At 65.0% G+C, this 55624-nt stretch carries 60 protein-coding genes (1 of these 60 cut by a window edge); 18 read left to right on the forward strand and 42 right to left on the reverse strand.

Annotation, left to right across the window (positions count from 1 at the left end; genetic code table 11):
• Positions 1-356 precede the first annotated feature (356 nt).
• From VLA65_RS19645 to dacB, 20 genes are all read right to left on the reverse strand, one after another.
• Positions 357-1805, reverse strand: a complete 1449-nt coding sequence (locus VLA65_RS19645; protein WP_306964413.1) for a DHA2 family efflux MFS transporter permease subunit — start codon at positions 1803-1805, stop codon at positions 357-359.
• A gap of 138 nt (positions 1806-1943) precedes the next feature.
• Positions 1944-2846, reverse strand: coding sequence for a pantoate--beta-alanine ligase (gene panC / locus VLA65_RS19650; protein ID WP_332603464.1), 903 nt, complete (start codon positions 2844-2846; stop codon positions 1944-1946).
• A gap of 2 nt (positions 2847-2848) precedes the next feature.
• Entirely contained in the window at positions 2849-3799 is a 951-nt protein-coding gene (locus tag VLA65_RS19655; RefSeq protein ID WP_332603465.1) for a Rossmann-like and DUF2520 domain-containing protein, read from the reverse strand.
• A complete protein-coding gene (locus tag VLA65_RS19660; RefSeq protein ID WP_332603466.1) occupies positions 3792-5300 on the reverse strand; it encodes a PH domain-containing protein in 1509 nt (502 codons plus the stop codon). The genes VLA65_RS19655 and VLA65_RS19660 overlap by 8 nt, the downstream gene beginning before the upstream one ends.
• Positions 5297-5809, reverse strand: a complete 513-nt coding sequence (locus VLA65_RS19665; protein WP_284990226.1) for a PH domain-containing protein — start codon at positions 5807-5809, stop codon at positions 5297-5299. The genes VLA65_RS19660 and VLA65_RS19665 overlap by 4 nt, the downstream gene beginning before the upstream one ends.
• Complete coding sequence (locus VLA65_RS19670; RefSeq protein WP_059388929.1) at positions 5790-6311, reverse strand: DUF3180 domain-containing protein; 522 nt, start codon at positions 6309-6311, stop codon at positions 5790-5792. The genes VLA65_RS19665 and VLA65_RS19670 overlap by 20 nt, the downstream gene beginning before the upstream one ends.
• A 3-nt stretch (positions 6312-6314) precedes the next feature.
• The gene (gene folK, locus VLA65_RS19675; protein ID WP_284990225.1) at positions 6315-6854 is read right to left on the reverse strand and encodes a 2-amino-4-hydroxy-6-hydroxymethyldihydropteridine diphosphokinase; all 540 of its coding nucleotides are present in this window, start codon (positions 6852-6854) and stop codon (positions 6315-6317) included.
• On the reverse strand, positions 6851-7210 hold the full coding sequence (gene folB, locus VLA65_RS19680; protein WP_059388928.1) for a dihydroneopterin aldolase: 360 nt from the start codon (positions 7208-7210) through the stop codon (positions 6851-6853). Before folB ends, folK begins: the two co-directional genes overlap by 4 nt.
• Before the next feature lie 29 nt (positions 7211-7239).
• Positions 7240-8145, reverse strand: a complete 906-nt coding sequence (folP, locus tag VLA65_RS19685; RefSeq protein WP_332603467.1) for a dihydropteroate synthase — start codon at positions 8143-8145, stop codon at positions 7240-7242.
• An 8-nt stretch (positions 8146-8153) separates the two neighbouring features.
• Complete coding sequence (gene folE, locus VLA65_RS19690) at positions 8154-8822, reverse strand: GTP cyclohydrolase I FolE (RefSeq protein ID WP_284990223.1); 669 nt, start codon at positions 8820-8822, stop codon at positions 8154-8156.
• A gap of 10 nt (positions 8823-8832) precedes the next feature.
• Positions 8833-10902 (reverse strand): ATP-dependent zinc metalloprotease FtsH, encoded by a 2070-nt coding sequence (ftsH, locus tag VLA65_RS19695; RefSeq protein WP_284990222.1) that lies wholly within the window; start codon positions 10900-10902, stop codon positions 8833-8835.
• 238 nt (positions 10903-11140) lie between these two features.
• Entirely contained in the window at positions 11141-11671 is a 531-nt protein-coding gene (locus tag VLA65_RS19700) for a hypothetical protein (RefSeq protein WP_332603468.1), read from the reverse strand.
• On the reverse strand, positions 11671-12372 hold the full coding sequence (locus VLA65_RS19705; RefSeq protein ID WP_284990220.1) for a hypothetical protein: 702 nt from the start codon (positions 12370-12372) through the stop codon (positions 11671-11673). Before VLA65_RS19705 ends, VLA65_RS19700 begins: the two co-directional genes overlap by 1 nt.
• On the reverse strand, positions 12369-12938 hold the full coding sequence (locus VLA65_RS19710) for a signal peptidase I (protein WP_059388927.1): 570 nt from the start codon (positions 12936-12938) through the stop codon (positions 12369-12371). Before VLA65_RS19710 ends, VLA65_RS19705 begins: the two co-directional genes overlap by 4 nt.
• Positions 12935-13510 carry a SipW-dependent-type signal peptide-containing protein gene (locus VLA65_RS19715; protein WP_306964400.1) on the reverse strand — a complete coding sequence of 192 codons (576 nt, stop codon included), beginning with the start codon at positions 13508-13510 and terminating at the stop codon, positions 12935-12937. The genes VLA65_RS19710 and VLA65_RS19715 overlap by 4 nt, the downstream gene beginning before the upstream one ends.
• 66 nt (positions 13511-13576) lie before the next feature.
• A complete protein-coding gene (locus VLA65_RS19720) occupies positions 13577-14161 on the reverse strand; it encodes a SipW-dependent-type signal peptide-containing protein (protein ID WP_059388925.1) in 585 nt (194 codons plus the stop codon).
• Positions 14162-14348: 187 nt separating this feature from the next.
• Entirely contained in the window at positions 14349-14900 is a 552-nt protein-coding gene (gene hpt, locus VLA65_RS19725) for a hypoxanthine phosphoribosyltransferase (RefSeq protein WP_059388924.1), read from the reverse strand.
• Positions 14901-14931: 31 nt separating this feature from the next.
• Positions 14932-15969, reverse strand: a complete 1038-nt coding sequence (gene tilS / locus VLA65_RS19730) for a tRNA lysidine(34) synthetase TilS (protein WP_284990219.1) — start codon at positions 15967-15969, stop codon at positions 14932-14934.
• Between the two features lie 122 nt (positions 15970-16091).
• On the reverse strand, positions 16092-17195 hold the full coding sequence (locus VLA65_RS19735; RefSeq protein WP_332603469.1) for a zinc-dependent metalloprotease: 1104 nt from the start codon (positions 17193-17195) through the stop codon (positions 16092-16094).
• A 77-nt stretch (positions 17196-17272) separates the two neighbouring features.
• A complete protein-coding gene (gene dacB / locus VLA65_RS19740) occupies positions 17273-18637 on the reverse strand; it encodes a D-alanyl-D-alanine carboxypeptidase/D-alanyl-D-alanine endopeptidase (protein ID WP_332603488.1) in 1365 nt (454 codons plus the stop codon).
• Positions 18638-18950: 313 nt separating this feature from the next.
• On the opposite strand from dacB, the gene VLA65_RS19745 reads away from it, so the two are divergent.
• The 3 genes from VLA65_RS19745 to VLA65_RS19755 all read left to right on the forward strand — a co-directional run bounded on the left by VLA65_RS19745 (position 18951) and on the right by VLA65_RS19755 (position 21385).
• Positions 18951-19439: an inorganic diphosphatase gene (locus tag VLA65_RS19745; protein WP_059388921.1), complete on the forward strand. Its 489-nt coding sequence runs from the start codon at positions 18951-18953 to the stop codon at positions 19437-19439.
• A 196-nt stretch (positions 19440-19635) separates the two neighbouring features.
• Entirely contained in the window at positions 19636-20235 is a 600-nt protein-coding gene (locus VLA65_RS19750; RefSeq protein ID WP_306964393.1) for a hypothetical protein, read from the forward strand.
• 67 nt (positions 20236-20302) lie between these two features.
• Positions 20303-21385: an FUSC family protein gene (locus VLA65_RS19755; protein WP_284990217.1), complete on the forward strand. Its 1083-nt coding sequence runs from the start codon at positions 20303-20305 to the stop codon at positions 21383-21385.
• Between the two features lie 77 nt (positions 21386-21462).
• Here VLA65_RS19755 and VLA65_RS19760 read toward each other — a convergent pair whose 3' ends face one another.
• Both VLA65_RS19760 and serS read right to left on the reverse strand, forming a co-directional pair.
• Positions 21463-22308 (reverse strand): HAD family hydrolase, encoded by an 846-nt coding sequence (locus tag VLA65_RS19760; protein WP_059388920.1) that lies wholly within the window; start codon positions 22306-22308, stop codon positions 21463-21465.
• Positions 22309-22610: 302 nt separating this feature from the next.
• The gene (gene serS, locus VLA65_RS19765; RefSeq protein WP_332603470.1) at positions 22611-23891 is read right to left on the reverse strand and encodes a serine--tRNA ligase; all 1281 of its coding nucleotides are present in this window, start codon (positions 23889-23891) and stop codon (positions 22611-22613) included.
• Between the two features lie 111 nt (positions 23892-24002).
• Between serS and VLA65_RS19770 the strand changes: the two genes are divergently transcribed.
• The gene (locus VLA65_RS19770) at positions 24003-25049 is read left to right on the forward strand and encodes a diacylglycerol/lipid kinase family protein (RefSeq protein ID WP_059388918.1); all 1047 of its coding nucleotides are present in this window, start codon (positions 24003-24005) and stop codon (positions 25047-25049) included.
• Between the two features lie 45 nt (positions 25050-25094).
• Here the strand turns inward: VLA65_RS19770 and VLA65_RS19775 are convergent, their stop codons facing one another.
• The 3 genes from VLA65_RS19775 to VLA65_RS19785 form a co-directional block, all read right to left on the reverse strand.
• Positions 25095-25313 (reverse strand): hypothetical protein, encoded by a 219-nt coding sequence (locus tag VLA65_RS19775; protein ID WP_078107002.1) that lies wholly within the window; start codon positions 25311-25313, stop codon positions 25095-25097.
• 129 nt (positions 25314-25442) lie between these two features.
• Positions 25443-26390 (reverse strand): prephenate dehydratase, encoded by a 948-nt coding sequence (gene pheA, locus VLA65_RS19780; RefSeq protein WP_306964385.1) that lies wholly within the window; start codon positions 26388-26390, stop codon positions 25443-25445.
• 31 nt (positions 26391-26421) lie between these two features.
• Positions 26422-26748, reverse strand: a complete 327-nt coding sequence (locus tag VLA65_RS19785; RefSeq protein ID WP_059388916.1) for a rhodanese-like domain-containing protein — start codon at positions 26746-26748, stop codon at positions 26422-26424.
• Between the two features lie 83 nt (positions 26749-26831).
• Between VLA65_RS19785 and VLA65_RS19790 the strand changes: the two genes are divergently transcribed.
• Genes VLA65_RS19790 through VLA65_RS19800 form a run of 3 tightly spaced genes read left to right on the forward strand, consistent with a single transcriptional unit; the run spans position 26832 to position 30554 of the window.
• Complete coding sequence (locus VLA65_RS19790) at positions 26832-27575, forward strand: peptidase E (RefSeq protein ID WP_284990213.1); 744 nt, start codon at positions 26832-26834, stop codon at positions 27573-27575.
• Positions 27568-29025, forward strand: a complete 1458-nt coding sequence (locus VLA65_RS19795; protein WP_332603471.1) for an amidase — start codon at positions 27568-27570, stop codon at positions 29023-29025. The genes VLA65_RS19790 and VLA65_RS19795 overlap by 8 nt, the downstream gene beginning before the upstream one ends.
• Before the next feature lie 50 nt (positions 29026-29075).
• Entirely contained in the window at positions 29076-30554 is a 1479-nt protein-coding gene (locus VLA65_RS19800) for a peptide MFS transporter (RefSeq protein ID WP_442880343.1), read from the forward strand.
• Positions 30555-30636: 82 nt separating this feature from the next.
• On the opposite strand, the gene VLA65_RS19805 is transcribed toward VLA65_RS19800, so the two are convergent.
• Positions 30637-31233: a DUF4190 domain-containing protein gene (locus VLA65_RS19805; protein WP_059388913.1), complete on the reverse strand. Its 597-nt coding sequence runs from the start codon at positions 31231-31233 to the stop codon at positions 30637-30639.
• 208 nt (positions 31234-31441) lie between these two features.
• Here VLA65_RS19805 and pgm point away from each other — a divergent pair, with 208 nt between their 5' ends.
• Entirely contained in the window at positions 31442-33106 is a 1665-nt protein-coding gene (gene pgm / locus VLA65_RS19810) for a phosphoglucomutase (alpha-D-glucose-1,6-bisphosphate-dependent) (RefSeq protein WP_332603473.1), read from the forward strand.
• A 6-nt stretch (positions 33107-33112) separates the two neighbouring features.
• Here the strand turns inward: pgm and VLA65_RS19815 are convergent, their stop codons facing one another.
• Together VLA65_RS19815 and VLA65_RS19820 are read right to left on the reverse strand one after the other, a co-directional pair.
• Positions 33113-33613 carry a 2'-5' RNA ligase family protein gene (locus VLA65_RS19815; protein ID WP_332603474.1) on the reverse strand — a complete coding sequence of 167 codons (501 nt, stop codon included), beginning with the start codon at positions 33611-33613 and terminating at the stop codon, positions 33113-33115.
• A gap of 232 nt (positions 33614-33845) precedes the next feature.
• Positions 33846-34451, reverse strand: a complete 606-nt coding sequence (locus VLA65_RS19820; protein ID WP_332603475.1) for a malonic semialdehyde reductase — start codon at positions 34449-34451, stop codon at positions 33846-33848.
• Between the two features lie 188 nt (positions 34452-34639).
• Between VLA65_RS19820 and VLA65_RS19825 the strand changes: the two genes are divergently transcribed.
• On the forward strand, positions 34640-35992 hold the full coding sequence (locus tag VLA65_RS19825; protein WP_332603476.1) for a uracil-xanthine permease family protein: 1353 nt from the start codon (positions 34640-34642) through the stop codon (positions 35990-35992).
• Between the two features lie 83 nt (positions 35993-36075).
• Here VLA65_RS19825 and VLA65_RS19830 read toward each other — a convergent pair whose 3' ends face one another.
• Together VLA65_RS19830 and VLA65_RS19835 are read right to left on the reverse strand one after the other, a co-directional pair.
• Complete coding sequence (locus tag VLA65_RS19830; protein ID WP_284990207.1) at positions 36076-36540, reverse strand: GatB/YqeY domain-containing protein; 465 nt, start codon at positions 36538-36540, stop codon at positions 36076-36078.
• 187 nt (positions 36541-36727) lie between these two features.
• Positions 36728-37870 (reverse strand): glycerate kinase, encoded by a 1143-nt coding sequence (locus VLA65_RS19835; RefSeq protein WP_306964375.1) that lies wholly within the window; start codon positions 37868-37870, stop codon positions 36728-36730.
• A 132-nt stretch (positions 37871-38002) separates the two neighbouring features.
• Between VLA65_RS19835 and VLA65_RS19840 the strand changes: the two genes are divergently transcribed.
• A complete protein-coding gene (locus VLA65_RS19840; RefSeq protein WP_284750952.1) occupies positions 38003-38353 on the forward strand; it encodes a YciI family protein in 351 nt (116 codons plus the stop codon).
• Positions 38354-38360: 7 nt separating this feature from the next.
• Positions 38361-39632 (forward strand): RNA polymerase sigma factor, encoded by a 1272-nt coding sequence (locus tag VLA65_RS19845; RefSeq protein WP_332603477.1) that lies wholly within the window; start codon positions 38361-38363, stop codon positions 39630-39632.
• On the opposite strand, the gene VLA65_RS19850 is transcribed toward VLA65_RS19845, so the two are convergent.
• From VLA65_RS19850 to hxlB, 4 genes are all read right to left on the reverse strand, one after another.
• Positions 39574-40359 carry a glycerophosphodiester phosphodiesterase family protein gene (locus tag VLA65_RS19850; protein WP_332603478.1) on the reverse strand — a complete coding sequence of 262 codons (786 nt, stop codon included), beginning with the start codon at positions 40357-40359 and terminating at the stop codon, positions 39574-39576. The two genes, VLA65_RS19845 and VLA65_RS19850, sit on opposite strands and share 59 nt — an antisense overlap.
• Positions 40360-40397: 38 nt before the next feature.
• The gene (locus VLA65_RS19855; protein ID WP_284990232.1) at positions 40398-40646 is read right to left on the reverse strand and encodes a hypothetical protein; all 249 of its coding nucleotides are present in this window, start codon (positions 40644-40646) and stop codon (positions 40398-40400) included.
• A 179-nt stretch (positions 40647-40825) separates the two neighbouring features.
• The gene (gene hxlA, locus VLA65_RS19860) at positions 40826-41449 is read right to left on the reverse strand and encodes a 3-hexulose-6-phosphate synthase (RefSeq protein WP_059388908.1); all 624 of its coding nucleotides are present in this window, start codon (positions 41447-41449) and stop codon (positions 40826-40828) included.
• A gap of 54 nt (positions 41450-41503) precedes the next feature.
• Entirely contained in the window at positions 41504-42124 is a 621-nt protein-coding gene (gene hxlB / locus VLA65_RS19865) for a 6-phospho-3-hexuloisomerase (RefSeq protein WP_284988614.1), read from the reverse strand.
• 139 nt (positions 42125-42263) lie between these two features.
• Between hxlB and VLA65_RS19870 the strand changes: the two genes are divergently transcribed.
• The gene (locus VLA65_RS19870) at positions 42264-43538 is read left to right on the forward strand and encodes a helix-turn-helix transcriptional regulator (protein ID WP_059388906.1); all 1275 of its coding nucleotides are present in this window, start codon (positions 42264-42266) and stop codon (positions 43536-43538) included.
• A 29-nt stretch (positions 43539-43567) separates the two neighbouring features.
• Here VLA65_RS19870 and VLA65_RS19875 read toward each other — a convergent pair whose 3' ends face one another.
• The 4 genes from VLA65_RS19875 to VLA65_RS19890 form a co-directional block, all read right to left on the reverse strand.
• Positions 43568-44377 (reverse strand): HAD family hydrolase, encoded by an 810-nt coding sequence (locus tag VLA65_RS19875; protein WP_307054134.1) that lies wholly within the window; start codon positions 44375-44377, stop codon positions 43568-43570.
• Positions 44378-44424: 47 nt separating this feature from the next.
• On the reverse strand, positions 44425-44949 hold the full coding sequence (locus VLA65_RS19880; protein WP_332603479.1) for a YbhB/YbcL family Raf kinase inhibitor-like protein: 525 nt from the start codon (positions 44947-44949) through the stop codon (positions 44425-44427).
• Complete coding sequence (locus VLA65_RS19885) at positions 44946-45914, reverse strand: carbohydrate kinase family protein (protein WP_332603480.1); 969 nt, start codon at positions 45912-45914, stop codon at positions 44946-44948. Before VLA65_RS19885 ends, VLA65_RS19880 begins: the two co-directional genes overlap by 4 nt.
• Positions 45915-45983: 69 nt before the next feature.
• Complete coding sequence (locus VLA65_RS19890; RefSeq protein WP_059388903.1) at positions 45984-46793, reverse strand: alpha/beta hydrolase; 810 nt, start codon at positions 46791-46793, stop codon at positions 45984-45986.
• Between the two features lie 113 nt (positions 46794-46906).
• Between VLA65_RS19890 and VLA65_RS19895 the strand changes: the two genes are divergently transcribed.
• The 4 genes from VLA65_RS19895 (at position 46907) to VLA65_RS19910 (ending at position 51138) form a co-directional block, all read left to right on the forward strand.
• Positions 46907-47251: a hypothetical protein gene (locus VLA65_RS19895; RefSeq protein ID WP_332603481.1), complete on the forward strand. Its 345-nt coding sequence runs from the start codon at positions 46907-46909 to the stop codon at positions 47249-47251.
• A 54-nt stretch (positions 47252-47305) separates the two neighbouring features.
• Positions 47306-48409, forward strand: coding sequence for a GTP pyrophosphokinase (locus VLA65_RS19900; RefSeq protein ID WP_059388901.1), 1104 nt, complete (start codon positions 47306-47308; stop codon positions 48407-48409).
• A 6-nt stretch (positions 48410-48415) separates the two neighbouring features.
• On the forward strand, positions 48416-49915 hold the full coding sequence (locus tag VLA65_RS19905; RefSeq protein ID WP_332603482.1) for a SulP family inorganic anion transporter: 1500 nt from the start codon (positions 48416-48418) through the stop codon (positions 49913-49915).
• A 275-nt stretch (positions 49916-50190) separates the two neighbouring features.
• Positions 50191-51138 (forward strand): bile acid:sodium symporter family protein, encoded by a 948-nt coding sequence (locus VLA65_RS19910; protein ID WP_332603489.1) that lies wholly within the window; start codon positions 50191-50193, stop codon positions 51136-51138.
• Positions 51139-51141: 3 nt separating this feature from the next.
• Here the strand turns inward: VLA65_RS19910 and VLA65_RS19915 are convergent, their stop codons facing one another.
• From VLA65_RS19915 to VLA65_RS19930, 4 genes are all read right to left on the reverse strand, one after another.
• Entirely contained in the window at positions 51142-51762 is a 621-nt protein-coding gene (locus VLA65_RS19915; protein ID WP_059388898.1) for a LacI family DNA-binding transcriptional regulator, read from the reverse strand.
• Between the two features lie 3 nt (positions 51763-51765).
• Positions 51766-52500: a LysR family transcriptional regulator substrate-binding protein gene (locus tag VLA65_RS19920; protein WP_442880346.1), complete on the reverse strand. Its 735-nt coding sequence runs from the start codon at positions 52498-52500 to the stop codon at positions 51766-51768.
• Positions 52501-52569: 69 nt separating this feature from the next.
• Positions 52570-53769 (reverse strand): sulfate/molybdate ABC transporter ATP-binding protein, encoded by a 1200-nt coding sequence (locus VLA65_RS19925; protein WP_332603483.1) that lies wholly within the window; start codon positions 53767-53769, stop codon positions 52570-52572.
• Positions 53766-54569 (reverse strand): ABC transporter permease, encoded by an 804-nt coding sequence (locus tag VLA65_RS19930; protein WP_284988591.1) that lies wholly within the window; start codon positions 54567-54569, stop codon positions 53766-53768. Before VLA65_RS19930 ends, VLA65_RS19925 begins: the two co-directional genes overlap by 4 nt.
• 133 nt (positions 54570-54702) lie before the next feature.
• On the opposite strand from VLA65_RS19930, the gene VLA65_RS19935 reads away from it, so the two are divergent.
• Both VLA65_RS19935 and VLA65_RS19940 read left to right on the forward strand, forming a co-directional pair.
• Entirely contained in the window at positions 54703-55152 is a 450-nt protein-coding gene (locus VLA65_RS19935; protein WP_059388896.1) for a DUF5997 family protein, read from the forward strand.
• 150 nt (positions 55153-55302) lie between these two features.
• Positions 55303-55624, forward strand: the 5' portion of a protein-coding gene (locus VLA65_RS19940; protein ID WP_332603484.1) for a hypothetical protein. Its footprint extends 296 nt past the window's final position; the window shows 322 of its 618 coding nt (coding positions 1-322); it begins with the start codon at positions 55303-55305; the stop codon falls past the right edge of the window.

The following is a 55624-nucleotide window of genomic DNA, read 5'->3' on the forward strand; positions in this document are numbered from 1 at the left end:
CCCGAATCCGGGAACCGCATCGGACAAAACACCATCCGTGACACCCGGAAACCACACCGGAACGCAAGAAAGCGAACCAAGAATTTGGTTTCCATTTGAAAGGGGGTCGGTCGCAATCTTTCCGCATCAGCGGCGGCGACTCGATCTACTTTACACACCCCCAAGACCCCACGCAAATCACCCCCACAGCACCATCCTGCGCTTCAAAACCCGCTACAACACGGCAATTCCGCGCCCAGTGCCACCTGAGTGAAAGCCTTTAGGGCCGCCAGCCAAAAACATGCCGTGCGTCACAAACAAGCGGCGCGGTGCCGCCACCCAGCCGTGCAGCCACCCAGCCGCGCCGCCACCGAGAGTCAGTGCCCGGCTGCGCCCGCGGTCTTTCGCATCATGGTGGACAGCACTACGGCAACCACCGCAATCAAAGTGGCCGTCAGGAACGCGGCCTGCATCCCAGCAACAAAGCCGGACGCAGCCGAGACCACGGCAAAGATCGAAACCAGGAGCGCCGTCCCTGCAGCTCCCGCCACCTGCTGCAGTGTGCTCATGATGGCCGAGCCGTGCGAATAGAGGTGCGGCGGAAGCGGGTTGAGGCCAGTGGTGAACGCCGGCGTGAACAGCAAAGCCAAACCCAGGCTAAGCACTGCGTAAAGGACCACGACCCACCACAGGGGGCTGCTCGCGTTGAGCATTGAGAACTGCCACAGCGTGAGCACCAGCAGGATGGAACCCGTGACAGTCAGTGGAAGCGGGCCTATCCTGTCGAACAACCTGCCGACCACCGGACCGAGCAGGCCCATCGCCAAGCCGCCCGGAAGGAGCGCAAGGCCGGTCTCCATTGGCTGCAGGTGGAGAACGTTTTGCAGGTAGAGCGGTAGCAGGATCACTCCGCCGAACAGGGCCATCATGGCAACCACCATGAGCAGGACCGAGACCGTGAACATGCGGAAGTTGAATGCCCTGAGGTCCAGCAGGGGCGCGTCGGACTTCTGCAACTTGAGCTGGCGGAAGACGAACGCCACCATGCACAGGACGCCGATCACGAGTGCAGCGATCGGAACGGCGGTTGCTCCGGAGTGGCCGCCGATCTGGCTCAGTCCATAGACCAGCCCACCGAAGGCAGGAACGGTCAGGACTACCGAGACGAAGTCCAACCTGACGTTGCCGCGTTCACCGACGTTGGTCAGGAACTTGGCGCCAATGCCCATCGCCAACAAGGCCACCGGCAGTACGAAGACGAACATGAATCGCCACGAGAAGTGGTCGAGGATGATCCCGGAAACCGTGGGACCCAAGGCCGGCGCAACCGAGATGGCAATGGTCACGTTGCCCATCACGGCACCCCGGCGGGACAGAGGCACCAAGGTCAAGATGGTCGTCATCAGCAGCGGCAGCATAATTGCCGTGCCGCCCGCTTGGACGATGCGCGCCAACAAGAGCACTCCAAAACCCGGGGCCAGTGCCGCGAGCAGGGTACCGCCGCTGAACAGTCCGATGGCCAGGAGGAATGCAGCTCGAGTGGTGAGCCTCTGGAGGATGAAGCCGGTGGTGGGGATGACCACGGCCATGGTCAGCATGAATCCAGTGGAGAGCCACTGGACAGTAGGCGCGTCGACATTGAGGTCCGTCATGAGCCGCTGCAAGGCGACGTTCATGATGGTCTCGTTGAGGATCACTACGAAGGTGGCGACAAGGAGCGTGACGATGACGGTGACAGACTCGCGCGACATCCTGTCGCTGGCTTGCTGTGTCCCTGTTTCCGGCATGGGGTTGCCGTGCGCGTCGGATGTGACGTCGGTAGACATGAGGATCCCTCAGCTTTGGGTGCGATGGTTTCCGGCGCTCGTCACCGGTGAAGATTGCAACAGTCTAAGCCTCAACGGCATTCCCGTCAGCAGCTTAATCCAAACGTTTGCGTACTGGCATCCGGAAGTTAAGAGAGTTCAGGAACCCAGCGGCAGGTTGTCGATCAAGCGCACGGGCCCGACCTTCGCCGCAATGAGTGCAAGCCCTTCGCCCCGGAAGGGAGTTTCCTTGCAGTTTTCGGCGAGCGGTTCCAGCGTGCGGGGATCGACGACGTCGAAATAGTCCAGCTTCACGAGGGGCTGCGATTCAACGAGCGCGACGGCGGAGTCCAGCTCGAGCGGCTCGTTCGCTAGGGCACGGGACTCGAGCAGGCGGAGGGCGCGGGACAGCACCAAGGCCGCTTCACGCTCTTGTTCGGAAAGGAAACGATTCCTGCTGGAAAGGGCCAGCCCGTCCGCGTTGCGCACAGTAGGTACGGCCACGATGTCCACCGGAAAGCTGAGATCTGCCACCATCCGCTTCACGAGCGCCAACTGCTGGGCATCTTTCTGGCCGAAGTACGCGCGGTACGCGGCAGCACCGCCGTCGGCGGCTGGACCGCCCGGCAGTCCGTAGTGCAACAGTTTGGCGACCACCGTTAGGGCGCCGTCGAAGTGGCCGGGGCGCGAGGCGCCCTCCCATTTCTCGCCCAACGGTCCCGAAGTCACCCGGACCAGCGGCTCCCCACCGGGGTAAACCTCTTCTACGGAAGGGGCGAAGACGAGATCCACGCCCTCGGCGTCCAGGAGGGCCATATCGGCATCAAGCGTGCGCGGGTAGCGTTCGAGGTCCGCGGCCTCGCCGAATTGCAGAGGGTTCACGAAGATGGAGGCCACCACTACGTCGTTCTGTTCGACGGCGGTGCGGGCCAGAGCCGCGTGACCCGTGTGCAGCGCTCCCATCGTCGGGACGAGGCCCTGCGAGCTCCCGCGCTTTTCCGCGAGCAACCGCGCGCTTTCTGCCCGCAATTCCGCTGCAGTGGTCACAAGTTTGATGGCCATTCTCAGTTTCCTTCCTGCGTCCCGGCAGCGTCGTTGCCTGGACGGTCTTCACCGTTGTCCGGCGTACCCGAGGCGTCCAAGGCGTTGTTGATGTCGCCAAGCTGGCCCTCTTTGAGCAGTCCGCGATTGACAGCCCGGCGGGCCGTGGCGCGGGCCATGGCCCGGTAGGCGGCGAGGACATCGCCGCCGGCACCGCCGTCGTACTCCTTGAGGGCCTCCGCGTGGGCGGCGACGGTTCCCACATCCCCGCGGGCCACGGGCCCGGTCAGTGCAGATTCGCCTGAGGCCAGGGCGTTCTCCAAGGTGGCGCGGAGCAAGGGGCCGAGCATGCGTTCGGGCGCGTCGACGCCGATATCCCGGAGCAATTGGGAGGACTGGGCCACAAGGGTGACCATATGGTTCGAGCTGTGCGCGAGGGCCGCGTGGTAAAGCGTGCGATCGGCCTCGGCAATGGCCACCGGTTCAGCGCCCATCTCCACCACGAGGGCTTGGGCGATGGGCAGCATCGCGGCGTCGGCAGTGACCCCGAACGTGCAGTCCATGAGCCGGGTGAGGTCCAGGCTCATGCCCGTGAACGTCATGGCCGGGTGGAGGGCGAGCGGAATGGCGCCTGCGGCGCGGACCGGTTTCAGTATTCCGACGCCGAAGCGGCCGGACGTGTGCGCCACGAGCTGTCCTGGCTGCCATGCGCCGAGCTTGGCCAGTCCCGCCACGAGTTCGCCGAGGGCATCGTCCGGAACGGCAAGGAGCACCAACTCGGACCGCTCCACGATCTCCTGGATTTCGAGGATCGGGACCCCCGGCAGCAGCGACTCCGCCCGCTCCCGGCTCGCCTCCGACACTGCGGAAACCCCGACGACGGCGTGCTCGGCCCCGCGCAGGGCCGCACCCAGTACGGCACCCACCTTGCCGGCGCCAATGATTCCTACGCCGAGTCGTCCTGGCCTAGCCATGGTCGGGTTCCTCCTGGGTTGATGCACGCCGCATGGCATGCGTGGCGGGCGGGGCCGGCATGGCGGCGGACGGAAGTTGTGCCAGCCATTGCTCGGAATTGTCCTGTGCCAGGTTTTGCAGTTTGCGGGCTTTGCGGGCCCGGGCCGCCTGCTGGTCGAACAAGCCGACTGCTTCCTCGGTGGCTGCCTGGATGAGGCGGGGCGCTACCGGTCCCGGAGTCGTATGCAACACGAGGTCGGCGACGCCGAAGAGCCGGGCCAACGGACCTTGGTGGAGGGCGATCGACTGCGTTCGTTGATGCGGGACCATCACCAACTTCCGCCACAAGCGACCGGAGCGCAGCAGCAGGGCCGTGTCCGTTGAAAGGAAGCCGTTGCGTCGCCAGCCCAACGGGGAAAGAAACCAGGCACGCTTGGGGGTAGTGACAAAGCCGGCGCCTGAATCCAGTCCGGTCAACCCGGCGGTGAACACCCGTTCAGGATCGGCGGTACCAGGATCGGGCAAGACGAGCGAGAGCATCATCATCACTTCAGGCTTCCGGCCGACCGGAAGCAACAGGGTCCGGTGCTCGCCTTCGCTGCGGTGGTGTTCACCGTAGCCGGCAACGTTCACATGGATCCTGTACCAGCCGAGAATCCGCCACAGCGGCGGCTGCGTGACCTTGAGGGCCTGGATGCGGCCGGGAGGCACGGTTTGGGCCCGGGTGTCCAGGAGCCCGTAGCGCACACGGATCCCGTCCGGGGAAATTGCCGCCGTAAAGTTGTAGCCCGTGTTGAACGATCGCCAGTAGGCGGTTCCCAAGCCGAGGATTGCCGGAATCAAGTAGAGGATGAAGGCCCGGGACTCGGTCAGCACTGACACCAACACGGACGCGATGGCGCTGAGCACAATGAAGAGGCTCTGCTCGCTCAGGATCAGCGAACCGACAAGCCGTCCAGGCGGCACGTAGAGCACCACCTGCTCGGGGGCCTCGGGCACGTCGACCGTTTCGCTCCCGTCAGCAATGCCGGCGGCCCGGCCCAGGATCGTGGCACGGAGCTGTTTGGCCTGGGCGAGCCTGAGGTAAGAGAGCCGCACGGCCGAATGGCCGGCGTCGGCCACCTCGAACTTCAGCTCCGCGAGCCCGAAAATACGGGCAAGCAGGGGCTGCACGATGTCGATGGCCTGGACCCGGTCAAGCCGCGCCTGGCGCTGCTGCTTGAACAGGAAGCCGGTGTTGACCCTTACGTAGCCTTCGGCAAGCTGGTACCTGGTGAAGTACCAGCTGAGGACGAAAGAACCCAAAGCCAGTAACAGCACGACGCCGCCCCCGGCCAGGAGCCAGAGCGTCCGTTCGTTGAAGTTGCCGCCTATGGTCCCGCGGCCTTGGAGGGCCCGTTCGAAGGTATCGCGGCCGAAGAAATAGACGATCGCCGCCAGTGCCACCCATCCCCGCACGAAGGGCGACGCCGGGTGGACGCGGTGCCAGTCGCCGTCGACGACGGTGTGTTCCTGGGTCACAGCCCGGCCAGCCTCGCTTCGCCGCGGGCCGAAAGCTGCTCGCGCAGCCGTGCGCCTTCAGCGGCGGGAAGTCCGGGAAGGTGGGCGTTGGTTCCGGCTGAAGCGGTGTGGAGTTTGAGGGTGCACAGCCCGAGGACCCGCTCGACAGGTCCAACCGCAACGTCGACGTATTGCATCCGGCCGTAGGGAACCACCATGGTCCGCTGGAAGAAGATGCCGCGGCGGATCAGCAGGTCGTCGTCACGTTCCGCATAGCCGATGGCCCTCACTTGCCTCGGAATCAACACAAGCCGCCACAGGCCAACCAGCAGAAAGGCCGCGGGAACGGAGACGGCGAGCCACAGCGGCGGCCACTTCCACCATCCCAGTTCCACGAAAAGCAAGGGCAAGCTGAACAGGCCGATCGTGATCACGTTGCCAATGGCCCACTCGACAACCCGCACGGTCACGTATTTCCGCGAAACGCGCAGCCACTGGATGCCAGGAGGATCAATCGCCGCGGTATGCATATTCGCCTTCGCCCTTGGCCTCGCCACGACGTGGATCCCTGACGCCGGGGCCGCCTTCCAGGTCTTCCGGAGGGATTCGGCAGAACCGCTCCACCACGAGGCCCACGATGGCCATGATGAGCCCGCCGCCGCCCATGATGAGCGCGAGCCACAAGATGCCTTGGTCGCTCCGGAAGCTCCAGAGCCGGAGTTGCTCAATCACGATTCCCACATGCCAGCCCAGCAGCACCGCGCCGGCATAGGCGCAGGCCTGGGCCAGGATCAGGGTTCGCGCCGCCAAGATGGGGTTGAGCATGGTCTTTTTCTTGCCGTTGCGCCACCGCAGGACGCGGATGCCCATGATCAAGGTCAGCACGGCGATGAAGCCCATGGTTATCAACGCGGAAGGAGGAAGAACCGGCGTCGCCATGCTGTAGCGCGTAGTGAGCACGGTGGTCAGCCAGCCGATGGCGGCAAGAACGACGGCGATGATCGCCAACAAGAGCGGTCGCATGGCCTTCATGGACTATTCCACCGCTCCCGCGGCAGCGACGCTGCCGGATCCATCGAAACCGTCGAAAGGCCGAAGCCCGGGAAAGTCCTCGGCTTTGGCGGCCAGCTCGGCGACGCTCTCACCGTTGAGCCGCGCAGCAGGGTCCAGGAGGGCCCACGGATACAGCACGAAGGCCCGCTCCGCAGCCCGCGGATGCGGCAGGGTCAGTGTTTCGTCGTCGCTTCTGAACTCGCCATAGACGATGATGTCCACGTCCAAAGTGCGGGGGCCCCAGCGGACCTCGCGGACCCGGTGGTGCATTTGTTCGACGTCGTGGCAGTGTTGCAACAGTTCCAGCGGCGTAAGCGTGGTCTCAATGGCGATCACCATGTTGAGGAAATCCGGTTGCCCCACAGGCCCGCCCACGGCTTTGGTCTGTACCACCGGGGAGACTCCGAGCAGGCGGATTTCCGGGCGGTCAACGAGGTCGGCGACCGCGGTGGAGAGGGTGTCGTTCCGCTCACCCAGGTTGCTGCCCAAGGCCAGGATGGCTTTCGTGAAACGGGAGGTCATGCACGCTCCCTGTGGACACTGACGGTGACGTCACCGAAGGGTACCTCGATGGGGGCCTTGGGTTTGTGGACCGTGACATCGACGGCGGCAACGTTGAAGCCAGCCAGGATCCCCTCGGCGATCCGTACGGCGAGGGCCTCGATCAGGTTGAGGGGTTCGCCCGTAATGAGGGATGTGATGTACTCGGCCACTTCGCCGTAGTGCGCCGTGAACTGCAGGTCATCGGTTTCCGCTGCCTTGCTGAAATCGGTGTACAGCACCGCGTCGACGACGAACGGCTGTCCGTCACGGCGCTCGAAGTCGAAGACGCCGTGATGCCCGACGGCGGTCACGCCGGTCAGTGTGATCCTGTCCAAACCGGTTCCTCCCCCTTTGTCCACGAAGCTTAGTGTCTGATGCGTGCGGCAACCTTGACGGCGTCAAGGCTGGGGCCGACGTCGTGGACGCGCACGGCCCAGGCGCCGTTCGCGGCACTGATAGCCGTGATGGCAGCGGTTGCATGATCGCGCTCCTCCGGTGCCGCCGCCTTGCCGGCCACCGTCAGGAGCGTCCCGAGGAAACGCTTGCGGGAAGCTCCAATCAGGACCTTGTGGCCAAGTTCATCCAGCTTGCCGATGTACTTGAGGAGTTGCCAGTTCTGGTCCTCGTCCTTGGAGAAGCCCAGGCCTGGATCCACAATGATTTGCTCCGGTGTGACGCCTGCCGCGTAGAGCTTGTCGCGGACGCCCTTGAGCTCTTCGATGACTTCCTCAACCACATTGCCGTAGTCGGCAAGGCTGTTCATGGTCTCGGCGTCGCCCCGGCGATGGGTCAGGACATAGGGCACTTTGGTGCGTGCAACGAGTTCGGCCATCTCAGGTTCGAGGCTCAGCCCTGAGACATCGTTGATGATCGCGGCGCCGGCCTCCACGGCCGCGGCGGCCGTGGAGGCATGCGTCGTGTCGATGCTGACGAGCGCCCCGGCCTTCACGAGTGCCTGAATCACCGGCAAGACCCGGCGCTGTTCTTCTTCCGGGGAGACGGGCTCGGCGCCCGGGCGGGTCGATTCGCCGCCGACGTCGATGATGTCCGCTCCCGCGTACAACATGCGCAATGCGTGGGCGATGGCGGTGTCCGCCGTGGAGTGCTTTCCGCCGTCGCTGAATGAATCCGGCGTGACGTTCAGAATTCCCATGACGAGCGTGCGGTCGGCCGGCAGGTCCGCGAAGCGGGCAGCTGGACGTGGTTTGCGGAGAATGGGCAGGGGGCTGGTAGCCGGGCCCGTTCCTGGTGCTGCTGCGAGGGAATCCATGGTCTTTGTTACCTTCCGAGTATGAGGCTCATGGCTTCGGCGCGGGTGGCCGGGTCATGAAGTTGCCCGCGCACTGCGCTGGTGACGGTCTTGGCGCCGGGCTTGCGGATGCCACGCATGGACATGCACATGTGTTCGCATTCGACGACGACGATCGCGCCCCTGGGCTTGAGGTGGGTCACGAGCGCTTCGACGATCTGGGTGGTCAGGCGTTCCTGCACTTGGGGGCGGCGGGCATAAATGTCGACGAGGCGGGCCAGCTTGCTCAGCCCCGTCACTTTGCCGTCGTGGGAAGGGATGTATCCAACGTGCGCGACGCCGTGGAACGGCACCAAATGGTGCTCGCACGTGGAATAGAAAGGGATGTCCTTGACCAGCACGAGTTCCTCATGGTCGAGGTCGAACGTGGTGGACAGGACATGTTCGGGATCCTGGTGCAGGCCCGCGAACACCTCGGCGTAAGCCTTGGCTACGCGCTTCGGCGTATCCACCAGTCCGCCACGGTCCGGGTCCTCGCCCACCGCAATGAGGATCTCGCGGACGGCCGCCTCGATGCGGGGGCGGTCGACCTTATATGAGTGGTGGCCGTGGCCGTGGCCACCTGATTTTCCCCCGGAGGCGTCGCCAAAGTCGTCACTGGCGGCACCGCTGAAGTCGTCGTCGTCGATGTGAGTCACAGCAGAAAGCTTAGCCTTGATGCGAAACGTCGGTGCCCGCGTCAGGTCCTTGACCAGTGAATGACTCCTGGCTGCCGACTCCCTGCGGGTGCGGGGGCTGGGCGTCCAAAGGCTCTTCGAGACGAGCTGCCTTGGCTTGTTCCTGGGCTTCGCGCTCGGCCTTCTCCGCACGGGATTCCACCGGAGGGATGGTCTGGACCGGACGGGACTCCTTGGAGAGCCATACCTCGCGGAAATCACGCTTGCGGATGTCGCGGAAGATGTGGGCGATCTCGGCCTGGTTCAGCGTTTCGCGCTCAAGCAGCTCAAGGGCCAACTGGTCCAGGACGTCGCGGTTCTCGGTCAGGATGGCATAGGCCTCGTCGTGGGCCTGATCGATCAGGCGGCGCACTTCCTCGTCAACGATGTACGCCACCGAGTCCGAGTAGTTGCGTTCCTGTGCCATGTCCCGGCCGAGGAACGGCTCGCCGCCGCCGGCGCCAAGCTTCACGGCGCCGATGCGCTCGCTCATGCCGAACTGGGTGACCATCTTGCGCGCAGTTCCAGTGGCCTTTTCGATATCGTTCGAGGCGCCCGTGGAGGGGTCGTGGAAGACGATTTCCTCTGCAACGCGGCCACCCATGGCATAGGCCATCTGGTCGAGGAGTTCGTTGCGCGTGATCGAATATTTGTCGTCCTCGGGAACGACCATCGTGTAGCCGAGTGCGCGGCCTCGGGGCAGGATAGTGATCTTCGTGACAGGGGCTGAATTGCGCAATGCCGCTGCCACCAGGGCGTGGCCGCCTTCGTGGTAGGCGGTGATCTTCCGCTCCATTTCCTTCATGACGCGGCTGCGCTTCTGCGGGCCGGCCATGACGCGGTCGATTGCCTCGTCCAGGGCGCGGTCGTCAATCAGGTTGGCATTGGACCTGGCCGTCAGGAGTGCGGCCTCGTTGAGCACGTTGGCAAGGTCGGCACCCGTGTAGCCCGGGGTCTTCTTCGCGACGCCTTTGAGGTCGACGCCGTGGGCCATCGGCTTGCCCTTGGCGTGGACGTTCAGGATCTGTTCACGACCAATCAGGTCCGGTGCCTCAACAGTGATCTGGCGATCGAAGCGGCCCGGACGGAGCAGGGCAGGGTCCAGGACGTCCGGACGGTTGGTTGCCGCGATCAGGATGACGTTGGTCTTGACGTCGAAGCCGTCCATTTCGACGAGGAGCTGGTTAAGGGTCTGCTCGCGCTCGTCGTTGCCGCCGCCGATACCGGCGCCACGGTGACGTCCGACGGCGTCGATCTCGTCAACGAAAATGATGGCGGGCGCATTGGACTTGGCTTGCTCGAAAAGGTCGCGGACGCGCGAAGCACCGACGCCTACGAACATTTCGACGAAGTCCGAGCCCGAGATGGAGAAGAACGGGACGCCGGCCTCGCCTGCGACGGCGCGGGCCAGGAGGGTCTTGCCGGTGCCCGGAGGGCCGTACAACAGCACGCCCTTGGGGATCTTCGCGCCGACGGCTTGGAACTTCGCCGGTTCTGCGAGGAATTCCTTGATCTCCTGGAGCTCTTCGACGGCCTCGTCCGCACCGGCAACGTCAGAGAAGGTAACCTGCGGCATGTCCTTGTTGACCAGCTTGGCCTTCGACTTTCCGAACTGCATCACCTTGGAACCGCCGCCTTGCATGCGGGAGAGCAGGAACCAGAAAAGCACACCCAGCAGGAGGACGGGGATGAGGAGGGAGAACAGCCCGGAGAACCAGTTGTTCTCGACGGGCTGGTCCGTGAAGCCACCGGATGGCTGGGCGTTGGTGACGGCCTTGACGACATCCCCGGCTCGCGCGGTGACGTAGAAGAACTGGACGTTCTTGCCTTTGTCCTGGCCATCGATGACGAGGTTGTCTTTCAGCGTCAGGTCAACGCGGTTCTCGGCATCGTAGATTTTGGCCTGGTCCACCTTGCCGCTCTGCGAGAGGATCGCGAGGCCCTTGTCGGTGTCGATACGGGTGGATCCGCCGGGGGCAAGGGTTGCAAATGCCACCAGGAGCAAGCCGACTACGACAACAATCCAGATGCCCGGGCCCTTGAAGAAACTCTTAGCTTTCATCTGTTCGGGGGCTCCGCCCCGTCCCTCCTGGTAGTGCTGCACGGCGCAGCTTCTGCGCGCGTGTGGTGCTGCGTCAGTTTCTAGCTTTACACCGTTCGGAGTGATTCACGCACAGTGAGAGGCAAAAGTTCCCTCTAGGCGTACATGAACACGGAATTCCGGAAGTTCCCGGGGGAAATCCACCGTTCTTTCAGGATCCCCGCGCAGCGGGTCGAACGCAATCGTCGAACGGTTGCAACTACTGCACGGTACAGGCCGGGTTGGCGCCCGCCAGTCCCATGGATGCGTTTGCCGTGGCCAAGGAGGAGACCCACCCCGAGCCGTCCTTCGTCTGCAGATAGACACCGTAGGAGCCCCCCAGCAAACCGCCGAGCACGCCCGACTTGAATTGCGTCGTGTACACGCCTCCGACAGGGCCCGTCGTGGAGAGGTTGGTTCCCAGCACCACGCCTGTCAGATTCGGGAGAAGTCCCCCGTTGGCTACGTAGTAGTTCACGTTGGCGGGCGCCGCATACGCGGTTCCCGCCGGGAATCGCCAGTTGACGGTGATCACGGGGCTGGTCCCGGCGACCCCGGGGCTGAGCGTACACGGGCCGATCATGACCGGCGGGGGAACCGTGAGCGCGTTCAGTGTACCGGAGCCAACTTCGGAGGCGGACCAGCTCGCGTCCGTGGTCCCCGTTCCGCCCGGGACCACAAACAGTGCGGCCGCGACCCCGGCCACCGTGAGCAGCGATCGCAGGCGATGCGGCTTCGAAGGTGTTGCCATCAGTCCCCACCCGGATCACGGGCGGGCGCGATTCCGTCGGCAGCCGCACGGGCGCCGGCGAGCTTGGACGCGAGAGCCCCGGCCAGGACAGTCCCAAGGCCCAGAAGGGCAAAGATGCCCAGGCGGAAGCCGGTATCCGCGAGAGCGGTGCCGGGAAAGTCGTGTGGCCCGGCTGGCTCGCCGGCGGCGTCCACCCTGGCCGTAATTCTGGTTGAAAGCCCCTGCACGCTGTTACCCGCCGACGGCGAAAGCGTCACCTCAAGCAGCAGTTCGACGCCGGCCGGAATTCCGCCGTCGGGATTTGCAAGACTGGTCGCACCACCCAAGGAGGAAAGCGTCGTTGTCGGGATGACGGTGTTTTCACCGGACCGGCAGACCTCCGCCGCCCAGGCGGTGGTGCAGCTGCGGACACCTACCGTGACGACTCGTGCCGACTCATCCGATGCGGCAAGCTCCATAAGTGGGCCGTCCGCAAGCAGCCGCATCCTCAAATCGTGCAGGGTCACGGCCCTGGCGGTCACCCCGATACTCCATCGGCTGGTAGATCCGGGCGCAAGGACGGCCGGCGGATTGCTCCCCCCGTGTGTCAGGATCAGGTCCGGCCCGTCTGTCGCCGCCGACGCCGGAGCGGAGCAGAGCAGACCCAGCGATACCAAGGCGACCGTCGCCGCGTAACGCCTGAGGCTCCCGTGTCCGATCATCGCCTCGCCTTGATTCGGGCCCGCGGGGCCCTCTCGGGGCGGGGCCACAGCGCCCAGGTCACCAACGCGGACACGGCAACCGTAGTGCCGCCAAGCACCCAGGGGCTCGATGCTCCCGCAACAACGTAGGCAATACCCGGCACCGAATAGAGCACCGTGCGGACTTTGGAGACGGTGTACGGTGCGGGATCCTCCACGGGATTGGCGTCGCCTTTGAGCGTGAGGACGGCCGTGGCGCCGTCGACCATCCGGGAGGATGTGACCCGGTGGGTGACGGGCAATTGTCCCGGCCGGTCCACGGTGACAACGTCCCCTGTCCGCACTTCCGACGCCGGGACCTCGCGGACTATGGCCAAGGATCCAGCAGGGATCCCGGGAGACATCGAGCCGGTCTTGAACATGATGAGCGTGATGTGGAAAAAGACGGCGGCCAACGTCAGGAGGATGCAGATGGCGCCGCCGATCGCCGCGAGGTTAAGCAACGTCTCGCGCACGACGTCGGCGAGGCGCCTGCGGTTGTCGGCCGTCCGTCGTCGGGACCCCACCGGCTCAAGCACCGTCCTCATGAGTCGGACGTTCCCTTGATTTCCCAGGTTGCCGTCACGCTGGCCCCCTGCAGGGAGTTGTCCGCGGAGGCAAGCATCGTGACCTCGAAGCACATCTGGGTGGGGCTCAGCGAGTTCGCAGCCACCGCTGTGGCGGCACCGGCCGTGGTGAGTGGCACCGTCGACGCCGAGGTCCCGACAAGGTAGCTCGCCCCGGCCGTGAACTGGCTCGAGTCGCACGATCCGGACGAGTACCTGACCACGCGATAGGTCAGTGCAGCGGCCAGGGCGGCGTTGTTGTTGCTGGCTCCTTGGAGCGTCAAGGTTCCGGAAAGCGACCCCGCAGTAGTCCGGATCCAGATGGGAGCGTAGTTGACGGTGCTTGGTGACATTCCTGCAGCACTGAATGCCATGGTGGCAGCGGATCCCGACGTGGGATGTGCCAGCCATGCACCTCCTGAGTTGACGGAGGATTCGATCTGGAACGAGCTGGCGGTGAATGTTCCTGCCGCGAACTCGGAATCGTTCCAGGCAGCGAGGGTCAGCGTGCATCCGGCACCGAGGACAAGGCCCCCGGCCAAGATGGCGCGCACACGGAGGAAGCGCTGGCGGCCCCGCTCAGGCCGACGAGTCGCCCTGCGTCCGGTCATCGCGGCTGGTCAGGAGGTGGATGCCGCAGCGAACTGCCACGTGGCCGTGCCGTTTTGCCCTTGGACCAAGCCGGCGGCCGCAGTCACTTTGAAGCAGAGGAAGACCGCGTCACCGGGATCGCTCGCGGGGCTGCCGGGGCTGAGGGTGAACGTGACTCCGCTCAGCGCTCCATTGAGAGCGGTACCCGCCTGCACCAATTCGGTTCCCGTGGTGCTGCTGGAGCATCCGAAGGACGTGGGCTGGACAAGTTCATAACTCAGGTTCGCAACCGACCCGGTGGCGGTGGCTGTATTCACCGTGACAGTGGAGCCTGTAGTGGTGTTGGCCGCGAGCCGCACCGCGAAGGGCGCGTAGACGGTGTCCCCCGGCGCCAGATTGGTCGGGTTGAGGGTGAATGGCAGGGTGGCGCCAGGGGAGGCAGCGTGGTCCGTGTACGACGCGCCGTCTGTGCTTCCTTGAAGATTGAAAGTGCCCGCCGTGAATGTTCCGGTGGCGAACTCGGAATCGTTCCACGCGGCCAACACAACCGCCGCGCCGACCCCCAGGACCAATCCGCCGGCCAAAAGCGCCCGCATCTTTCCGCGCTTTGACATTGAAACTGAACTCGTACTCAAAATGCCCCCCACAGGTCAAGTCAAACGACTAATGAGCTGAACGCTAACACGCAAATCCCCCATTATCGGCAGCCCTCCCCTAATGAGTTAAAAAGAGAAGTCGGCCTCCCAATGGGGCGGCCGACTTCTCTCGCTTTCATTTGCGTCTAGGACGCGAAATGAAAGGCTATTCGTAAACGTGCGGGGCGAGGGTTCCCACAAAGTCCAGGTTGCGGTATTTCTCGGCGTAATCGAGACCGTATCCGACGACGAATTCGTTGGGAATGTCATAGCCGACGTACTTGACGTCGATCTCGACCTTGGCGGCCGTGGGCTTGCGGAAAGCGGTGCAGATTTCCACCGAGGCGGTGCCTCGCGATTCGAGGTTGGTCTTGAGCCAGGAGAGGGTCAGGCCGGAATCGATAATGTCTTCGACAATCAGGACATCCTTGCCCATGAGGTCGGTATCAAGGTCCTTGAGGATGCGCACGACGCCGGAGGACTGGGTACCGGAGCCGTACGAGGACACCGCCATCCAGTCCATGCTGACGTGGCTGTGCAGCGCACGGGCGAGGTCTGCCATGACCATGACGGCACCCTTGAGCACGCCGACGATCAGCAGCTCGCGGCCCTCGTAGTCCTTGTCAATCTGTGCAGCAAGTTCGGCGATCCGTTGCTGGATCTGCTCCTTGGTGTAGAGAACGTGTTTGAGGTCTGCCTGGACGTCGTTTGAATCCACCAATGGCTCCTGTGTTGATGCGTGGGTGCGGCTACTGTTGGGGCGATCTTTGATGCCGGAATACTAGCTTCCCACAGCCGCCGCCTTCGCGGGGAACGGCAGTTCCCCCGGCTGCGGCCTCCCGCTCCAATTCGCTCAGGGATACGCGGTAGACGCTGACGCTACCGGGAAGCTGCACGGGGCCCGCGGATCCCTGGCGACGCAGCAAGCCTTCGGCGGCCTGAAGCCGCCCGTAGCCGGGCTGTTGGCCCCCGACGTCGGCCGCCGCCTTGGCGATCACGCGGAACCTCAGCGCGGGGGACAATTCCCTCAAGCGGTCTTCCGGGAGCCAGACCCCGTCGTCGCTCCGGTTCACGAGGCCCGCATAGCTCTCAGCGGCAAGGTGCTCCAGGAAGTCGGCATCCTGTTGCAGGATCGCTGCGGTGCGGGCGAGTGATTCGGCCACCCCGGGCCCCAGCTTGTCCTCAAGCAAGGGCATCACCTCAACCCTGGTCCGCGAGCGGGCGAAGGCGGGGTCAGCGTTACTGGGATCGTGCCAGGTTTCGAGTTCCTCGACCTCGCAGATTTCGAGCGTTTCGGCGCGGCGAAGCCCGAGGAAGGGACGAAGGAGCTTGCCGCGGGCGGGCCGCATCCCGGCGAGGGAACGCGTTCCCGAGCCCCGGGCCAGGCCCAGCAGCACCTGTTCGGCCTGGTCGTCCAGCGTGTGCCCGAGCAGGATTGCTCCGCAATCAAGTTCGGTGGCGGCCGCTTCGAGGGCCGCGTGCCGGGCGTCCCGGGCTGCCGCCTCGGGACCGAACCCGGTAGCTGCCACTTCCACGGTCCGCAGCTGGACGGGCGAGAGTCCCAGCCCTTCAAGGATCGCCACGGTCCGTGCCGCGACCTCAGCCGAGCCTTCCTGCAGTTGATGGTCAACCACGACGGCGGCTACGCTCACGGGGCGGCCGTGAACGTGGCCACGCCGGGCAAAATAGGCTGCCACTGAGGCAAGCGCCAAGGAATCCGGCCCCCCGCTGCAAGCCACCAGGATTCGCTCGGGGTAGCCCGCGGAGGCCAGCGCGTCCTGCAACATATTCCGTGCTTTGCCGACGACCGGCGCCAAACGCCCGGGACGCCGTCGTCCACTGCTTGGAGCGCTTCCAGTGCTTGGTGGGTTTCTACTGCTTGCGCCCTGGCCCGATGTGGTGCCTGCGGTCACAGCCCCATCCGCTCAAGCCACAGCTTGGAGTCGTGGATCTCGGTCTCCGTAGGCAGTTTGTCGGCCGATTCCCAGACCCGGTTGAGGCCCTCCATGCCCGCCACCGCAACCACTTCGCGGACAAACTTGGCTCCGTCGCTGTACTGGCGCATCTTGGCATCCAGGCCGAGGATGTTGCGGATGAACTTCTCGATCACGCCCCGGTCCTTGCCCCGTGCGTTGAAGCGCTGCCTGATGGTCTTCACCGAAGGGACAAGGGTGGAATCGACGGCGTCCATCACCACGTTGGCGTGGCCTTCAAGCAAGCTCATGACAGCCGTGAGATGCGAGAGCGAGGCCTTTTCCTCAGGGTTCTGGAGCAGGTCCAAGATGGCCCCGCGGCCGGGTGTGGCGCCGGTGGAGCGGTCGCGCAGGGAGCGCGCGGCGGCAGTGGCGCGATCCATGATGGAGTCCACATTGCCGATGAGATTGGCGCTGAGGCGCTCGATTTCCTCGAGCATGTGGGTCCGGAGCCAGGGAGCCGCGGCGAACTGCACCCGGTGGGTCTGCTCGTGAAGGCAGACCCAGAGCCGGAAATCGTCTGGATCGACGTTGAGCTCGCGCTCCACGGAGATGATGTTCGGAGCCACCAGCAGGAGCCGGCCCGCAGGCGGTGCTTTCGAGTCCGGGGCGAGCGCGGCGAAGGGATCGTATTGGCCCAGGACTTTGCTCGACAAGAAGGCAAGCACAGCCCCGAGCTGGCTGCCGGTGATGGCGCCGCTCGCGGCCGCTGCTGCCGGTGTCATCGCCGGACCCCGCCGGGAATCCAGCATTTGCTTAAGGGCCGGCTGGAGCATCACCGCAAAACTCTGGGTATTGGCCTTCGCCCACGACGCCCGGTCAACCACGAGCACATGGGAATCGCGGAGATCGCGCGCGGCTTCCAAACCGGTGATGTCATGCACATGCGGTACCGAAATGTCCGCACTGAAGCGCAGGCTGTCCACGGCTTTGCCGATCTGGGCCGGACTCAGTATTGGACCGGGGGGAGCGAGCCGGGCGGCCGTGGAGGCGGCCAGCTCCCAGTTGATGAGGGACTGGGCTTGCTGCTGAGACTCCATACGAACCATCAGAACACAACAGTCTGAATCTGCACCCTTAAGTTCGCTCAGCGGCGAACGCCAGGCAGCGGCAAAGGTCAGCCGGCCCGGCAACCGCATGACGCGAGGGCCGTCGCGGACCTGTCCAGCGCCACTTTGTTCCCCGCCGCGCCCGGCGTCAGCCCGTTGCCGATAAAGGAAAAGACCAGGAGGCGGCCGTTCGCGTCCACCACATAGCCGCTCAGAGCGATCACCGAATTCAAGGTGCCGGTCTTGGCCCGCACCAATCCAGCCCCTTGGGAGGTGGTGGCGTCTGCGTAGCGGTCGCCGAGCGTCCCGGTCAGCCCGGCAACGGGGAACCCGGCGAGGGCGGCACGGAGGCGAGTGTCCGGTCCGGAGGTAATCGCCCGCACCACATCCGCGAACTGCCGCGCGGACACCTGGTTGCCCAAGGCAAGGCCGGACACGTCCGCCAAGTGCATGGAGTCCGTCGCGATCCCCAGTTCCGCCACCTGGGCGCTCACGGCCGCCGTCGCGCCGTCGTTGGATCCCGGCTTTCCAGCGGACAGCGCGGCCATCCGGCCGAATACCTCGGCGAGGTAGTTGTCCGAGGTTTCCAGCATCAAGTCCACCTGCTCGCGGACGGTCGCAGAAGCCACGCTGGCAAGGACGTCCTGCTTCCCTGCCGGAGCGGCGGCGCGTTCCACACCGGGGACCACTGTGAATCCGGCGGCGGCGCCCGCGGCTTGGAGTTTCCCGGCGAAAGCCTCGGCGGCGGTGAGCGCAGCGTCTTGCGGACGCGGACCGGTGGTTGCTCCCGGGCTTGTCCGGGCCGAGTTCAGGGCGAGCGGAAAGATCGGCGCGGTTTCACCGGCAGCGACGTCGTCGAGGCTCCACGCCGGATTCAAAGCCGGACCGGTGAACAGTCCATCGTCCAACTGGACTGTGACCGGACCCTTCACACCGCGGTCCTGAAGCGCTTTCGCCGCATCTGCCGCGAGAGTCTCCAGGCCGGCATGGCCAAGCACTTCGCTTGGCTGGGACGGGCCGTCGCCGAGCAGGACGTCACCCCCGGCGCTCAAGATGATCGTCGACGGCGAAGGTCCCGTCAAGACCCGCGTGTTGAAGCGGGTCTCCGGGCCGATCGCCCGCAGCGCCGCGACCGCCGTCAGCAGCTTCATGTTGGACGCCGGCACCCGGTTCTTGGCGCCGTCGCGATCGTAAAGCGGAAGTCCGGTCAACGCATCTTCAACGACGCCGGTGAAGTCTCCCCCGCCGTCGGGCGTCAGGAGGGCGTTGAGCTGGCTGGTGACATCGGCCTGCAGCGGGACCGGGGCGGAAGCGTCCAAAGGGGCAACGATCTGGGTGCGGCTCAGTTGCTTGGGGACCTGTTGCCAGGCCGGCACCTGGGGCGCGGGCGCAGCGGCTACCCCGAAGAAGCCGGGTGCGACTCCGAGGCCCATCGGCACCGCCAAGGCCGCGATGACCGCGGCCAACAAAACCAGTGGCAGAAAGCCGACGACACCCTTCGGTTCCGGCCTCGCGGGCGTCCCGGCTCTGGGCTTCCGGGGCCTGAGAACGGGATTTTCCTGCTGTTCCGGAGACTGGTTGTCAGCCCCCGCCTCGTCAACGCCCTTCATGCAGCTTTAGTCCTCAAAGTCTTGAATGTCCCCACCGTTTCAAGAAACTTGGGCCTCTCGCTATATCCTCAATAGTAGTCGGCGGCGTCGGCTGCTCTGTTGCCGCGCCCATGCCAATACCGTCAAGGAGCATTCCATGAAGCACGACGTCACGATCGAGATCCCCAAGGGGTCGCGCGTCAAGTACGAAGTTGACCACGAGACCGGCCGCGTCCGCCTGGACCGCGTCCTGTTCACCTCCATGCAGTACCCCACGCACTACGGGTTCTTCGAGAACACCCTTGGCGAGGACGGCGACCCGCTGGACGCACTGGTCCTCCTGCAGGACTTCGACCTTTACCCCGGCGTCATCGTTGAATCCCGCCCCATCGGCGTTTTCAACATGACCGACGATGGCGGCGGAGACGCAAAGGTCCTCTGCGTTCCGGCCGACCCGCGCTTCGACCACATCCAGGAAATCTCCGATGTCAGCGAATTCCTGATCAAGGAAATCGAGCACTTCTTCACCCGTTACAAGGACCTTGAGCCGGGTAAGTGGGTCAAGGCTGAAGGCTGGGCCGACCGCGCCGCCGCCGAAGCCGAGCTGGAGGCTTCCATCAAGCGTTACGTTCCGGTCTCCCACTAGTCCCCGCTACCTCCCCACTTCCGACGGCGGCGGGTGCGGTTCCATGCGAACCGCACCCGCCGCCGTCGTTAATGGGTGGGGACCCGACACGGAACGGATCGGCCCACAATCGCCGGGCACCCGCCGTCGTAACGAGAAGTTGGCTCTGGATTAACCGCTTGAAAGTCAGCTACCTGCCGGTAATGTTTGATCCACAATGTTCACCCTGACCATCAACCAACGCGACAGCCGCGGCGACGGAGACCTCGTACCGCAGCTGCTCAAAGACCTGCGCCACGTCCCGGCGTGCTTGGACTTTGACCGCTCGGTGGAGGACGAAGTCCAGGGCATCGTGGAATTCCCCCATCAGGCCGTGGATTCAGCGCTCATCGCCTTGAGGAGCGGACAGTGGTACGTGGGAATCGGCGTGGGACCGGTCAACGAACCCCTGCCGCAGCAAATCAAAGACGCCTCCGGACACGGCCTGGTCTACGCACGCCGCGCCGTGGACCGCTTGCGGAACGGCAAAGAGCGGGTCCCTGTGGCAGTCGAGGGGCCGATCGCTGCCCTCGCTGCCGAATCGGAGGCCGTGCTGCGGCTCCTGGGGCACATCGTGCAGCATCGGAGCGTTGCCGAGTGGCGCGTCCTGGACCTGCTGACGCCCGGCGTGCGTGGGCAGCAGAAGGCCGTGGCCCAGGAACTGGGGATCAGCACCCAAGCCGTGAGCAAGGCCCTGGCACGCGCCCAATGGGTGGAGGAGCACGCCGCCCGGCCGGCCGCGGCGCGCTTGCTGCAGTTGATCCTCGACGTTTACTGATTGCGTCAGCCCGCGTTCATCCATATTGTCCTCGACACGTCCGTTCTTCCCGGCCTACCTTGAGTCCATGATCTCCAAGCCAAAGCTTGGGCGGCTTCTTCCCGCTCTCAGGCAGGCCGTCACAGGCCACCGACTCCTGTTTGCCGCAAAGACGGCCGTCGCGGCGGGGGTGGCTTGGTACCTCGCGCCGCTCATGCCTGGGACAGCCGCCGCCTATCCCTATTACGCTCCCTTGGGCGTCCTGGTCAGCATGCACCCCACTGTTGCGGCTTCCGCCAAGCATGGGCTGCAAAGCCTGCTGGGACTCGGATTGGGCATTGCCATGGCCTTCGCCGTGACCACGGTCACCACCCCGAACGCGCTGGCGGTGGCCGTCGTCGTCGGCCTGGGCGTGGTTATCGGCGGCCTGCCAAGGCTTGGAAGCGCCTCCGAATGGGTTCCCATGGCGGCGCTATTCGTGCTGGTCCTGGGTTATTCGAATGCGCAGGGATTCTCTTTCGCGTACGTCCTGCAAATGGCTATGGGCGTGGCCGTCGGATTCGCGGTGAACTGGCTGGTCTTCCCTCCCCTTCATCTTGAAGGCATCGATCCCGCCATCGACGGACACCAACGGGCATTGTCCAAGCAACTCAAGGACATGGCCAGCGCCATGACGGAATCCTGGCCACCGGACCATGAGGAATGGGCGAGCCGCAGCGGCGAGCTCGCACGTACCGCGACCGACGTGCGGGCAGCTGTCCAAGCGGCGAAGTTGAGCGCAAAAGCGAACCCGCGGTCCCGCCGTCGAGCCCGCCGGCTGCCCGCCGACCTGGCCGGTTTGCGAACGCTGGAACGGCTGACCTTTCACGTCCAGGACATCACGGACGTCCTGGCAAGCGTCATCTGGGAAGAGGACGCGGGAACGGTCATTCCGGAGGGTGTCCCGCCAAACCTGGCTGAGGCGCTCGACGACGTAGCAACAGCGATCCGGCAATGGAGGCACGGAGATTCCGGAGACTTCCGGGATGCCCTGGACGAAGCCCGGGACAGTGTGGCAGCACTAAGTGACACCGTTACGGAAGCAGCCGCCGGCCAGGAGTCCGTGAACGCCACCGCATCGGTCGCCATGAGCCTCCGCCGGATCATCACTGTGGTCTCCGACGACGCCTGAGCTAGCGATGGGGTGAACTGGCGTAGCCCCGCAGCGCGGGGCTACCTCAGTTGCGCAGGTTCAGTTGAGCAGGGCTATTACAGCAGGCGACGCAGGATGAGGGCCGCACCGTCGTCGTACACCGAAGCGGTGACCTCGTCCGCGACGGCGATGACTTCCTCAGGCGCCTGGCCCATGGCGACACCGCGCCCGGCCCAGCTGAGCATTTCGATATCATTGCGGCCGTCCCCCACTGCCACCGTGTGGCGCGGGTGCGTGCCAAGCCGCCGGCGCAACTGCTCCAAAGCGCTGGCCTTGGTGACCCCGGCGGCGGCGATATCCAGCCAGGCCGTCCAGCCCACCGAATAGGTGACCCCGGACAGCCCGATCTTGCGAATGGCTGTGGAAAATTCTTCGGCCGTGTTTTCGCTGCTGAACACCACGACACGCACCGCAGTGGCATCGAGCATGGTCTGGAAATCGACGCCGATGGCCTCAACGCCGAAGCTGGCGTCCTGGAACCGCTCCGTGGAGAGGAAGTTCCCGTCCTCGTCCTCAAGCGCGTATTTGGCGGACGGAAGCTGCTCGCGAAGAGCCATCAACGCGGGGGCGGGATCGAACGTGGCCTTGTGAATGATCTCGTAGCCTGCGTCCAGTTGGGGGTCGAGCCGCAATGTGACACCTCCGTTGCAGCACACGGCATATCCCCGTTCCAGCCCTATCTGCTCAATGATGGGCAACGTGGCGTTCAACGAACGGCCCGTGGCGATCAGGACGTCGTGGCCGTGGGCTACAACCGCCCTTGCGGCGTCGCGGACACCAGGTGACATGTGGCCATCGTGATCCACGAGGGTTCCGTCGACGTCCAACGCCACCATGAGTTTGTGATTCACATTCCGCTGGTCATCGATGCCAGCGACTGAGGTACCAGTCAATATAGTCATGCCTCCAGTGAAGCAGACCCCACCGCCGCCAGCTAGGACGCAGGCCACAGCAAGGGATTAACACGCGGTGAATACTCCCACGTTGTCCACAGTGTGAATATTAACTTGAGGCCTTGCCGCGAGGCCGTAGTCCGGCGCGCAGGAGCTTCTGCCGAAGACGGCCCGGCTGTGCGACTCCCCCACCGATTCGGCCTTCGTGTGGGCCAAGCTCGCGATGCGGAGTGCTCTGTGTTTGGTGGCATCAGCCACGATCCCGTCCAGTGCCCCCGGTTGTGGAGGACCGCTCCACCCCGCCCACTGAGCTACAGAACGGGCAGGACCTCAAGGCCTCCGATGTACTTCTGGAGGGCCTTGGGGACGTTGACCGAGCCATCCGGGTTCTGGTGGTGCTCCAGGATGGCCACGATCCAGCGGGTGGTGGCCAGCGTGCCGTTCAGGGTAGCCACGGCGCGCGTGCCCTTCACTACGCCGTCCTCGTTGACCGCGCGCTCACGGATGTTCAGGCGGCGGGCCTGGAAGGTGGTGCAGTTGGACGTCGACGTGAGCTCGCGGTACGCGTTCTGCGTGGGAACCCAGGCTTCGCAGTCGAACTTCCGGGCCGCGGACATGCCGAGATCGCCCGCCGCGGTGTCGATCACGCGGTACGGGAGCTCAACCTTGGCCAGCATTTCCTCTTCCCAAGCCAGGAGCCGCTCGTGCTCGGCAGCGGCCTCTTCAACCGTGGTGTAGATGAACATCTCCACTTTGTTGAACTGGTGGACGCGGATGATGCCGCGGGTGTCCTTGCCGTGCGAACCCGCTTCGCGACGGTAGCAGGAACTCTGCCCCGCGTAGCGGATAGGCCCGGCCGACAGGTCCAGGATCTCGTCCGCGTGGTAACCCGCGAGGGCCACTTCCGAGGTTCCCACGAGGTAAAGGTCGTCTTCGGCGAGACGGTAGATCTCGGCGTCGTGCTTTACATCGAACCCGGTGCCCTGCATGGTCTCCGGACGCACCAAAGTGGGGGTGATCATCGGGACGAAGCCGGCCTCGATGGCTTGGTCCATGGCCATCTGCAGCAGGGCCATCTCCAAGCGGGCGCCGACGCCGCGGAGGAAGTAGAAGCGCGCGCCTGAGACCTTGGCGCCGCGTTCCATGTCGATCGCGCCAATGAGTTCGCCGATTTCCAGGTGGTCCTTCGGCTCGAAGTCCGGGAATTCGCGCGGGGTGCCGACCGTCTTGACCACGACGAAGTCGTCCTCGCCGCCCTCAGGCACGCCGTCCACAATCAGGTTGGGAATGACCCGCAGCAGCTCTTCCTGCTTGGCCTGGGCTGCGTCGGCTTCGGCGGAGGCAGCCTTGACCGAATTGGCCAGTTCCTTGACCTCGGCCAGCAGCGCCCGTTTTTCGTCGCCCTTGGCCTGTGCCACCTTCTTGCCGAAGGCGTTCTGCTCCGCACGGAGGTTTTCGTAGCGGATCAGGGCCGCGCGGCGGTCCGAATCGGCGGAAATGATCGCGTCCACCACGGACTCGTCGGCGCCGCGGGCGCGCTGGCTGGCACGGAACTTGTCCGGGTTTTCGCTGAGGTCTTTTACGTCGATCACCAGACAAGAGTATCGAATGAGCGCGCAGCTCCGCGGCCAATGCCCGACGGCGGCCGGCACCCCCTTCCGCCGTGCACCGCCGCGCCTGCAGCGGGATAGGGTTGAAGCACCATGAGCAACTGGATCCTGTACGTGATTCTGGCTGGGGGCGTGGTCTTCGCCGTCTCCAGTTGGTGGGGCGTGCGCCGGCTCAGGGCCAGGCATACCCGCAGCGCTGTGCATGAAGACGCACACAAGCCGGAAGCCGGCCTGCAAAGGGTGGCCGTGGTCCTTAACCCGGTCAAGGCGAAAGCCGAGGACGCGCGGAGGATCATCCGGGAAGCCTGCCATCTTGCGGGCTGGGACGAACCCCGTTTCTTCGAAACCACCGCAGACGATCCCGGCCATTCGCAAACCAAGGCGGCACTCGCGTATAAGCCCGACGTCATACTCGTCGGCGGCGGCGACGGCACCGTGCGCGTCGTGGCTGAGGCCCTCGCGCACACCAACGTCGCGATGGGCTTGATTCCCTTGGGAACCGGAAACCTGCTGGCACGCAACGTGAACCTGGATGTCAACGATCTGCGGGGCAGCGTCCACACAGCGCTCTTCGGCCACCAGCGCTACATCGACACCGCCCGAATGGCGATCCACAACGAGCTGACAGGCGCCTCTTCCGAGCATGCATTCCTGGTGATCGCCGGCATGGGACTCGACGCCGAGGTTGTGGGCGATACCAACGACGGGCTCAAGAAGGCAGTCGGCTGGCTGGCCTACACCGAGGCGGGTGTCCGCCACCTGCCCGGCCGGCGCAAAAAGGTCACCATTGCCATGGACGACGAGCCCGAGCAATCCCGGAAAATCCGAAGCGTCTTGTTCGCCAACTGCGGCCTGATTCCGGGCGGCATCGACTTCATCCCCGGTGCGATGATCGACGACGGCGTGCTGGACGTTGTGGTCATGAGCCCCCGTAGTGCCATCGGCTGGCTCGCGGTGTACGCCAAGATCCTGTTCAAGCACAACCGGAACCTGCCGGTCATGAATTACTACCGTTCGGGCAAAGTTGTCATCAGCAGCAGCGAACCGATGGCCACGCAACTTGACGGTGATCCCTCGGGCGAGGCCACGAAGGTCACCGTCAAGGTGGAGCCGCGTTCTCTCCTCGTGCGCGTCCAATAACCGGTACTCGTGCAACTACCGGTGCGCGCGCGACGGCGCAACGCGCTATTTGGCGTTCTTCGCCGCTTCCGTTGCTTTGTGTTCTGCCAAGGCTTTGGCGGCTGCGCGCGCTTCCGATTGCTCGCGAATCATCGCCTGTTCTTCCTCAAAGCGCAGCCGATCGGCCCGGTCGGCGTCGTCGCCGTCCCAGTCCTGGTTGTCCGCCTTGGGCTTGGGATTGACGATCATTCCCTGGCCGCTGGTGTCATTGCTATTTCCTGACATGGCCCGCTCCCTCCGTTAGGGGCATGCGTCCATCAATTGTGGATCAAGCAAGCATACGCACAGTTTTATCCACGCGATAGGGGTTGAAGAGTCAATTATCCAACGCTTTGCGAAGCGGATTCGGGCCGGTCAAGCGCCCGGTTCCCCACCCAAAATGGCCCGGACCCAGGCATGCGCGGATGCGAACGCGGCGTCGGAGGTATGCGGAGCCACGAAGGCTTTCTGCTCGTCCGCCCGCGCATAAGACCCCAGGAAGCGGGTGGCCGGGCTGATCCGGTGCAGGCCTGCCAAGGCGTCGGCTACCCGGGCGTCCGACGCGTGGCCGTCGGCGTCGATACTGAAGAAATAGTGACCCAGATACTGGCCTGTGGGCCGGGACTCGATACGGCTGAGGTTGACTCCGCGGGTGGCAAACTGGTCCAGTATTTCCATCAGGGCGCCCGGGCGGTCTTCGGGCAGGGGCACGACGACGGTGGTCTTGTCGGCACCCGTGCGCTCAGTCAGTGCGCCGGGACGGCTGACCAGGACGAAGCGCGTAACCGCGCCGGGGTTGTCTCCAATGTTCTCCGCAAGGATATTCAGTCCCGGCCGCTCGGCCGCGACAAGGGGTGCGCAGATGGCGGCGTCATAGTGCACATCACCCTCGAGAAGCCCGACGGCGGCCGCTGCCGTAGAGGATCCCGGCACATATTCCGCATTTGGGATATTTTCGTCGACCCACAGCCGGCACTGGGCCCAGGCATGGCCATGGGTGGAGACCCGGCGGATGTCCGAGATCTTCACGCCGGGCCGGGCAACCAGCACGAACGTGATGGGAACGAGGGCTTCGCGGATGATCCGCAGCTCGGTTCCGGTGGCAATAGCATCCAGGGTGGCGGTCACTCCACCTTCCACCGAGTTCTCGATCGGCACCATGGCCGCATCCGCCTCGCCTTGGCGAACCCTCTCCAAAGCCGTGTTCACATTGGTGCAAGGGACCCTGTTGGCATCGGCCGCTCCGGGGACCTGCAAGAGGGCAGCCTCGGTAAAGGTGCCTTCAGGACCGAGGAACGTGTAGGTGAGCACGGATCCCGACATGTATATATTCCTTAGGTGTTATGCGTTGGGGCTACAGGACGACCGGCTTGAGGCCGTTCTCAGATACCATCGGGCGGCCGGTCTCGAACCACATGTCCATGCCTCCGGCTATATTGGTGGCGGTGTAACCCTGCCCCACCAGCCACTGGACCGCCCGGTAGGACCGTCCGCCCGTACGGCAGATGACATACAAGTCATCGTCAGGATCAAGCTCGTCAAGGCGCGCCGGGATCTGGTCAAGCGGAATATGCAGCGCACCCTCGGCGTGGCCCGCTACCCATTCGTAATCCTCCCGGACATCCAGGATTTTCGCGTCGGCCGGAACATCGCCGACAGGCACGGTCTCGAAATCGCTCACGTGGGTCCCTTCCAGTTGATTCAGATCTCCAATCCAGCCTACCGTTGCAGGGACCGAGACCGCTCAAGGCAAAAGGAGGCGCCATGGCTGCCGACGGGCCCACCATCCTGGCAACCTCCGGTGGCTATAAGTCCGGGCATCGCACCAGGATGGAGTTCGACCTCCTGGTTCACCACGCCGTCGAACTCTCCGGGGTCAGCGGACGTGCGCCGCGAGTGGCGCATATTGGGACGGCCTCCGGAGACCAGCGTTGGTTCGCCGCGGAATTGGACCAGGCCGCCCGGGTTTCGGGCTTCGATTTCAGCCACCTGAACCTTTTCACGATGCCCAACTACGGCGATCCCGAGGCCTACCTTTTGGAACAGGACGTGGTGTGGGTCAACGGTGGTTCCGTGGTCAATCTTCTGGCCGTATGGCGCGCCCACGGACTGGACAGCATCTTGAGGCGCGTCTGGGAACACGGTGTGGTGCTGGCAGGGGTGTCCGCGGGCTCGATTTGTTGGTTCCAGGGCGGCACTACGGATTCGTACGGCCCTGAATTGCGCGCTGTGACCAACGGACTGGACTTCCTCCCCTACGCCAACGGCGTCCATTATGACTCCGAGCCGGGCCGCCGCCCCCTGGTCCACCAGTTGGTGGCGGAAGGCGTGCTGGGCGAAACGCACTGCACCGACGACGGCGTCGGGCTGGTTTACAGGGGCACGGAACTTGTGGACGTGGTTGCCGAGGTCAGGGGCAAGGCTGCCTATCGCGTCACCGCGACTTCCAGCGATCCGGCCGATAGCGTTGCCGTGGAAGAGCGCTTGGAGGCCCGCTTCCTTGGCTGACATCCACGAGCTCGGCGCGGCCGGGTTGCGCCAAGCCTTGGCCGCCGGCGAGCTCTCGGCAACCGAGGTGGCGGAGCACTTCCTCGCGAGGATCGGACAGCTGAACCATACGCTGGGCGCCTTCGTCACGGTGACGGCGGACCAGGCCATGCTCGACGCCGGGGCCGCGGACGCAACCTACGTCCGCCGACGCAGCGGTGGCCCGGAGCTTCCCCTCCTGCACGGCGTGCCGCTGGCTTTCAAAGACCTCACGGATGTTGCCGGAGTAGTGACCACCCATGGCAGCGGTGCCCTGGACCGGAAGCCCGCCCCGGAGGACGGAGCCCTTGCCGCAACGCTCAAAGGCGCGGGTGCCATCTCACTGGGCAAGACTCAGGTTCCGGAATTCGGACTTACGGCCTACAGCGAAAACCGCATCGCACCGCCGTCGCGCAATCCATATGCACTGAGCCGCAGCTCCGGCGGCTCTTCCGGAGGCAGTGCTGCCGCGGTTGCGGCGGGCTTGGTTCCCTTCGCGCCCGGGAGCGACGGCGGCGGATCCATACGTATTCCCGCTGCGGCATGTGGACTGCTGGGGTTGAAGCCGGGCCGCGGCCTGGTGCCGGCCGGCGAGAGCGTCGGGGACGCGGCACGCCTGGTGGTGGCCGGCCCCTTGGCTCGCTCCGCGGAGGATGCCGCTCTCATGATGGATGCCCTGGTGCCACCCGGAATCCGTCCGGAAGGGGGCTACCTTGCGGGCCTCGAGGAGGCTCCCGGCGCATTGCGCATCGGCGCGAGCCTGGACAGCCCGTGGTCCACCACTTTCCCGTTCACCCCGGAGCGGGAAGCCCTTGATGCCTTCGCCAAAGGCATCGCACTGCTGACGGACGCGGGCCATTCAGTGCTGGATGCCGAGGTCCGTTATGACAATCGCTATCCGGAAGCGTTCACCACCGCCTGGACTGCCGGCGTTGGGAGCGCCCGGATCCTGCCGCAGCGCGAAGCCCTGCTGACCCCGCTGACCCGGACCTTCCGGCGTCGGGCGCAACAGCGGAGCGCAGCCAAGGTCAACGAAGCGCTCGGTTTCCTGCGGCAGTTCACGCACGATACCGTCACCCAGTACGCGCAGTGGGACCTCGTCCTGACGCCGTCGCTGGCACAGACGCCACGGCCCGTGGGCTGGTTCACCGGCACAATGCCCGGAGGCGAGCAATGGCCGGCCCCCGACTGGCCAGGCGACGCGGACGACGACTACCGCAAGCAATGCGAGTTTGCGCCCTGGTCCTCAATGGTGAACGTGTGCGGCCTGCCGGCGATCACCGTGCGGGTTCATTGGACCGGCCCGACGCCCGGAACGGGGCTTCCGATGGGCATCCAACTCATCGGAAAACCGGGATCCGAGCTGCTGCTCCTGCGGCTCGCGAGGCAGCTTGAGAGGCAGCAAAAAGTGGCGCCCCACCCCGGCAAATAGTTGCTCGAGGCATCTAAATGATGTGACAAATGCGCTCAGTCAATGTCACCATGGATCAGATGAGCACAACTCTAGACACGCGGACGCCCGCCAAAAACGCGGGCGATACGTCATTTTTCGGCCACCCAAAGATGCTGGCCAGCCTCTTCTCCGTAGAAATGTGGGAACGATTCTCCTTCTACGGCATGCAGGGCATCCTGCTTTACTACATGTACTTCACCGCGGACCATGGCGGACTCTCGATCGACAAATCGCTCGCCGCCGGACTGGTTGGCGCGTACGGCGGAGGCGTGTACCTCTCCACGATCCTGGGCGCCTGGTTGGCGGACCGGCTTTTCGGCTCCGAACGGGTACTTTTCGGTTCCGCCATCATGATCATGACCGGCCACATCGCACTTGCGCTCCTGCCCGGGATCCCGGGCCTGGTGGCGGGCCTCGTGCTGGTGGGTATCGGATCCGGCGGCCTCAAGGCGAACGCAACAGCGCTGGTCGGCACCCTCTATGGGGAGAAGGACGAATGCCGTGACGCCGGCTTCTCCATCTTCTACATGGGCATCAACCTCGGCGCCCTCATCGGACCGCTCGTGACCGGCTGGCTGCAGGAAAGCAACGGCTTCCACTGGGGCTTCGGCGCAGCCGCAATCGGCATGGCGATCGGCCTGGTCATCTACGCACTGGGCCGCAACAAGCTCCCGGAAGAAGCACACCGCGTTCCAAACGTCCTTCCGTCAGCACAGCGGAGCCGTTATGGGCTCATCTTCCTCGGCATCGCCGTCGTGATCGCCGTGCTGCTGATAACCGGCGTGGTGAATCCCGGCAACCTGGCCAAGAGCATGGCATACGCCGCCATTGTCGCCTCGGTCATCTATTTCACGCTGATCTTCAGAAGCAAGAAGGTCACGCCGTTTGAGCGCAAGCGTGTTGTCGCATTCATTCCGCTGTACATCGCGTCTGCAGCGTTCTGGGCACTCTTCCAGCAGCAGTTCACGTTCATTGCCGTGTACTCGGAGGAAAAACTGGACCGCAACCTCTTCGGATGGGAAATGCCGGCGGCCTGGGTACAGTCCATCAACCCTGTATTCATCATCGTCTTCGCAGGCGTCATGGCTGCCCTCTGGACAAAACTTGGTCCGAAGCAGCCGGGATCCCCCATCAAGTTCGCTGCCGGACTCTTCGTCATGGGACTGGCATTCCTGGCCTTCATCCCCTTGTCCGGCGCAGGAAAAACCCCGCTGCTTGCGCTCGTGGGAATCCTGTTCCTCTTCACCTTGGCGGAACTGTTCCTGTCCCCCATCGGCCTGTCCGTGAGCACCAAGCTGGCCCCCAAGGCCTTCCACACCCAGATGGTGGCCCTGTTCTTCCTCTCGGTGTCTCTCGGCACCGCGTTGGCGGGCATCCTGGCCGGCCTGTACAACCCTGACAACGAATTGCCGTACTTCCTGGGCGTCGGCGGCACGGCGGTTGTGATCGCTGCTGCCTTGGCGGCCGGCTCGCCCGCCATCAAGAAATTGATGGGCGGCGTGCGCTAGTCACGTAACCGAGCTGGAGCGCGACGGCGGCCGGTGCGTTCGGCGGGTTTCCCGCCAGGCGCACCGGCCGCCGTCGTTGTCGCTAGTAGTTGTAGTTGTAACGCGAAGCCGTGGCGGCAAAAATCGCGACAAAGACCCAGAAGATCGTCACGGCAACAATGCCCAGGTATCCCAGTACAAGGCCCGCGATGGCCATGCCCTTGCCGGCCGGTTCCTTCCTGAGGGCCATGTGGCCGAGGATCACCGCGGCAATCTGGGGCAGGACGAAGAAGCCAAGGCCCACGAAGACCGCGATCCCGCAGCACATGCTCGCAATGCTCAGGCCCTTCGGCTCGACCGGCATGCCGTAGTAGGCGGGCTGGCCATAGGGACTGGCCGGCTGCCCGTAGCCAGGCGGCCCTTGGGGAGGTTGTTGACCATACGGCGAAGCGGGCTGGCCGTAAGGGCTGGCCGGCTGCTGGCCATAGGGCGGCTGGACGTACTGAGCCGGACCACCCTGGGGCTGTTGCGGCTGTGGCTGGCCGTAGGGGCCGGAAGCCGCCGGCGAGGCAAACGGCTGCTCGCCGTACGGGTTCTCACCGGCCTGGGGTGCGGGCGGAATGTACGACGGTGGCTCGTAGCCCTTGGGCGGTTCGTCACCCTCGGGAGCGTTCTCGGGTTTAGCTGGCTGGTCGGTCATGGAATATCCCCCTTGCGAGTCTTTGTGCCCAGCCTACCGCCGAGCGAAGGCGCACATAAGCTCGCAGAGCCCCGGCTCCGCAACGCCATGCCGCACTCCGGTAAACGGGCAGTGAATCTTCGTCGATCATGCGGAAATACGAAGTCACAGGCCCCGCAATAGTCGGTTTTCTCTTCTAGCGCACCGGGCGGTCTGGCATGCTGGGTCAATGGCTAGCCGTGCGGGCACTGTTGCCCTTCCCCAGGACCTTGTAGACATCACCGCTCTTCTTGACGCGTACTACGACGTGACGCCGGATCTTAGTGATCCCGCACAACGCGTTGCCTTCGGCACCTCCGGGCATCGGGGGTCGAGCCTCAAGGCCTCATTCAATGAAGGGCATATCCTCGCCATCACCCAGGCGATCGTGGAATACCGCGCCGGGCAAGGCATCACCGGCCCACTCTTCCTGGCCAAGGACACCCACGGGCTCAGCGAACCGGCGCAGAATTCCGCCCTTGAGGTCCTCGCCGCCAACGGTGTCAACGTACTGATCGACGCGCGCCACGGCTACACGCCCACCCCCGCCCTGAGCCATGCGATCCTGAAATACAACAACGAAGCCGGCCCCGGGCAGCCCCAGGCAGACGGCATCGTGGTCACCCCGAGCCACAACCCTCCGGCCGACGGCGGTTTCAAGTACAACCCCCCGCACGGCGGCCCTGCAGACACCGACGCCACCGGCTGGATCGCCAACCGCGCCAACGAGCTCCTGGAAAACGGGCTGCGCGGCGTCAAGCGGATTCCGTTGAACGACGCCCTCAAAGCGGATGGCACGGGCAAGTTCGATTTCCTGAGCAGCTACGTGGACGATCTCCCTTCCGTCCTGGACCTCGATGCGATCCGCACCGCCGGCGTACGCATCGGCGCGGACCCCATGGGCGGCGCATCCGTGGACTACTGGGGTGAAATCGGCGAACGCCACCAGCTCGACCTGACCGTGGTCAACCCCACCGTGGACCCGCAGTGGGCTTTCATGACCCTCGACTGGGATGAGAAGATCCGCATGGACTGCTCCTCGCCGTCGGCCATGGCCTCACTCATCAAGCGCATGTCGGATAGTGCTTCGGCCGGAACGGGCGCCTTCGACGTTGCCACCGGAAACGACGCCGACGCCGACCGCCACGGCATCGTGACGCCCGACGGCGGCTTGATGAACCCGAACCACTACCTCGCCGTCGCGATCGACTACCTATACCGCAACCGCACAGGCTGGAACCCGGAGTCCGTCGTCGGCAAGACCCTTGTCTCCTCCTCCATCATCGATCGCGTTGCCGCGGGGCTGGGCCGCAAGCTCGTGGAAGTTCCCGTGGGCTTCAAGTGGTTCGTCCCCGGCCTGCTCTCGGGCGAGGGTGCCTTCGGCGGCGAAGAATCCGCGGGCGCCTCCTTCAACAAGCGCGACGGAAGCGTCTGGACCACCGACAAGGACGGCATCCTGTTGGCCCTCCTGGCATCGGAGATCACGGCCGTCACCGGCAAGTCGCCGTCGCAGCTCTACAAGGGCCTCACGGACCAGTTCGGCGCGCCCGTCTATGCCCGGATCGACGCCGCTGCGACGCGGGAGCAGAAGGCCAAGCTCGGCAAGCTCTCCGCCGCGGATGTCACAGCCACCACGCTGGCGGGCGAGGACATCACCGCCAAGTTGACCGAGGCTCCCGGCAACGGCGCCTCGATCGGCGGGCTCAAGGTTGTCACAGAGAACGCCTGGTTCGCGGCCCGTCCGTCGGGAACCGAGGACGTCTACAAGATCTACGCCGAGTCCTTCAAGGGAGCCGAGCACCTCAAGCAGGTCCAAGAAGAGGCCAAGGCGCTCGTGGACGGCGTGATCTCCTAGACCTCGCTAGTTTGGCTCCGCCGGGGGGCGCCACACTTTCAGGATCCGCCGGATCGTGTGGTTGCCTTCCGGCGCCATGTCCACCAGTGCGATCTGATCGAGCACGACGGCGTCACCCGGCTTGGGGCGCTTGCCGTCGTGATGCGAAATGTGCGGACGGTAGTTCTCCATGACGTATCGCGGGGTTGCCGCGCGCCCGCCGACACTCTCCATGGCTTCGAACAGTTCCTCATGCAGACCCTGCAAAAGGGGATGGTGTTCCACCAGGCTGACCGGGATGGACCCTTGGTGACCGAATCCGGCGTCGGGCCCCACCGTCAGTTCAGCCCCGAGGGCGCCCATCGCGGGGGCCGTCACAAGCTCGCTGAGGCGCGCGGCGACGTCGACACCATCGGAGGGCTCGACGTCGAACCTCAACAGGGTGATGTGCAGCGGCCAGTCACTGCGTGGGAAGACGAGCCCGTCAGCCACGGCTTCGACGAACGCCACGAGAATGAGGTTCCGCATAAGGAAATTTTGCCACCGCGACGCCCTCCCCCGGCGACGATCAATCCCAAAGGTGAGCGAGGGTCGCTCGAAAAGGCGCTAAAGGTGAGCGAGCGTCGCTCGAGGACAAACGCCCGCTCAGATATACCGCCCCAACCACCAACGCCCGCTCAGATATACCGCCTTAAGCGCGAACGCTCGCTCACAAGAGTGAGCGAGCGTCGGCGGAAAAGGCCCTAAAGGTGAGCGAGGGTTAGACGGTGCGGACGACGTCGTCGTACGCGAACTTCGGCTTGGCTTCACCGAAGGCGTCCGGCCCCGGCTGGCCGATGTTGACCACGAGGAAGCTCTTCTGGTCACCGGCGGGGAAGAATTCGGCGTCGATCGCGGCGAAGTCGGCACCGGTCATGGGGCCGGCAGCGAAGCCGAGGGAGCGGACGGCAAGGATGAAGTAGCCGGCCTGCAGGTGGGCGTTGTTGTTGCCCGTAGTTGCGGTGAACTCGGGGTTGGCGTCATACATGGCCTTCGGGGCAGAGTAGACCGGGAGGAACTTGTCCCACTGCTCGTGCCAGGCGGTGTCGTAGGAGAGCACGGCGACCAGCGGAGCAGAGGCGGTCTTGGCCTTGTTGCCCGGAGAGAGGGTCTCGACGAGCTTGGCGCGGGCCTCGTCCGAACGGACGTAGGTGACGCGCAGCGGCTGGGAGTTGAACGCTGTCGGGCCGAACTTGGTCAGTTCGTAGATGGCCTGTGCTTGCTCCTCCGAGACCTCACCGGCAAAGGAGTTGGCAGTGCGGGCTTCGGCAAAGATGGCGTCGACTGCTGCGGCGTCAATCACTGCTTCTTCGTGGGCGATCGTCATTCGCGTACCTTTCGCTGTGCCCGCAGCCATCGACGGCCGGGCGCTTATGCTTTCCATGGTTGCAACTTCAACTTCCCTCCGCCTCTTCCCGTGAAGCCACGTGACGTTCCACACAGCGGAATCGGCAGGCCGTACGGGCGGTAAGGTTGCACCCGGACAATCACAACTTTCAGGGAAGGCTCCCGCAGATGAGCATGCTCGGAACCAAATGGAAGCTGCACGGCAACGGCAAGACGATCCGGCCGGGACACGTGGTGGCACCCGAGGAGCGGCTGGCATGGCCGCTGACCATCGGCGTCGGCATGCAGCACGTCGTCGCGATGTTCGGAGCCACCTTCCTTGTGCCCATCATCACGGGCATGCCACCGGCCACCACACTGCTCTTTTCCGGCATCGGCACCCTGTTGTTCCTGGTCATTACCAAGGGGCGCGTACCGAGCTACCTCGGTTCGAGCTTTGCCTTCATCGCCCCCATCCTGGCGTCCCAGCAGCAGTTCGGCGTTCCCGGCGCGCTCGGCGGAGTGGTGCTTGCCGGCGTCGTACTGGCGCTCGTCGGCGCGGTGGTGCAGAAGTTCGGCGCTGAGTGGATCAACCGGACCATGCCACCTATTGTCACGGGCGCGATCGTCGCCCTGATCGGCCTCAACTTGGCGCCAGCCGCAAAAGCCAACTTCGATAAGGCCCCCGTCACCGCCCTCGTGACGCTGGTGACGATCATCCTCGTGAGCGTCCTCTTCCGCGGCATTCTGGGCCGCCTGAGCATCCTGGTGGGCGTGGTGGTGGGCTACCTCACCGCCATGACGCGCAGCGAAGTGGACTATTCCAAGATGGACGCGGCGTCGTGGATCGGCCTGCCGCACTTCCAGACTCCGGAGTTCCACCTCGGCGTCGTGGGCTTGTTCGTGCCGGTCGTCCTGGTGCTCGTGGCCGAGAACGTAGGGCACGTGAAGTCCGTGGCCGCGATGACGGGACGCAACCTCGACGACGTCTCCGGGCGAGCGTTGATGGCCGACGGCGTCGCGACGGTCCTCGCCGGCCTCGGCGGCGGCTCCGGCACCACCACCTACGCGGAGAACATCGGCGTCATGGCGGCGACGAAGGTCTATTCGACGGCGGCCTACTGGGTTGCCGGTGCCTTCGCCATCCTCTTGAGCTTCTCGCCCAAGTTCGGCGAACTCATTGCCACCGTCCCCCCCGGCGTGCTGGGCGGTGCCGCGACCATGCTCTACGGGATGATCGGCGTCCTGGGCGTGAAGATCTGGGTGCAGAACAAGGTCAACTTCTCCAACCCGATCAACCTGACCACAGCCGCCGTCGCACTGATTATCGGGATCGCGGACTATACGTGGACCATCGGCGAACTGAAGTTCACGGGCATCGCGCTGGGTTCAGCCGCTGCCCTGGCGGTCAACCACGGCATGAAGGGCCTGGCCCGTTGGCGCGGGACGGTTGCCGAGCCGGAGATGGAGACGGCGGGACTGCCGCCGGCGGCCAAAGCAGCGATGAACGCCGCGGCAAAGAGGAGTGGGAAGAAGCGGTAAGGGGCCGCCCAGCGCAATTCATGCATTCGGCGGGGAGGGCAACCCTCTCCGCCGAACACAGCTCGCTAGCCGAACACCGGTAGCTATGAGAGGCGCCTACGCACAATATCGCTGACCGCCTTGCCGTCGAAGCGGCCGGCGACCTTTTCGGTGACCGGTTTCATGACATAGCCCATGTGCATCAGGGACAGCTCCACGCCTTCGGCCTTGAGTGAGGCGATGACCTCGTCAACGATGGACTCGACCTCGGCGGCGGTCAGTGGTTCCGGCAGGTAGGCCTCGATGACCTCGGCATCCGCAATCTCCGTGGCGGCCCGCTCGGACTCTCCGGCCTCCTCGTAGAGGCGGGCGACCTCGTGATATTGCGCGGCCTCTTTCTGCAACATGGCGGTGATCTGGGCGTCGTCCAGGTGGATCGGCGCCTGTCCGGCTTTCTCACGGGTATCGATCTCGCTCAGGACGTTGCGCGTAGCGTTCAGGGCTACGCGGTTGCCATCCTTCATATGGCTGACGACGTCTGCGTGCAGCCGCTCTTTCAAGGTGGACATGGTGTGCTCCTCGATTCGATGGTGCCGTGCTGGCCGGCTGCCAGCCCGGCAGGCGGTGACGGCGTCCCGGGCGGGGTCGTCGCATCGTGGATGCATGGCAGAAGTCAGAGCCATGCTTTGTAGGTTAATTATCTGCCCGGACGACGCCGAGTAACCCCGCTGGGCATGTCCCTGGGTGGACGGGAGCCTAGACCCCTTCCAGCACCTGGCTCGTGGCCCACGCGAGGTACTTGGCTGCGTTCGCCACAGCGTCGGCAACATCCGGCACGCCGTCCCGACGCTGTGCGACGTCGAGCAACTGCGCCGCGGCCACCACGCCGTGGCCGGCCAGTTCCTCCGGTGTCACCAGGATCCGGCCCGCCACCACAATCACCGGAATTCCATGCCCTTGGGCGGAATCCGCGAGAGCGATGGGTGCCTTGCCGGTCAGCGACTGCGAGTCCATGGATCCTTCGCCGGTGATCACCAGGTCAGAGCCGGCGAGCTGTTCGGGAAGCCCAGTCAGGCCCGCCACCAGGGCGAACCCGCCTTCCAGCGTCGCTTGGGCGAAGGCCAGGAACGACGCCGGGAATCCTCCAGCCGCTCCGGCCCCGGGAACGTTGACGTCGTGACCGCCCGCTTCCCGAAGCAGCGACGCCCAGTTGCGCAGGCCGGCGTCGAGCAGCTCCACCGCGTCCTCGTCCGCCCCCTTCTGCGGGCCGAAAACATGCGCGGCGCCGTCGCTGCCATAGAGCGGGTTCCGGACGTCGACGGCGATCCGGAACCTCACCGCGGTCAGCCGCGGATCCAGCCCGGAGACGTCGAGGGATACGACGTCGGCGAGCGAGCCTCCGCCGAGTGGAACCACGTTCCCGGCCGCGTCCAGGGGCTTCAGCCCGAGCGCACGCAAGGCGCCGCTGCCGCCGTCGGACATCGCGGAACCACCCACGCCGAGCACGATCTCGGTGGCTCCGGCGTCAAGGGCGGCGGCGATGAGCTGGCCGCAACCGTAGCTGTGGGCGCGCAGGGCGTTTTCCGGAGTCGGCTCCATGTGTGCCAGTCCGGAGGCTTGCGCCGTTTCGATCACCGCAGTGGCTCCGCCAAAGGCATTTTGCCGGATGGCCCACGCAGCGCCTACCGGCTTGAGGATGGGACCGACGACCGCATTGATCCGCTCTTCGTAGCCCGCCGCCACGGCTGCTTCCAGTGTTCCTTCGCCACCGTCGGCGATCGGAAACTGCGTCACCACGGCGTCCGGATAGACGCGCAATGCCCCCTCGGCCATCGCTGAGGCTGCTTCGGCGGCGGTGAGGGAGCCTTTGAACTTGTCCGGGGCAATCAGGATGCGCATGTTCCCATCCTGCCAGCGGGGCTAAGCTTTTCGCAGATTCGTGCGCGGAGATGTCGAAAACAGCCGGCGCCGTTCGTATAGAGGGTGAGACGCGGGCACGGTGCCGGCGCCACATCCCAAGGAGGAACAGTCATGCCACGTTATCTGCTCAGCATCTACCAGCCCGACGGCCCAGCCCCGGAGCCCGAAGTCCTCAACAAAATCATGGCCGATCTTGACGTCCTGAACCAGGAAATGCGCGACGCCGGCGCCTGGGTTTTCACGGGTGGCCTGCACCCCGCCAGTACCTCCACAGTGGTGCGTGTGAACGACGGCGAGGTTCTCACCACGGACGGCCCCTTCGCTGAGGCCAAGGAACACGTGGGCGGCCTGTGGGTGATCGAAGCCCCGGACCTGGACGTGGCACTTGGCTGGGGACGCAAAGCCGCCCAAGCCACCACGCTGCCTATCGAGGTCCGGCCGTTCGCGGGCTACCGGGAATAGTTTCCCCGTGGTCCATATTTCGGAGATCGCACGAATATTCCGTGAAGAGTATGGACGATCCGTGGCGGTCCTGGTCCGCGTTCTGGGCAGCATCGACGCCGCCGAGGACGCGGTCCAGGACGCCTTCACCGAGGCCGTGGCGCGCTGGCCCGACGACGGCCTGCCGCCGAGCCCAGCGGGCTGGATCATCACCACCGCCCGCAACCGGGCTATCGACCGGTTCCGCCGCGAGGCCTCCGGTAGGGAGAAACTCGTCCAGGCCGCGATCCTGCACGGTGATGAACACAGCGATGAACCCGAAGAGGTGGATACCGTGGAGGACAACCAGCTCCGGCTGATCTTCACCTGTTGCCACCCCGCCATCAACCGGGCCGCGCAGGTGGCCCTGACACTCAAGCTCCTGGGCGGGCTCACCACGGCGGAGATCGCCCACGCTTTCCTGGTCCCCGAGGCAACCATGGCCCAGCGCCTGGTGCGGGCGAAAGGGAAGATCCGCGACGCCCGCATCCCCTACCGGGTACCGAGCGGCGCCGAGCTTCCTGAGCGCTTGAAGTCGGTGCTGGCCGTGGTCTACTTGGTCTTCAACGAGGGCTACGCTGCGAGTTCAGGGGCTGGGCTGGTGCGCGAACACCTCTGCCACGAGGCTGTTCGCCTCGGCCGGCTCATCATGGAACTCATGCCTGATGAGCCCGAAGCCAAAGGCCTGTTGGCCCTCATGCTTCTGCTCAATGCCCGCCGTGACGCCCGGACGACTCCCGACGGCGGCCTGGTGCTCCTCGCGGACCAGGACCGCAGCGTCTGGGACAAGGACCAAATTGCGGAAGGGCAATTATTGGTGCGGCAATGCCTGAAGCGGAACCAGCCCGGACCGTACCAATTGCAAGCCGCCATCAACGCGGTCCACAGCGACGCCGCACAGCCCGCAAGCACGGACTGGCGGCAGATCCTGGCATTGTACGGACAGCTCCTGGCCATGGAGCCGACGCCGGTGGTCGCCTTGAACAGGGCCGTTGCCCTCGCGGAGGTGGAGGGACCCGCCTCGGGTCTTGCCGCCGTCGACGTCCTTGAACTGGGCAACTACTATCTTTTCCACGCAGTGCGGGCGGATCTGCTCCGGCGCCTGGGACGCAACAATGAAGCTGCCGCCGCCTACCGGGAAGCGCAGGAGCGCACGGACAACGACGCCGAGCGAGACTTCCTGGCGTCACGCATCCGGGCGCTCACCACCACTGGCCCCGGACCTGCAGCACCGACTTCAGACCATCCGCTCGGTCGGTGACGATCCCGTCCACGCCCATATCAAGCAACCTGGCCATCTCGGCCGGATCATTGACCGTCCAGACGTGAACCTGCAGCCCAAGCCGATGCGCCCGCCGCAGGAAACCGGGGGTCACAACGGCCAGGGGTCCGTAGCGGACCGGCACTTGGAGGGCATCGACGTCGTGCAGGATCTTCCGCAGCCAGCGCTCGGGAAGAAACGGTCCCAAGAGGGTGAAGGCGGCGTTGCAGGCGATGCCTGCCGAGGACGCCGTGCGACGGCGGAGCAGGCGCAGGACGGCCCGACGCCGGCGATCTGAGAAGCTCGCGATCAGCACCCGGTCATGGGCGTCGAGTTGTTCAATGACTCCAGCGAGGGGTTTGACGGTATGCCAATCCTTGACATCAATGTTCAGCCGCGCCTCGGGAAATTCCTTCAGGACATCGGCCAAGTGGGGAATTGCTTCGCGGCCACCGATCCAGGCCTTGGCGATCTCGGCGGCACTGAGACTGGAGATGGAGCCATGGGCATCCGTGACACGGTCAAGGGTGTCGTCGTGGAAAAGGAGCACCACGCCGTCGGCAGTGGCGCGGGCATCGGTTTCAAGATGCGTGAAGCCGAGCTCAAGCGCCGCCCTGAATGCCGCGGCCGAGTTCTCAAGGCCATCCGGCGAAAATCCGCGGTGCGCGAACGCAAGCGGAGCGGATTGTCCGTCCGGGCGGCTGAAGAAAGGCAAATTCGGGCTCACACGGGTAGCGTAACCCGGCTGCGCCTCCCGCGAGCCCGTCAGGATTCCTGCCGGACGATCTCCACGCCGTCGCCGCAGTGCACCAGCGTGCGGCCGCGGCCGCCGTCGAGGTTTACCCAGACCACGCTGTGGTCACTCGACACGGCGTCCACCTGGCCGGGGTTCTCAAACCCCGGCGCAAGCTTGACGCTCACGCGGTCTCCGCGGCGCAATTGCTTCCAATGTTCAGCCGGCACTGCGCGGCGAACGGGGGCCTCGGGCCACCCCGTCGTCTTTCTCTTGGCCATCATGTCCCCTGTGATCGGCATCGAATACGACAAGAGACTACGAGGAGTAGTTGAACGGCAGTTGGACTGAAGCTGTGTAATGGGTGAGCGGTCCCAACCAACTAGCAATTGTTGTCGTTTAGAGGCCTGAAAACGACATTAACTGCGAGTCGGTTGGGACCGCCGGCTGGGAGGTGGGCCTAGATGATGGCGGCGCGCAGTTGCTTCGCGGCCAGTGCGGGGTCGTCGGCACCGTAGATGGAACCGCCGACGACGGCGACATCCGCTCCGGCGCGCTGGACGGCTCCGATCGTGGACAGGTTCACGCCACCGGCCACCGAGAACGGCACGCGGGCTTCCTCACCGGCGCTCAGGAGCACATCCAGGTTGTAGCCCGGCTTTGCCTGCTCGTCGAGGCCGGCGTGGAACTCGATGAACTTGGCACCGAGGGCCCGGGCTTCCTTGGCACGGGTTACTTTGTCCGCAACGCCGATCAGGTCAACCACGATGCCCTTGTTGTGGGCCTTGGCGGCCTTGACAGCACCCGCGATGGTGGAGTCGTCTGCGCCGCCAAGCACGGAGACCAAGTCTGCGCCCGCCTTGAAGGCGATGTCGGCTTCAAGTTCACCGGCATCCATGGTCTTGAGGTCGGCAAACACGACCTTGTCCGGGTGGGCATCCTTGATGGCCGTCACCGCGGACAGGCCTTCGCTTTTCACGAGGGGGGTGCCGAGCTCGATGATGTCCACGTATTCGGCGACCTTGCCGGCGATCTCGAGGGCGGCTTCGGTGGTGAGGACGTCGATAGCGACTTGCAGCTTCATGGAGGGATCTCTTTCTGTCGTTTGTTGTGGTGTTGGTGCGGTGAAAATCAGGGGCTATTCGAGGTTGGCGTGGCGGAGCCAGAGTTCCTCGGCCGGGGTTGCATCGTTGTCCCACAGGGCCTGGAAGACGGCTTCGGCAGCGAGGAAGAGCACCTGCTCGAACAGGCTGCCGGAGTATTGACGCGACAGCGTGGAACCGTGGTCTGTCTTCTGCGCCGCCGGAATGATGACGACGACGTCGGCCAGTTCCGCGAGCGGGGACGCGGCATTCGTGGTGTACACGGCGATCCTGGCGCCGGCTTTGGAGGCAGTCTCGGCGGCGCGCACGACGCCGGAGGTCGTCCCGGAGCCCGAGGCGAGCAAGAGGAGGTCGCCCGAGCGGATGGCCGGTGTGGTGGTGTCCCCCGCGATGTGCACGTCGAAGCCGAGGTGCATCAGCCGCATCGCAGCCATCCGCAGGACGAGGCCGCTGCGGCCGGCTCCTGCAACGAAGATCCGGCCGGTGGCCGAGTTCCCGGCAGTCTGGACTTCCGTGGCCAGGCTGGACAATTGCCGAAGGTCCACTTCAGCTGCCGTTTCCGCGATCTCGCTGCCCACGAGGGCCAGGCTTAGCTCGACATCCGGGCTTGGGTCGACGTCCGATACGGCCTGGACGGCCTCTGCGGTGGTGGTCATGCGTTGCCTCCTGCTCAGGTGAATGCTCCGTTTGAATCAATCCTTCAGGACTGAACGGGTAGGCGTAACGCTGAACAAGGGCGGTATTAGCTACCCGTTTGGGTAGTAGGCGGACGGCGCGAAGCGCTAAAGTGGCGGGATGACCTCAAGCCGATGGACCCTTCTCGAGGCAGTCGCTGAACTGGCCAACGCACCGCTCACGAACATCGCCGAGAGGCTCCGTGAAGCGACGCTTCCGTACGTAGGCAGCAGCGCGCTGGTGATCTTCACCGAAGATTGCACCGGCCGGCCCCAGAAGAAAGCCGGGGCAGAGGGCATCATCAGCCGCGTCTCCATTCCCGAGTTGGATCAACTGCGGACCCGGGTCACGGAAGGCGAGGTGTGGCACGGGGAAGCGGCCATCGCCGGCGAGCAACGGCCTGTTCTTGCATTGACGTCCGAGAGCAATGCGCTGCTGACCCTCACTGAGCCGGCCCTGCCCGAAGAACCGTTGGAGCGCGCGTCGACCCTGCGGATGCTTGACTACCTATGGCAGCTCACAGCGCGGCGCATCCAGGAGAAGGTGGCGGACGCGCCGCCGTCGTACCTTTTGGAATCCCGCGCGGCGTCAGCCGAGCGGCTCCGCGTCACGGCCGAACTCGTGGACAGGCATTCGACCACCCTGGAGACACTTTTGGCGGCGTTGCGATCGAGCGCCCTGGACGATGCCACTGCCAGAAAAACCGTCACCGACCTGGCCGCTACCTCGCTGGTCAGTCTCCGGACGCTCAGCGACCGCACCACAGACCTCGTCGAAGAGCCGGTGGCCAAGGCGTTCGAACGGCTGCGGGAAGACCTGCGGCCGCTCATGCACTTCAGCGGGCTCGACATCCAGTTCATCGAGCCACCGGTCAACGGCCGTGCCTTGCCCGGCGAAGTTGCCCACGCCTCCAGGGCGATCGTGCGGGGACTGGTGCTCGCCATCGTGGAGCAGCCCGCAGTCAGGCGCGTGCGGGTGCAGTGGGACTGTGACGGCGTGAACCTCCTCATCAACGTGCGCGACGACGGCCTAGGCGAACTGACGTCGGATTCGCCCAACATTGCCCGGCTCAACAACAGGGTGGCAGCGCTGGACGGCCGAATGAACATCGAGGTCATGGCCGGCTGGGGAGCCGACGTGCAGGTGGTCCTGCCACTGGACCCTCCATCAGCCCCGGCGGGCGACATCGGTGGATGGGGCCTGGCCGAGCGAGAAATGGAAGTTCTTCAACTGTTGGCGGCCGGGCAGCGCAACCGGGCCATCTCCGCCAAGCTGCACATCAGCGAAAACACCGTTAAATTCCATGTCAGGAATATTTTCAGGAAACTCGGCGTGGGTTCACGAACAGAGGCGATTGCCTTGGCGCACAGCCACGGACTGCGGGCGCCGAACTAGCGGTGCACAGCGGCCCGGTGCGGGGCCGACTAAACCCGCAGGGAAGCGAGCTTTGCCTCGAGGATCTGGGCCACGCCGTCGTCGTCGAAATGGGGCGCCTGCTGTCCTGCTGCGCTGATCGCCTCCGGATGGCCGCTGGCCATCGCGTAACCGTCGCCGGCCCAGCGCAGCATCTCGACGTCGTTGGGCATGTCACCGAATGCCACCACCTCGGCGGCCTCGATGCCTCGGGATGCCGCATATACGGCGAGTGTGACGGCTTTGTTGATACCGGGCGCCGACATTTCCAGGAGTGCGGTCCGCGGCGCCGAGTGGGTGGTCTCCACGAGATGCGCGACGGCGGGCTGCACCCTTGCGAGGAAATCATCCGGAGTGCCGCTGCGCGTTACGGCAAGGAACTTCACGACGGCGTCGTCCGCGGTCAGCGTTTCGTCCAGCCACGCGGGCGTGAACTCGGCCAGGAGCTCGCTGGTCTCGTTCTCGATGAACCCGGGCTCCAGGTGGAATCCCGTGAGTGTTTCGGCAGCGAACAAGGCGTCGGGCCGGAGCTGCTTGATGATCCGGCGGGCCTCCAGTACAGAGGCGATGCTCAAGGCATTGGCCGAAATCAGCTTGTCAGCTTCAAGGTCCCACACCACTGCACCGTTGGAGCAAATAACGATGCCGCTATGGCCGATCTGTTCGCGGAGGGGGTAGAGCCAGCGCGGTGGCCGACCCGTCACGAACACCACCTCGATGCCCGCGTCGCGGCAGGCATGGAATGCGCGGATGGTGCGGCTACTGATCTTGCCGTCATGCCCAAGGATGGTGCCGTCAATGTCACTTGCTACGAGCCGCATTATGTCAGTCTACGTGGGGGCGGCCGCCGTCGACTTAGCCCCTGGGGCTAGCGCCGCTCGAAATGGCCCGTGATGACGGCCCGGGCCAGCGTGTGAGAAGCCAGTGTGCGGACGAGGGCTTCCGTGGAGGCACCGGCGTCGAGCCCCAGTTCATCGACGTCGACCGCGTGCACGGCCACGATGTACCGGTGCGGACCGTGCCCAGGCGGCGGCGCGGCACCCAGGTAACCGGGGAACCCGGCGTCGTTCTTGAGTTGAACCGCTCCGGCCGGCAAGTGCGCACCACCCGGAATGCCGGCACCGGCAGGCAACGAGTTCGTAGTGGCGGGGATGTTGACGACTGCCCAGTGCCAGTAGCCGCCCGCCCTCGGAGCATCGGGGTCGAAGACGGTGACGACGTAACCCTTGGTGCCCTCAGGGGCTCCGCTCCAGCCCAGTTGCGGGGATTCGTCCTTGCCGCCGGTCACGCCGAAGCGCTTGCTGGTCTGGGCCGGGCTGAGAGCGTCGCCGTCCTTCAGCGAGCCGCTGGTGACATCGAACGATGGGACTTGTGGAAGGTCGGCGTAGCTCATGGCTGCCTCTCGACGCTTGCACCGGCTTCCGGGACGCCCAAGGCGTTGAGTTCGGCACGCGTCGGCGGATTCGCGCCCGGCCGGGAGACCGTGATTGCCGCTGCGCGCGCGGCATGGCTGAGGAGTCCTTCGAGCACTTCGGCGGGCATGGCGTGCAGTTCGTCGCGGTTTTGGGCCCCTGCCAGCCCGTGGTCAACGATCCCGGAGAGCAGTGCGGCCATGAAGGAATCGCCCGCACCCACGGTATCCGCCACCTCTACCTTTGGGGCGTCCACCTGGGCCTCGCCCGCGGCTGTGACACCCCAGGGTCCGTCCGCGCCTCGCGTGACCACCACGACGGCGGGCCCCCCGCTGCCGCCCAGGCCCAGCCAGCGCCGGGCCGATTCCAAGACATCGACGCCCGGATAGAGCCACTCAAGGTCCTCGTCGGATGCCTTGACCACGTCGGCAAGCGCCACGAAACGCTCCACCTGGGCCCGCGCAAATTCTCGATCCTTGATGATGCTGGGCCGGCAGTTCGGATCGAAGCTAACAGTCGCATTCGGATGGGCATGCTCGACAGCGGCAAGGACATCCGCTGCGCCCGGCTCCAACATCGTGGCAATCGAGCCGGTATGCAGGAGCGAGGTCCCCTGAAGCATGAACGGCAAGCGCGCGGCGAGGCCGGGAAGCTCCCAGGCGAGGTCGAATGTGTAGCTTGCAGCGCCGTCGTCGTCGATCAAGGCCGTGGCCACGCTGGTAGGGCTCTCGTCCGGCGGCAGCGGAACCATGACGGAACTGGAGCGCAAGTGGGCTGCGATCGAGTCGCCGTAAGCATCCTTGCCGAAGCGGCCGATGAACTGGACAGCGTGGTCCAGCCTGGCCAGGCCCACGGCAACGTTGAGCGGACTTCCGCCCACGTGGGCATCGATTCCCGAGGAACGCTGGACGACATCAACCAGCGCTTCACCTATGACTGTCAGCATGGGACAACTCTGCCACGCGGATGTGGTGTGCGTCTCTCGATGACAGCCGGTGACTTTGCCGGCAAACCGTCACGCGAGCAGCCGCTGCACCAACTCCCGGCACTTCTTGTACGCAACCGCCCTTGGATCGATCAGGTCGAAATGGTCGCCGGGCACCTTGAGGAACTGGGCCGCTCCCCCGGAAGCGGTGGCTGCGGCAACATAAGCCTCGGACTGGCTGCACGGGACATCCTCGTCCGATGCAGCATGGACCGCGAAGACCGGTACGGGGATGGGCAGCGACCTCATGGGGTCCGCATAGATATGCCGTTTGGGGTATCTTACCGAGTCGCCACCCATGAGGTTGTCGACGGCGCCGTTGCTCAGGTTGAGCCGCTCGGCGTCGGCAAGGTTCAGCAGGCCAGACTGGCTCACAACGCCGGTGAGCCGCACTGCCGCACCGTTGTCATGGCGATGGAGCTGGCGGTCGGCGTCCGGGGCGCCGATTTTGGAGAGTTTTTCCCGCCCGGCCGCCCAAACCGCGAGATGGCCGCCTGCGGAGTGTCCCAGTGCCACCACTTTGTTCAGATTAAGTTCATGTTTGCCGGCAATCTCGCCCAAGTGGTCGATCCCATCGAGGACATCTTCGAACGTATGCGGCCAGCCGCCACCGTTTCCGGCCCTCCGGTATTCAAGGTTCCAGGCGGCAATTCCATGTGCAGCGAGATCCCGGGCAATCGGCTCACCGAGCTCGGCGCCGTATTGGGAGCGCCAATAGCCTCCGTGGATCACCACCACCACTCCATCGGGTTTGTTGCGGTGTGGTTGTAGCGAATCGGGTACGAACAGCTCGCCCCATTGGCTGGAGTGCTGGCCGTAGTAGTACTTGTGCCGCTTCATCGTGTCCTCCTTTGTGCCGAGCCTATCGCGGAGGAGCGCCGCGGAGCGGGAACGATGGCCTGAGGATCCACGCGGAGCCTTCCTGTAGCCACTGCCCGAGCGTACCCTCAGGGGTGAAGCGCTACCCTCGCTTCACTCCCGCGTTTTTGCGGGAAATGCTTCTTTACCCGGACGTGATTTCAATGATCCGTCGTATCTCCGCGTCGGTTCTTGTGGCTTTGACGTTGAGCGTGCTGGCTGTGGCTGCGCCGGCTTCGGCGGCAAACCCGCCTGGAGCTGGAAAGCCTAACCAGTCCTGCCAATCCCTCGAACCGAACACACCCGGCAATGCCGCCAACAGCCCAGGATCGCCATTCAACGAGCCGGGCATCAACAGCATCAACGGCGGAGTGGGTGGACAGAACTACTCCCCCACCTCCCAATACGATGTTGCATGCTTCCAGGTGGCGCACCGGTAGCGCCAGAGGGCCCGGCTCAGCTCCACTGTCGGCCCTCCCCCGTAAGCTGGAGGCATGGCTAGCAATTGGGACAGCTTGGATCCTCAGCTGCGCGAATCAGTACAGGCGAACGTGGAGCTTTACGAACGCGTCCGGCCTGCCCTGAAACTTGTCACCCGCGATGTCCTGTTGACCTTGCGGGACATGCTCAAGAACAGCGAGTCCGTGCCCCTCTTCGTCACGGGACGCACCAAGACGGTCGAATCTTTCCGGGAGAAGATTTCCCGCACCGAGGTGCCCCTGGAGGGGGGTCCGCGGGTGCTGAAGTTCCCGGATCCCTTCCGGACCTTGAACGACATGGTGGGGCTGCGCGTCATCACCAAGCTCCCGGCCGAGAACGCCGCAGTTGCGAACTTGATCAAGCGCCAGCGCCAGCTTTTCGATTGCCGCGGAGACCTTGAGAAGGACATCGGCTCCATCGAGTCCGGCACCTACGGATATTCCAGCCGCCACCTCATCCTCCGCACCATCCAAAACGAGTCCGTGAAGGCCTACCAACAGGTCTTCAATCCGGACATTCCGCCCAATGGCAGCTACTTCTTCGAATGCCAGATACGTACGGTTTTTGCGCATGCCTGGAGCGAGATCGAACACGACATCCGCTTCAAGGCCGAGGATCCGCGCGCTTGGACACCGCATTTCGACCGCCAGTTCACTGCCACAGCCGCAATGCTGGAAACCGTGGAAAGCGCCTTCGCCGACCTCCACGAACGCTACGAGGAAGTCCGCGGCTACTGGGATCTCGACGGCGAAGGCTCCATGCCCCTCACGCCCAACCGGGTGCGTGACGTCTGGCGGACGCTGCTTCCCCACGTTGACCGCAAAGTTGATGACGACTGGGGTTGGGCTGCGGAGCTTCTCGCGGCCCACGGACTGAACAAGACCGTGGAACTCGCCGGTCTCCTCAGCGCCAACCGGATCACCGAGGTCCGCAAAGCCCTGGATCACCGTTACTCCCCTGGACCGGACCGCCTCCTGGATGACCTCCTGCTCTGGCAGTACGGCACTGAACACATCGACCTCACCGCCGAGGCGCCCGACGTCGTCCCCCACCCCCGGCGGGACAGCCTCCAGCGGCGTCTCAAGCAGATCGAGCGGTACCGCCTGACCAACAGCTAAGGACCCATGACACCCGAGCAGCTCCAGTCCCTCCGTTTCACACTGCGCTCTCCCCGCAGGCTCAAGACGGAAGCATTGGCCGGGTTGGTGGTGGCGCTTGCGCTCATTCCGGAGGCCATTGCGTTCTCCGTGATCGCCGGCGTGGATCCGCGCATCGGCCTCTTCGCGTCCTTCACGATGGGGGTCACCACGGCGATCGTGGGTGGCCGGCCGGCTATGATCTCGGCAGCCACCGGCGCCGTCGCCCTCGTGATCGCCCCCGTCATGAAGGATCACGGGCTGAACTACCTGATTGCCACGGTCATCCTGGCCGGGGTCTTCCAAATCGTCCTGGCGGTCCTGGGGGTCACGCGGCTCATGCGCTTCATTCCGCGCTCGGTGATGATCGGATTCGTGAATGCCTTGGCCATTCTGGTGTTCATGGCGCAGCTGCCTGAACTCATCGGCGTCCCCTGGATGGTGTACCCGATTGTGGCCGTCGGGCTGCTGATAGTGTTCGGCCTGCCCAAAATAACGACAGCGGTGCCCGCGCCTTTGGTGGCCGTCGTCGCCCTCACGATCGTCACGACGCTGGCCGGCGTCCGCGTCCCCACGGTGCACGACAAGGGCGAACTTCCCAATAGCCTTCCCGGTTTCTTTCTGCCCAACGTGCCTTTGACCTGGGAAACCTTCCAGACCATTGCCCCGTTCGCTTTGTCCATGGCGCTGGTTGGCCTCCTGGAGTCCCTCTTGACGGCCAAGCTCGTGGATGACATCACGGATACCCGCTCCAACAAGGCCCGGGTGTCCTGGGGCCAAGGCATCGCCAACATCGTCACCGGATTCCTGGGTGGCTTGGGCGGCTGCGCCGTGATTGGGCAGACCATGATCAACGTGAAGGGTTCGGGCGCCCGCAGCCGGCTCTCGACCTTCCTGGCCGGAGGGTTCCTGCTGGTCCTCGTGGTGGTGCTCGGGGACGTGGTGGGCATGATTCCCATGGCCGCTTTGGTGGCTGTGATGATCTTCGTTTCCCTCATCACCTTTGACTGGCATTCCATCCGGCCGGCAACCCTCACGCGACTCCCGAAGTCCGAGACCGGAGTCATGCTCGTGACGGTGGCCGTGGTGGTGGCGACGCACAACCTGGCTATCGGGGTGGGAGCCGGTGTCCTCACGGCCATGGTGCTGTTTGCCCGCCGAGTGGCCCATTTCGCCACGGTGGAGCGGAGTGAACTCGAGCTCAACGGCCGGACCGTAGCGAGCTACACGGTGGATGGCGAGTTGTTCTTCGCTTCCTCCAACGATCTCTACACGCAGTTCGACTATGCAAAGGATTCCTCGGAGGGAATCGACCACGTGGTCATCGATCTTCACGCCTCGCACATCTGGGACGCTTCCACCGTTGCCGTATTGGATTCCGTGACCGAGAAATACCGCAGGCACGGCCGCGAGGTGGAGCTGGTTGGCCTCAACGCGGCGAGCGTCCGGATGCGCGAACGGCTTGCAGGCAAGCTCAACGCAGGCTAACGTCCCCCGGCCCACCCAACGTACATGCCCCCAACTGATCCCCACCGCCACCCTAGCCTCGCAAGCTCGGCCAGGGAACCCTGGCGGCGTGGGCCCACGCATTTGTTGTCGTTATGAGCCCTCAAAACGACAACAAATGCGAGCTAGTTGGGCTGGGAAACGACGGTCATCTGACATATTGGCCCGATCCGGGTCACGGATTGGGCGCACGTTCAACCACAGTGCCACGATAGAACGATGCTTGAGGCAACAACCAACCCCGCAGAGCCCCCGTCCTGAATCCGGCACTGGCCGCGGAAGCCAAAATCGCCAGGATCGCGGTCACGGTCTTTCCCGTCCTCGTGGTCCTCGCCGGAGTGGCCGGTTTCCTGCTTCCCGACGCCTTCAAACCACTGGCACCAAGCGTTCCGTTCTTGCTGGGCATCATCATGTTCTGCATGGGCCTGACCCTTACCCCTCCGGACTTCGCATCGGTGGCCAAACGCCCGTGGGCCGTGGTTCTGGGCATCGTGGCCCACTACGTCATCATGCCGGGTGCTGGTTGGCTGATCGCGGTCGCGCTCAACCTGGAACCCCAGCTGGCAGTGGGCCTGATCCTGGTGGGCTGCGCGCCGTCGGGCACGGCCTCCAACGTGATGGCTTTCCTGGCGAAGGGTGACGTTGCGCTGTCGGTGGCCGTCGCCTCCGTTTCCACCCTCATTGCCCCGATCGTGACCCCTTTGTTGGTGTTTTTCCTCGCGGGTTCCTTCCTGAACATCGATGCCGGCTCCATGGTCCTGGACATCGTCAAGACGGTCCTCCTCCCGGTCATCGGAGGGCTGGCGGCCCGACTCTTCCTCAAGAAGCTCGTGCGCAAGGTGCTGCCGGCACTTCCCTGGGCATCCGCCGTCGTGATCTCACTGATCGTCGCCGTGGTGGTGGCGGGTAGTGCCGGCAAGATCGTTGCCGCGGGCGGCATCGTCTTCCTCGCGGTGGTTCTCCACAATGGCTTCGGCCTCGGCCTGGGCTACCTGGCGGGCAAGCTGGGGCGCCTCGATGACAAGGCGCGGCGGGCCCTCGCATTCGAGGTGGGCATGCAGAATTCCGGTCTTGCCGCCACTCTTGCGACCGCGCACTTCACGCCCCTGGCAGCGTTGCCGTCGGCCGTATTCTCTCTGTGGCACAACGTTTCCGGTGCCATCGTCGCGGCCTGGCTGGCCCGGAAGCCGCTCAAGGAGGGCTGACAGCTACGGCGTCTTAAACTCCCAAGGCGCCGCCTTGGTGGTTCCCGCGCCGATGGTGCGTCCTGCGAGCCGGTCAAGGAGCAGTGTGATGGCTCCTTCGAGCGCTTCCGGTTCCGGAGTCCCGCCCGCGGATCCGGGGGCCAGGACATCGAACCCGGCAGGCTGCATCGTGTCCGAAATGATGACCTGGGCTACTCCGCGCCTGGCCAACTCCCCCACCGTGAGGTCAAGAAGGGTGCCGGGCGGGAGAGCCCCGATGATGGCGCCGTCGGCACCGCCGGAGAGCATGAACCGCCGCCACCCTTCGCCGATGAGGATCACGGGCAAGTAGCCGTGCTGAGGCAAAATGCGTGCGGCGGCCGTTGCCAAAGCCCGATCCCATGGCCATTCCAGGTCTCCGATGGCGATCGCCACGAGGTCGGTCTTGCCGCGGCGCATTCCGCGGGCCGCCTGGTTCGGTACGTAACCCAGTTCCTTGGCGGCGGCCTGGACACGCTCTTGTGTTGCTTCGCTGATGCGGGTGGTGCCACCGAGGCGCCCGGACAAGACGTAGGACACGGTGGTGAGGGAAACGCCGGCGCTCTTGGCGACGTCCCGGATGGTCGGCTTCGCTCCAAGTCCCATGGCCTAGCGCTTTCCTTTCTTGCGGGAGCCCTTGCCCCGGCCCTTGTCCGGGTTCGGGGCATAGCGCTGAGCGACTGCCGGCTTTTTGGCGCCGGTGCCGCGGCGGTCCGGCTTGGGTGCCTTCTTGGGCTTCTCCTGCTGCGCCGAAGGCTGCCTCGAGCTCTGGGCGGTTCGCCCCCGGACGATGCCAATGAATTCCTCGATGACCTCGCTTGAGGAGTCGCTCGGCCAGGCCAGGGCGATCTGCGTCCCTTCGGCCCCGGTCAGGCGCCGCGCTACCGTGTCCTTGACGTTGAAATGCCGGGCCACGGACATCGGTAGGATCACAAGACCGGCGCCCGAGGCCACCACCTGCATGGCCATCTGCGGCCCGCCCATCGCGGCGACATCAAGGAAGTTCTCCTCCGCGAGGTCCTCCAACGCCACCTCTTCGAACACCGAGATTTCGTGGCCCTTCGGGGCCACCACCACAGGCTGCTCTTCGTAGAGCGGGATGACGTGGAGTCCATTGCGATCCACCGGCAGGCGGACAAAGCTGAGCTCCGCGGAACCGTCGCGCAGGACCTCCAGCTGCGCGCCGTCGTCGGACATGAACGAGTGCAGCGGAACGTCGGGCATGCGCTCTTCCCAGCGCCGGATCCATTTCCCGGGCGTCACGCCGGCGACGTAGGCGAAAGTCAGCCCCTGGGGGCCGCTTGTTTCAGCGTCGGAGGCGTCGGGGACGCCGACGGCGGGCAGGGATTCTTGATCGGATGGCACCAGTTCACAGTACCGCGCGGGCGGTAGCCAACGCAGCGCCCGCGCAAGCTACGCCGCGTACACCTGGACCGCCGTGGCCTTCACCACGAAGAAGACGCGCGAGCCAGGCTCCAGTCCCAGCTCGGCGGACGCAGAGGGCGTGATGTCCGCTGCCAGATCGCCGGCCCGGACCCTGATATGGTCCCCATGCGGTTCAAGATCAGTGATTGCAACCGGGAACGAGTTGCGCGGGCTGCCGTGGGCGGCGTCCAGGAAGATGGAANACGCAGAGGGCGTGATGTCCGCTGCCAGATCGCCGGCCCGGACCCTGATATGGTCCCCATGCGGTTCAAGATCAGTGATTGCAACCGGGAACGAGTTGCGCGGGCTGCCGTGGGCGGCGTCCAGGAAGATGGAAACGGCCGACGGCGGGAAAGCGGCGACGCCGGGCTCGCCCGGTTCCGCTTCGTCATCGAGGTGTCCCGCGACATGAAGATCGGGAAGCTCCGCGGTGGCGAGCGTCCTGAGTCCGTCCTCCGTGACGGTGCCGGACATGAGGTTCACTCCGGCCAGACCAGCGGCGAACTGGCTTCGTGGACGCCGGAAGACCTCGCGGGTGGCGCCTTCTTCCACAATCCTGCCCTTGTCCATGACGATTACGCGGTCCGCGAGCATGAGCGCATCCAGGACGTCGTGGGTAATGATCAGGGCCCGACGCCCGGACAGGACGCGTTTCAGGAGCCGGCGCAAGTGCGGAGCGGCGTGGATGTCCAGGGCGGACATGGGTTCGTCAAGGAGCAGCAATTCGGGACTGGCCGCCAACGCGCGGGCCACCGCAACACGCTGGGCTTGTCCCCCGGACAGCTGCCCGGGCTTCCTCCCGGCGAACTCCATGACGTCGACTTCGGCAAGCCAGTACCGCGCGGTTTCGCGTGATTCCGCCCGGGAAGCGCCTGCACTGCGCGGGCCGAAAGCCACGTTGTCGAGGACGCTCAGGTGCGGGAAAAGCAACGGTTCCTGGGCCAACAGCGCCGTACCGCGAAGGTGTGGAGGGGTCCATACCCGGCTGCCGCCGTCGAGGTCGAAAAGAACCTGGTCCCCTAGGCGGGCAGAGCCGGCATCCGGCCGCACGAGTCCCGCCGCGACGGACAGAAGCGTCGACTTTCCGGCCCCGTTGGGGCCGAGGATCGCCACGGTTTCCGCTTGCCCGACGCTCAATGACACGTCGAGGTTTCGGGCCCGAACGGTGGCGTCGATGTGGAAACTCACGCGGCGGCCTCCGCGGGAATGTCTGCGCGGTGGGGACGCCGGTAAGACAGTCCGACGACGATCACCGCCACGGCGACAAGCACGAGTGAAAGGGCGACGGCGGCGTCCGCGTCGGTCTCGCGCTGCAGGTAGATTTCGAGAGGCAATGTCCGAGTGACACCTTGCAGGCTCCCCGCGAAAGTCAGCGTGGCCCCGAACTCGCCCAAGCTGCGGGCAAAGGACAATACCGCCCCCGACGCAAGACCGGGAAGGACCATGGGTACGGTCACGCGGCGCAGGATGGTGGTGGGGCGCGCGCCGAGCGTCGCGGCAACGGCTTCGTATCGGTTGCCGGCCGTCCGCAAGGCACCCTCGAGGCTCACCACCAGGAACGGCAAGGCGACGAACGTCTGGGCCAGGACCACCGCCGTCGTCGAAAAGGCGATCTGGATGCCCGCGAGCTCAAGGCTCTTGCCCAAGAGACCCTGCCGCCCGAACGTGTAGAGCAGCGCAATACCGCCCACTACCGGCGGCAACACCAGGGGCAGGAGGACGAAGGCACGGAGGAGCCGCTGCCCGCGGAAGGGCCGGCGGGCAAGGACAAGTGCCAAGGGGATTCCGAAAACGACGCAGAGCGCGGTGCTCGCTGCTGAAGTGCGGAGGCTGAGGCCCAACGCCGTGAGCGAGGAATCGGAGGTCACCAGCGGGATGAACTGCGCCCAATTGACCTTTGCGACCATGGCGGCCAGCGGCAACAGGACGAACAAGCCGCCCACTACCGCAAGGCCATACACCCACCGTGGAATCCCGCTGAAGTTCATCTGCGCCTACGGTACGCCAGGGCTTGCGTCACCAGGACTTTCCGGGCGCCCCCGGCGACTCGTATGTGCGGCATGGATTCATCCTAGAACAGCGGCTGTGCCACTTCGCTGCGGGGGCGGATACCCTTGAACCATGACCTCTGCAAACTCCCAGTCCATGAAGCCGGCCACCGTTGCCAAGAAACTTGGCATCTACCTGCCTGCAACACCCCAGGAGTTCCAGGATTCGGAAATCACCCGCGCCGATTTCGCCGAGCTCCAGGCCAACGCCCCGGAGTGGCTCGCCGAGCTCCGCCGGACGGGTCCGCACCCGCGTCCCGTGGTGGCACAGAAGCTGAATGTCTCCATCAGCGGCCTCGCCCGCGGCGGAATCACCGAGCCCCTGACGACGGCGGAAATCACCGAACTGCTGGCAGCTCCCCCGCAGTGGCTCGTCGTCGAGCGCGCCACGCACGCAGCCGTGCGCTCCGAGGCAAAGCGCATCAAGGAAGAAGCTGCCAAAAAAGAAGCCACGAAGGACGCCAAGACGAACGCCGCTGCCAAGCGGGACGCGCCCAAGGCATCCAAGCGGGACCACGCTTAAGCTCCAGCCGGACTTCCGCAGCAAGGCAGGGCACCCGGGCCAGGGTGCCCTGCCTTGCTGCTCTTAAGCCCGATTCGGGCTCTCGCCTCCGGGCCTTCCTCGGCGCATACTGATTTCAAAGGGGTGCGCATTCGCGTGGAGGTGGTCCGATTGCCCGCCACAACTGGAATCCAGCTGACGGTCTGGGAGATCGGGCTGTGGGCGGTCTTGCTCACGTGCGCGGTGGCCTTCACCGTCAACACCGTCCGGAAAGCCGTCATCCACGCAGCCCCCGACGGCGGCCGCCTCGCCTTGCAGGCGCCCCTCGGCCAACGCGATCGGGAACTCGTCAAAGAGCCGGACGCCACCTTCTGGAACATCTTCGCCGGACTCGTGGTGATTGTCCCCGCAGTCGTCATCCCCGCGTTGGGCTCCCCCGCCGTCGGGCTCTTGATGCTCTTCCTCGCCATGGGTGCCGCTGCCACCTCCTTTG

It is taken from the genome of Arthrobacter sp. S2(2024) (assembly GCF_036662515.1).
Classification (GTDB): Bacteria; Actinomycetota; Actinomycetes; order Actinomycetales; family Micrococcaceae; genus Arthrobacter.

Excerpts from the sequence above, each read along its gene's own strand:
- VLA65_RS19880 (WP_332603479.1), bottom strand. The coding sequence starts at position 44,949 with ATGAGCTACGCCGACCTTCCACAAGTCCCATCGTTCGATGTCACCAGC.
- dacB (WP_332603488.1), bottom strand. The coding sequence starts at position 18,637 with ATGGGCCTCGGAGTCGCACCCGGCTTCTTCGGGGTAGCCGCTGCGCCC.
- VLA65_RS19930 (WP_284988591.1), bottom strand. The coding sequence starts at position 54,569 with ATGAACTTCAGCGGGATTCCACGGTGGGTGTATGGCCTTGCGGTAGTG.
- ftsH (WP_284990222.1), bottom strand. The coding sequence starts at position 10,902 with ATGAAAGCTAAGAGTTTCTTCAAGGGCCCGGGCATCTGGATTGTTGTC.
- VLA65_RS19670 (WP_059388929.1), bottom strand. The coding sequence starts at position 6,311 with ATGAAGGCCATGCGACCGCTCTTGTTGGCGATCATCGCCGTCGTTCTT.
- VLA65_RS19840 (WP_284750952.1), top strand. The coding sequence starts at position 38,003 with ATGCCACGTTATCTGCTCAGCATCTACCAGCCCGACGGCCCAGCCCCG.
- VLA65_RS19705 (WP_284990220.1), bottom strand. The coding sequence starts at position 12,372 with ATGATCGGACACGGGAGCCTCAGGCGTTACGCGGCGACGGTCGCCTTG.
- VLA65_RS19905 (WP_332603482.1), top strand. The coding sequence starts at position 48,416 with ATGACACCCGAGCAGCTCCAGTCCCTCCGTTTCACACTGCGCTCTCCC.
- VLA65_RS19890 (WP_059388903.1), bottom strand. The coding sequence starts at position 46,793 with ATGAAGCGGCACAAGTACTACTACGGCCAGCACTCCAGCCAATGGGGC.
- VLA65_RS19775 (WP_078107002.1), bottom strand. The coding sequence starts at position 25,313 with ATGTCAGGAAATAGCAATGACACCAGCGGCCAGGGAATGATCGTCAAT.
- VLA65_RS19805 (WP_059388913.1), bottom strand. The coding sequence starts at position 31,233 with ATGACCGACCAGCCAGCTAAACCCGAGAACGCTCCCGAGGGTGACGAA.
- folP (WP_332603467.1), bottom strand. The coding sequence starts at position 8,145 with ATGGATTCCCTCGCAGCAGCACCAGGAACGGGCCCGGCTACCAGCCCC.
- VLA65_RS19800 (WP_442880343.1), top strand. The coding sequence starts at position 29,076 with ATGGATCAGATGAGCACAACTCTAGACACGCGGACGCCCGCCAAAAAC.
- VLA65_RS19835 (WP_306964375.1), bottom strand. The coding sequence starts at position 37,870 with ATGCGCATCCTGATTGCCCCGGACAAGTTCAAAGGCTCCCTCACCGCC.
- folK (WP_284990225.1), bottom strand. The coding sequence starts at position 6,854 with ATGACCTCCCGTTTCACGAAAGCCATCCTGGCCTTGGGCAGCAACCTG.
- VLA65_RS19710 (WP_059388927.1), bottom strand. The coding sequence starts at position 12,938 with ATGAGGACGGTGCTTGAGCCGGTGGGGTCCCGACGACGGACGGCCGAC.
- tilS (WP_284990219.1), bottom strand. The coding sequence starts at position 15,969 with ATGTTGCAGGACGCGCTGGCCTCCGCGGGCTACCCCGAGCGAATCCTG.
- VLA65_RS19665 (WP_284990226.1), bottom strand. The coding sequence starts at position 5,809 with ATGCATACCGCGGCGATTGATCCTCCTGGCATCCAGTGGCTGCGCGTT.
- VLA65_RS19770 (WP_059388918.1), top strand. The coding sequence starts at position 24,003 with ATGAGCAACTGGATCCTGTACGTGATTCTGGCTGGGGGCGTGGTCTTC.
- VLA65_RS19870 (WP_059388906.1), top strand. The coding sequence starts at position 42,264 with ATGACCTCAAGCCGATGGACCCTTCTCGAGGCAGTCGCTGAACTGGCC.
- pheA (WP_306964385.1), bottom strand. The coding sequence starts at position 26,390 with ATGTCGGGATCCGTGCTCACCTACACGTTCCTCGGTCCTGAAGGCACC.
- VLA65_RS19760 (WP_059388920.1), bottom strand. The coding sequence starts at position 22,308 with ATGACTATATTGACTGGTACCTCAGTCGCTGGCATCGATGACCAGCGG.
- panC (WP_332603464.1), bottom strand. The coding sequence starts at position 2,846 with ATGGCCATCAAACTTGTGACCACTGCAGCGGAATTGCGGGCAGAAAGC.
- VLA65_RS19855 (WP_284990232.1), bottom strand. The coding sequence starts at position 40,646 with ATGGCCAAGAGAAAGACGACGGGGTGGCCCGAGGCCCCCGTTCGCCGC.
- VLA65_RS19755 (WP_284990217.1), top strand. The coding sequence starts at position 20,303 with ATGATCTCCAAGCCAAAGCTTGGGCGGCTTCTTCCCGCTCTCAGGCAG.
- VLA65_RS19735 (WP_332603469.1), bottom strand. The coding sequence starts at position 17,195 with ATGGAGTCTCAGCAGCAAGCCCAGTCCCTCATCAACTGGGAGCTGGCC.
- hxlB (WP_284988614.1), bottom strand. The coding sequence starts at position 42,124 with ATGACCACCACCGCAGAGGCCGTCCAGGCCGTATCGGACGTCGACCCA.
- VLA65_RS19935 (WP_059388896.1), top strand. The coding sequence starts at position 54,703 with ATGACCTCTGCAAACTCCCAGTCCATGAAGCCGGCCACCGTTGCCAAG.
- VLA65_RS19720 (WP_059388925.1), bottom strand. The coding sequence starts at position 14,161 with ATGTCAAAGCGCGGAAAGATGCGGGCGCTTTTGGCCGGCGGATTGGTC.
- VLA65_RS19655 (WP_332603465.1), bottom strand. The coding sequence starts at position 3,799 with ATGGCTAGGCCAGGACGACTCGGCGTAGGAATCATTGGCGCCGGCAAG.
- VLA65_RS19900 (WP_059388901.1), top strand. The coding sequence starts at position 47,306 with ATGGCTAGCAATTGGGACAGCTTGGATCCTCAGCTGCGCGAATCAGTA.
- VLA65_RS19700 (WP_332603468.1), bottom strand. The coding sequence starts at position 11,671 with ATGGCAACACCTTCGAAGCCGCATCGCCTGCGATCGCTGCTCACGGTG.
- VLA65_RS19645 (WP_306964413.1), bottom strand. The coding sequence starts at position 1,805 with ATGTCTACCGACGTCACATCCGACGCGCACGGCAACCCCATGCCGGAA.
- VLA65_RS19885 (WP_332603480.1), bottom strand. The coding sequence starts at position 45,914 with ATGCTGACAGTCATAGGTGAAGCGCTGGTTGATGTCGTCCAGCGTTCC.
- VLA65_RS19745 (WP_059388921.1), top strand. The coding sequence starts at position 18,951 with ATGAAGCACGACGTCACGATCGAGATCCCCAAGGGGTCGCGCGTCAAG.
- VLA65_RS19750 (WP_306964393.1), top strand. The coding sequence starts at position 19,636 with ATGTTCACCCTGACCATCAACCAACGCGACAGCCGCGGCGACGGAGAC.
- VLA65_RS19825 (WP_332603476.1), top strand. The coding sequence starts at position 34,640 with ATGAGCATGCTCGGAACCAAATGGAAGCTGCACGGCAACGGCAAGACG.
- VLA65_RS19915 (WP_059388898.1), bottom strand. The coding sequence starts at position 51,762 with ATGGGACTTGGAGCGAAGCCGACCATCCGGGACGTCGCCAAGAGCGCC.
- hxlA (WP_059388908.1), bottom strand. The coding sequence starts at position 41,449 with ATGAAGCTGCAAGTCGCTATCGACGTCCTCACCACCGAAGCCGCCCTC.
- VLA65_RS19815 (WP_332603474.1), bottom strand. The coding sequence starts at position 33,613 with ATGCGGAACCTCATTCTCGTGGCGTTCGTCGAAGCCGTGGCTGACGGG.
- VLA65_RS19820 (WP_332603475.1), bottom strand. The coding sequence starts at position 34,451 with ATGACGATCGCCCACGAAGAAGCAGTGATTGACGCCGCAGCAGTCGAC.
- VLA65_RS19875 (WP_307054134.1), bottom strand. The coding sequence starts at position 44,377 with ATGCGGCTCGTAGCAAGTGACATTGACGGCACCATCCTTGGGCATGAC.
- VLA65_RS19790 (WP_284990213.1), top strand. The coding sequence starts at position 26,832 with ATGGCTGCCGACGGGCCCACCATCCTGGCAACCTCCGGTGGCTATAAG.
- pgm (WP_332603473.1), top strand. The coding sequence starts at position 31,442 with ATGGCTAGCCGTGCGGGCACTGTTGCCCTTCCCCAGGACCTTGTAGAC.
- VLA65_RS19830 (WP_284990207.1), bottom strand. The coding sequence starts at position 36,540 with ATGTCCACCTTGAAAGAGCGGCTGCACGCAGACGTCGTCAGCCATATG.